Source organism: Ascidiimonas aurantiaca (assembly GCF_037646345.1).
Lineage (GTDB): Bacteria > Bacteroidota > Bacteroidia > Flavobacteriales > Flavobacteriaceae > Ascidiimonas > Ascidiimonas aurantiaca.
On the sequence record NZ_JBBEWR010000005.1, the window covers coordinates 115,343 to 173,013 of the forward strand.

Sequence of the window (57,671 nt, forward strand, 5' to 3'; positions counted from 1 at the left end):
TTTTAGTAAATTGGTGATGAATATATAATTTACCCTTGTTTTTGTAGTAAATGTATTTATGTTCAACCTATTTGTAAAATAGATCTAATCTGGTAATACATCTGTTTTCGGGTGTATTTATGGTTAAATACAACGTATGTCAGATTCGAAAAAAACAATAGTCAAGACTTACCGGGAAAAGTATCGGCCTCAATTTCATTTTTCACCTTTGGAAAAATGGATGAATGATCCTAACGGACTGGTATATCATCGTGGGGTATATCATTTATTTTATCAATATTACCCTGAAGGCGTTGTATGGGGGCCCATGCATTGGGGGCATGCTGTGAGCAGAGATTTGATACATTGGGAACAGAAAGCCATAGCTCTGTATCCGGATGTACATGGATGGATATTTTCGGGCTGTGCCGTGGTTGACATACACAACTCTTCTGCATTGGGGACACTACAGAACCCACCTCTGGTAGCCGTATTCACCTATCACAATGAAGAGCGTAAGAAAAAAGGATTTACCGATTATGAAACGCAGGGGATCGCGTATAGTGTGGATAATGGGGAAAGCTGGCAGAGCTACAAGCATAACCCCGTGCTTGCTAATAAGGAAAGTATCAAAGATTTCAGGGACCCTAAAGTTTTCTGGTATGAGAAAACACAGAAATGGATCATGGTACTGGTGGCTGGAGACCATGCCCGTTTTTACAGCTCAGAAAACCTGATCACCTGGAACTATCTAAGTGCATTTGGTTATGAGCAGGGGGCGCATGGAGGTGTCTGGGAATGCCCTGATCTTTTTCCGTTACCGGTTTCTATAACCGGAGAAGAAAAATGGGTACTCCTTATAAGTATTAATTCCGGTGCGCCCAACGGAGGCTCGGGCACACAGTATTTTATTGGAGATTTTAACGGGGAGGTCTTCGTGTCGCCCCAAACAGAACCGCAGTGGCTGGATCATGGTACAGATAATTATGCTACCGTTACTTTTAACAATGTTCCTGACGAAAAACGCATTTGTATAGGCTGGATGAATAACTGGAACTATGCCGAAAAAGTACCCACCCACCCGTGGAGAGGTGCCATGACACTCCCCAGAGAATTGTCTCTGCAAGAAATACGCGATACCTGGTTTTTATGCAGCTATCCGCTATCGGCTTTTGAAAAGCTTAAAGATACAGTGCATACCGTACGTAAGAAAGTGGAAATTGTAAAAGCTTGTGGTTTTGACGGATCTTTTAATCAATGTGAGGTACGGTTTCATACTACTGGGCAGGATTTTGTAATAGAATTTTCCAATGCGGAAAACGACATTTTTTTCATAGAATGTAACCGAAGAGAAAAGCGATTTCATGTTAATAGAACACAGGCGGGCCAAACCGGTTTTGCAGAAAGCTTTGCAGAGGGGCCTCATACCATGCCCATACCACTTTTACCGGAAGGGGCTATTGAGATACGGATTATTTTGGACTGGTCATCAATTGAGATATTTTTAAATAAAGGACAGTATGTAATGACTCAGCAGGTTTTCCCACGATCTTTTTTTACCAGGTTACAATTTAAAAACCGGGATACAGCTCAGCCTTTGCAAATTATAAACCTGATGCATTATAAAGTGAAGTCTGTGCGGTAGGGTGGTAATTTTGGTTTTTTTAGGGTGAGACACAAATATGAAATAAAAAAACCGCCTCATTAACCAAATGAGACGGCTTCTTTTCTTAACGTGGTACCTCCAGGAATCGAACCAGGGACACACGGATTTTCAGTCCGTTGCTCTACCAACTGAGCTAAGGTACCAGTTGCTTTCAATAAGGCTGCAAATATAATTTCAAATTTAATATAACCAAAAGAAATTTGAAAAAAATCGGTTTTGTAAATTTACAACTTTTAGTCAAATCATGAATCTTGTTATTGATGTAGGGAATACATTTACCAAAATAGCAGTCTTTAGTGAAGGTCTGCCGGTATTTGAACAACAAATCCACCCTGAGGCTCTTCGGGAAACTGTGGCTGTTATTTGTGAACGTTTTCCGGTGTCAGCCGGCATCCTGGCTTCGGTAGGAGTACCGGTAACCCCTATGCCTGCTTGGAATGTTTCTTTGCAAAAAGTAATCGTGCTTAAAGCTGATACTCCGGTGCCTTTTACCAACAAGTATCATACACCACATACTCTGGGGGTTGACCGTATAGCGCTGGCAGCAGCGGCCGTATCTACATATCCGGGAAAAAATGTACTGGTCATTGATGCAGGCACCTGCATTACTTACGATTTTGTGAATCGGGAAGGCGAATACCTGGGAGGAGCCATTGCTCCGGGATTGCAAATGCGTTATAAATCATTACCTCAATTTACGGCTGGCCTGCCTTTGGTGGATCATCGTCTTATTCCGGAAGATTATATAGGTACTACTACGCAAAGTGCTATTTTATCAGGAGTGTATTTCGGACTGGTTAACGAAATTAATGGGGTAATTGCCGAATATTCAAAAAGATTTATAGATTTAACAGTTATTTTAACAGGCGGGGATATGCAAATTTTGTCTATAAAGTTAAAAAGTACCATATTTGCCAATCCTAAATTTTTATTAGAAGGTCTGAATTACATTTTAGAATACAATAAACACTAGATGATTAGAAAGTTTTTTATTGTGATGGCACTGGTTTTTTGCTCATCCGTAAAGGCACAACAAGGATCAGCTTCTCCATATTCTTTTTTTGGTATTGGTGAGTTGCGTTTCAGAGGAGTAGCAGAAAACCAAATGATGGGGGGAATAAGTGTTTATGCAGATAGTATAGGCCTTAATTTACGAAATCCGGCAACGTATGCCGGCCTTAAATATACAGCTTACTCCATTGGAACTTCGTATGCCTCTTTTAATTTTACCTCAAATACCAGTTCTGAAAATACAGAAACGTATGCTTTTGATCATCTTGCACTGGGATTTCCGCTTAGTAAAAAAATGGGAATGGGTTTTGGTATCGTACCTTTTACTTCTGTAGGATACAGACTTTCCTTTTTAAACGACACTCAGGAACCCAACGTGTTTGATCGTTTTTCAGGAGAAGGAGGTGTGAACCGTGTTTTCGTGTCTTTGGGTTATGCTATTACCAGGAACCTTCATTTTGGTATTACCGGTAACTATGATTTTGGCCGCATTGAAAACCGTGTGGTAAGGGCAACAGAGGGGGTGCAACTGGGAACCCGGGAGATCAACAGCTCTCAACTGCGGGGTTTTGATATAAACCTTTCCCTTAACTACCAAACAAAAATCAATGATAAGCTTACCGGGTATGCCACTTTTATATTTTCACCCGAGGCTGATCTCTCATCAGAGAACGAGCGAGAGTTTTCTACTGTTACCTTTCTGAGGGACCGCGAAGTGCCTAATGAAACCCAACAGGTAGATCTTGATGCCCTGGGATTAGCGAGAACAGACCTTACCTTACCTACGGCTGCCACTTTTGGGCTTGCCGTGGGAGAACGCAATAAATGGTTCTTTGGTGCTGAATATGAATTAAAAAAAACTAGTAACTTTGAAAATCCCTTTCTGGATATAGACCGGATAAACTATGAAGATGCTACCCGGTTCTCTGCCGGAGGGTTTTTTGTGCCACAATTCAATTCTTTTTCAAGTTATTGGAAAAGAGTAACTTATAGGGCGGGAATTCGTTATGAAGAGACGGGTATCCGCGTTAATAATTTGCCTGTAAATGACTTTGGCATTACTTTTGGATTAGGTTTACCCCTGGGACTTTCAAAAGTAAATGTTGGTTTTGAGGTAGGACGAAGAGGGACCACTTCTGCCAACAGAGTTGAAGAAAATTATTTTAGAGTAAACCTGAGCCTGTCTTTAATAGACCGATGGTTTGAAAAAAACAAATATCAGTAACAACATAAAATTCAAAGAGATGAAAAAGAAGTTAGTAATGTTTTTGTTCGGTTTGGGAGCCGCGACTGGCGTTGTTTTCAGTCAGGCCCAGAACCCGGAGTGTATGACTAATCTTTCTATCTTTTCTGAGCATGCAAAAGTAAAAAACTATGATGCAGCCCTTGAGCCTTGGAAAATGGTGAAAGATAACTGTCCTGAACTACATGTGGCAACCTATGTGTACGGCGAACGCATATTAAAAGCCAAGATCGAAAAGGCAACAGGAGCCGATAAAGATGCATTTATAGATATGCTTTTATCAGTATATGATGACGGCCATAAGTATTTCCCAAAGAAATTTAGCTTTGCCGATGCCGCTTCTGATAAGGCGATTTTAATGTATGATGAAAAAATAGGAAGTGATGAAGACCTGTTTACTTTATTAGATGAGGCTTTTAAAAAAGATCGTTCTAATTTTCACAATCCCAAAGCATTGTACCTGTACTTTTCTGTGTTGGTAGATCTTCATAATGCCGGTTCCAGAGATCTGCAACTGGTGTTCGATACCTACGATGAAGTAACAGAAAAGATTGATGAAGAAAAGAATAAGCTGGCTAATAATATAGATGCCCTGCTGGCTAAAGAAGAAGCGGGTACATTAAGTTCTAAAGAAACCAAAAGGCTTAAAAGAGATCGTACCAATTCAGAATCTTATGAAAAAATAAGCGGTAGTATTGATGCCAAACTGGGGAATCTGGCAGATTGTGAAAAACTGATCCCGCTGTACCAGAAGAACTTTGAGACCAAGAAGGATGATGCCGTTTGGTTAAAGCGTGCAGCCGGAAGAATGGATGCAAAAGAATGTACTGATGACCCTCTGTTTGTACAACTGGTAGAAGCCCTCCACGCCCTTGATCCTTCGGCAGATTCGGCCTACTATCTGGGATTACTGAATGATAAAAATGGAAAAAGTTCGGAAGCAATTAAATATTACAATGAAGCTGTTGAGCTTCAGACCGATAAGTATAAAAAAGCCAAAATACTTTACAAAATTGCTACAAAACTTAAAAAGAGAGGTCAAAAAAGCAGTGCTTACGGGTATGCTAAAAAAGTATTACAAAACCAACCCTCCATGGGGGCTGCATACCTGCTAATTGCAAGTTTGTATGCAGATAGTGCCAATGAATGTGGTTCTACACCTTTTGAGAAAAGGTCTATATATTGGAAAGCGGCAGAATATGCACGCAAAGCAGGCAAAGTAGATCCCTCCATTGCCGATAAAGCAAAAAGTGCCGCCAATAGCTACAATCAAAGAGCACCCAGTAAGCAGGATATCTTTACTCAGGGTATGTCTGGTAAGGTAATTACCTTTTCATGCTGGGTAGGAGGAAGTGTTACGGTTCCCACCCTGTAATGACACCTTTTTATAAACATATTTTTAGATACATTGTCACGGTTTTTACTGTGACAATGTTTTTTTCATGTGAAGGCAATATAAAAGACGTTAGAAACATTACGGCCAATAAAAAATTCCCCGAAGGGGTAGCCGAAGATTTTTTCCTGATCTATACAGATTCAGGTCGGGTAAAAGCAACCCTCACCAGCCCGTTAAATGAAAACTTTTCTAATCAGGTATTTCCTTATCAGGTATTTCCTAAAGGCTTAAAAGTGAATTTTTTTGATGAAGAAAATAACAAAAGCACCATTACGGCAGATTACGGGATTATTTATTCTCAAACAAATTTGATAGATTTACAGGGAAATGTGGTGTTGGAGACCCATGACGGGAAACGACTGGAAGCACCACAGATCTATTGGGATCAAGATAATCAGTGGATTTTTACCGAGAGTACTTTTGTTTTTACCAATCCCGAAGAGGGTAATATTATTAACGGAGAGGGTATAGATTTTAATAAGAACTTTAGTGTGGCCAATGCCCATAAAACATTTGGTGTCATAGCCATAGAAGACAAATAAAACATAACATGAAATTTTTCAGGATTTTTGAGATTGTGTATCTTGTAATAGCCGTAATATCTGTAATAGAGGTAGTAAAAGGCTGGGAGCAGGATCGTAATCGTGCATATATCTTTCTGGCATTTGCCGTTGTATCCATTTTTATGTTCTTTTTCAGACGGTACTACCGCAAAAAATTTGAGCGGCGTAAAAATCAGGAATAAATGGATCTTTCCATAGTTATTATTGTAACGTCTCTGGTGCTATCTGCCTTTTTTTCCGGTATGGAGATCGCATACGTATCCTCCAACAAAATACATATTGAGCTGGAAAAGAAACAGCAGGATTGGCTGGCCAGAGTACTTACGCTCATAACTAAAAAGCCTTCTAAGTTTATCGCCACTATGCTGGTGGGTAACAATATTTCTCTGGTAGTTTATGGTTTTTATATGGGAGAGGCCATTATAGCCTGGTTGTTCCCTGAATACCAGTCATTCAGCCAGAAGCCTTTTCATGTTATTACCTGGCAAACAGTTATCTCAACACTGCTTATACTGCTTACGGCAGAGTTTCTTCCCAAAGTGTTCTTTCAGATATATGCTAACACATTCCTCAAATTGTTTGCCGTTCCGGCATATTTTTTTTACTGGTTGTTCACACCCATTTCTGAATTTGTTATCTATGTGTCCGATTTTGTATTGAAGATCTTTTTTAAAAGCAAAGGCGATCGTATCCAATTGGCATTTAGTAAAGTAGAGTTGGGAGATTATATTTCCGAACAAATGGAATCTGTAAACGATGAAGATGAAGTTGATACGGAAATACAAATATTCCAGAATGCCCTGGAGTTCTCTGAGGTAAAAGCTCGGGAAGTGATGGTTCCCAGAACAGAGATCATGGCCGTAGAATTACATGAAACCCCTGAAACGCTTACCGGATTGTTTACCAAGACCGGATATTCGAAAATACTGGTCTTTAAAGACACTATAGACGATATAATAGGGTATGTGCATTCTTTTGAATTGTTTAAAAAACCCAAAACCATCAAAAGCATGTTAATGCCGGTAGAATTTGTGCCGGAGACTATGCTTATCAATGATGTTTTAAATGTTCTTATCAAAAAGCGAAAAAGTATTGCTGTAGTTCTGGATGAATACGGAGGCACATCGGGTATTATGACAGTAGAAGATATTGTGGAGGAACTTTTTGGAGAAATAGAAGACGAGCATGACTCTATTGAGCTTACCGATGAGCAGATAAGCGAGAGTGAATTTATATTTTCGGCAAGGCTCGAGGTTGATTACGTGAATGAAGAATATCGTCTGGATCTGCCCAAAAGTGAAAATTATGAGACCCTGGGTGGGCTCATTGTACATCAATTAGGAGAGATACCCGAAAAAGAAGAGGTCGTTACCGTAGGTGCTTATAAATTCACCGTAAAGGAGGTGAGTAACACTAAAATAGAAATACTGCATTTAAAAGTGTTGGACGACGCGTAAAAAAAGCCTTAATTTAAACGCAAACAGGTTTTTATTGTTCCAAAAAAATGGTATTTTCGCCAACTGAATTTTATAAAAGTAATGACAGATGGCAATTCTTGAAAAAATAAGAAATCGTTCGCTAATCCTCATTCTGGTAATTGGTATGGCACTTTTCGCATTTGTAATATCAGACTTGTTCCGAAATCAGGGTTTTGGTACTTCCAAGTCGGTAATAGCAGAGATCAACGGTACAGACCTTAAGATAGATGATTTCAGACAACGTGTAGAATCGCTGTCCAGGGCTTATGGCCCTAACACATCTACCATTCAGGTAGTAAATCAGGTATGGAACCAGGAGCTGAGAAAAACACTGCTTTCCGAAGAATATGAGAAATTAGGACTGGGTGTGGAAAGAGATCAGATCATAAGTGTGGTAAAAGCCAATCCGTCTTTTGCGTCCAATCCAACTTTCCAAAACGAAGCCGGTCTTTTTGATGAAGGTAAGTTTATAGAATTTATCGCCGATCTTAAAGATAACGACCCTCTTCGATACGAACAATGGAAACAACAGGAAACAGCCCTTATTGAGGGAGCCAGGGAACAAATGTACTTTAACCTTATAAAAGGGGGGATGTTCTCAACACTTCAGGAAGGTGCTCAGTATTATCGTTTTCAGTCTGATAAAATTGATATTAAATATGTACGTGTGCCTTATACCAGTATTCCCGACAGTGCGGTTACCGTAACAAAGAAAGAGATCCAGAGTTATATCAATTCTCATAAGTCTGATTTTGAAGAAGAAGCCTCCAGAGATATACGTTATGTGCTTTTTGAAGAAAAACCTTCTCTGGAAGATGAAGAAGAAGTTAAAAACCGTATAACAGCTTTACTGGATGACAGCGTAGAGTATAATAGCACTACCGGAAAAAATGATACTATTCCCGGTTTCAGAAAGACTACCAATCTGGAAGATTTTGTCAACCGGCATTCCGATGTCAGGTATGATTCCAGCTATATCGCTAAGAAAGAACTTCCTGCTATGTTTGCCGACACCCTGTTTAATCTCGCGGTTAACCAGGTATATGGCCCGTATAAAGACGGCAACAATTATAAGATATCGCGTATGGTAGCCAAACAACCTGAAGGTTCGGTGAAGGCAAGCCATATTCTTGTCGCATATGAAGGGGCTGCCCGTGCAAACCCCGATATAAAAAGAACAAAAGAAGAAGCAGAAAGCAGGGCTCAAGAACTTCTGGCGCAGGCAAAAGCCAACCCTGATGCTTTTACAGAGCTGGCACGTGATAACTCAGACGGGCCATCAGCACCCCAGGGAGGAGATCTTGGATACTTCGAACAGGGTGATATGGTAAGCAGTTTTAATGATTTCTGCTTTAATAACGGTGTAGGAGCTATAGGACTGGTGGAAACCGATTTTGGTTATCACGTGATTCGTGTAGATGATAAAAGAGATATTGTTTTTATTGCTACCGTATCTCAAAAACTTGAACCTTCTGAGAAAACCAGTAATGAGCTTTTCACTAACACCACAAAATTTGAAATGGCGGTGACAGAGGGTGATTACGAGGCCATTGCGAAAGAAAGTTCATATGCCATAAGACCGGTGAATAAAATTAAGGCAATGGATGAAAGCCTTCCCGGTTTAGGCAATCAGCGTGCTGTTGTGCAATGGGCCTTTGAAGAAGATAGAAAAGTAGGTGACGTAAGCAGATTTACCCTTCCTAACGGATATGCCGTAGTGCAGGTAACCGCTAAAACTAAAAAAGGAGTAATGAGTCCGGAAGAAGCCTCTACCCGTGTGATCCCTATTCTTAGAAAACAGAAAAAAGCAGCAAAGATCATAGAAGAAAACAGTTCGGTAAACTCTTTGGATGCGCTTGCCAGTGCCAATAATGTACAGGTAAATGCAGCTTCCGCCATAACCTTGAGTTCACCTACCATTGCCGGAGCAGGAAGAGAGCCAAAAGTAATTGGAAAAGGTTTTGGATTAAAGGAAAATGAAGTTTCAACACTCATAGAAGGTGAGAGCGGGGTCTTTATGATCCAGGTAACCAAAAAAGACAGTGCTGTAGAACTGGATAATTACAGTACTTTTGCCAACACGCTTAAAACCAATATGCGTAACCGCGTGAATATTGAGGTTTTCAATGCACTTAAGGAAGCAGCTACTATAGAAGATAAAAGAGCTGAGTTCTATTAATGATCTTACATAAAATAATATAATATTCTGAAAAAGCCTTTTAAAAGGCTTTTTTTATAAGAGCATATCTTTAAAAGGAATGATGGTTGTGTAATCACGATCAGTAAAATACTTTTGAGAAGTATTTTCACCGGTAACCAGTATAAAATCCCCTCCCCAGGCGCCGAGGCTTTTTATGGTTCCCCCGGTATAGCCATCAAAAAGCTGTTTTTTTATAGTGGGTAACCCCAGTGCACTTGAAATCAGGTTTTCATGTTCCTGAAGTAAAACTTCAAAATCGTTGAGGGTACTGCATTGTAGTATGCTATTGGTTATCGAAGTTATCTTACGCGCCAGTTCCTTTTTATCGGCTCCTGTTTTACGATATTGTAAAATACCTTCTCTACTGTTTTGTTTTTTGTTTAGATGCACAAAGAAGAGTTTATCCCGAAAAGAAGGGGAAAAGGCTACTTCCTTAACAGAAGGCTTTCCGTTCTTGATCTGGTAGGTGAGTGGGTATGTATGGTTGGCACAGGCTATATCATACCCGCTACCCGGAAAACTCTCCCAAAGTAAGCGGTAAGGGTCAACTTCGGCCCATAGTGCAATATTGTTAATGAGAGTAGATGAAGATCCCAGTCCCCAGTTTCTTGGGAAAGTAAGGCGAGTGGTTACCTGATATCCGTTTGTTCCGGAAAGGAACCGGGGGTTTAGGTTTCGGGCTGCTCTCAGTACATTTTTAAGCGTTCGGGTTTCGGGCTGCTTGTCTGCAGCCGTCTCTCCATCCCTGTTTTCTTTTGAAATATCAACAGGGAGTTGTACCGTGTACCAAGTTTTGTTTTCATGATCAAGGCTTTGCCATGAAATACAGTTTTTTTTCTGTTCTTTAACTTCCAGAAACTGCCCAAAACGTACGGGAAACGCAAGGCTCAGGGCGCCATCAAGCACGGCGTATTCTCCCGTTAGCAATAGTTTTCCGTTGCTGTAGAATTTTTTTAGCATCAGGCTTTTTGGCGTATGCGGTTAAATTCGTTTACCACCAGGCTGTGGCTTACCGTTTTATCTTTAAAAAAGTTTACAAAATACGTTTTTTCTTCTTCTGTGGCTTCAAGCTGATTAAGTATATTGAATAAATGCATTTTCATATGCCCTTTCTGTATCCCGGTGGTAATAAGGGAGCGTATAGCAGCAAAGTTTTGTGCCAGCCCGGCTACGGCAACGATCTGCATAAGTGTTTTTGCTCCCGGATTTCCAAGCATTTCCAAAGCCAGTTTTACCAGAGGGTGCAGTTGTGTGAGTCCGCCTACGGTTCCTAAAGCCAGAGGGATCTCAATAGAAAAAGTGAATCTTCCATTCTCTGTACAGGCTTTGGTAAGACTGGAGTAGGCTCCGTTTCGGGCAGCATAGGCATGAACTCCGGCTTCTACCGCCCTAAAGTCGTTCCCGGTAGCCAGTATAACGGCATCAATACCATTCATGATGCCTTTATTATGAGTGACTGCACGATAAGGTTCGTGGCAGGCTATATTTACGGCCTGCACAAATTTATCGGCAAATTCCCTGGGGGTTACACTCTCGTCTTCATTTAGCTGGTCAATGTCGCAGCTTACAGAGGCTCTCACAAGGCAATCGGGAACATAATTGGAGAGTATGCTCATTACTACCTCTATATTTCTTTCTTTCTCTAAAAAACCGTTATAGGAAGAGGCTTCATTAACCAGGGTTTTTGCCAGTTGTTCCAAACAGGAATTTATAAAATTGGCACCCATGGCATCCAGAGTTTCAAAGGTGCAGTGCAACTGGTAGTATCCCTGTATTTTGTCTGTTTTATTACGCAGTTGTATATCAAGTAACCCACCTCCTCTTTTTTCCATATTTGCCGTAAGCGGGGCCAATGCTTTTTTTAGCAATGGCTTTACATATTCAAAAAATATGATCAGTTTTTCCGAAGCGCCTTTGAACATGAAGTGAACCTGCCCTATTTTTTCAGTACTAATAACCTCTGCGGTAAAACCGCCCCGTTCCTGCCAGAACTTAGCTGCTTTACAGGCAGCAGCTACCACAGAACTTTCTTCTATAGCCATAGGTATGGCATATACATGGCCATTTATAAGAAAATTAGGAGCTATCCCGAAAGGGAGGTAATAATTGGTTATGGTATTCTCAATAAACTCATCGTGTAAACGCTGTAGCCGGGTGTCCTGATTCCAGTATTGCCGTAATAGGTTTTTGGCCTTTTCCGGGTTCTCAAAATAGTTTTCGGCCAACCATTGTATTTTTTGATCTTTAGTGCGTTTAGAAAAGCCTTCTACAAATCTGTTCATCTCATTCCAGGATTTCGCGAAGTGCAAAGATAGCAAATATGAAAGCTATTGCGGTTTGCTCTTTTTTGTGCGATTTATCATATAAATACTTTGATGTTTAACGAAAAAAGTTATTTTTTTTGTGAAATTATTAGTAAACTTGACGGTTTTTAATCAATTTTTAAAATACATGAGAAAATTTATTACGCTTTTCTTTATTCTCATCACCTCCGGTACCTTAATCCAGGCTCAAAACCAACAATTTACACTCGAAGAAATTTGGAATGGAAGTTTCAGGACCCAAGGTATGGATGTGTTGCGCTCCCTTAAAAACGGAAAACAATATGTAGTTCTTAACTTTGACAGAGCGGCCGGAGCTACCACGGTAGATAAATACGATTATAAAACCCTTGAAAAAGTAGGCACGATCGTATCCTCGGCAGACCTTAAAGAAGTTTCCCGGTTTTCTTCTTATGAATTTAGCCCGGATGAAAGTAAACTCATGCTGGCAACAGAGGTAACCCGTATTTACCGATATTCAACACTGGGTAAATACTATGTGTATGATATAGAAAGTAAAGATCTTACCCTTATATCAGAAGACAAAATTCAGGAACCTGCTTTTTCTCCCGATGGGACCAAAGTAGCCTATGCCAAAGACAATAACCTGTATATAAAAGACCTGCTTAGCGGAGATACCCGGCAAATTACATCTGATGGGAAAAAGAACCACATCATAAACGGTATTACCGATTGGGTATATGAAGAAGAGTTTGGCTTTGTAAAAGCATTTGCCTGGAATGCCTCCGGAACACACCTGGCATACATTCGTTTTGATGAAACCGAAGTTCCCGAGTTTTCAATGGATGTATATGGTAAAGACTTGTATCCCGATCAACATGTATTTAAATATCCAAAAGCGGGAGAAGTAAATGCTACCGTATCCCTGCATATTTATGAATTGGCTTCAGGAACCACGCAACAGCCAGACCTGGGTAACCCCTATTATATTCCCAGAATTAAATGGACCGAAGATCCCAATGCATTAAGTGTAACTACCATGAATCGCCACCAAAACGATCTGAAACTGTTGCGATATCATACCGAAGATAAAAAAGTGACTACCCTTTTACACGAAGAGGATGAAGCGTATATTGATATTACAGATAATCTTACCTTTCTCAATGACAATAGCTTTTTATGGACCAGTGAAAAGGATGGTTACAATCATATCTATTTGTACGACAGGGATGGTAAATTGATCCGGCAGATTACTTCTGGAAATTGGGAAGTAACCCATTTTTACGGATTCAATCCAAAAGAAGGCAAAGTCTATTATCAATCTACCGAAACCGGTTCTATTAACCGGGCCGTATATTCCATAGGTATTAATGGTAAGGGGAAAAAACCGCTGGCAGATAGAGTGGGTACCAACAGTGCCGTGTTCAGTGCAGATTACACGTATTTTATCAATACCTTTTCCAATGCCAACACTCCTTATCGGTACACCCTGCACAGATCAAAAGACGGAAAAGAGTTAAAAGAAATTGTAAATAACAATGTTCTTTCTGAAAAATTAAAAGGATATGAGATCTCAGAAAAAGAATTCTCTACCATTCGTATTAACGGTAATGACCTGAACATGTGGATGATAAAACCGGCAGACTTTGACCCCAATAAACAATATCCCGTGTTTATGTTTCAGTATAGCGGCCCCGGCTCCCAGCAGGTAGCCAACCGGTGGATTGGTATTAATGACTATTGGTATCAAATGCTGGCACAGCAGGGATATATCGTAGTGTGTGTAGATCCGCGTGGTACAGGCTTTAAAGGGGCTGCGTTTAAAAAAGTTACTTATAAAGAACTGGGTAAATACGAAGTAGAAGATCAGATTGCCGCAGCAAAAGCCCTGGGAGAACGCCCATATGTGGATGCCTCCCGAATAGGTATTTGGGGCTGGAGTTATGGTGGTTTTATGTCTTCCAATTGTCTTTTAAAAGGGAACGATGTATTTAAAATGGCCATTGCCGTAGCACCCGTAACCAGCTGGCGTTTTTATGATACTATTTATACCGAACGCTATATGCGCACCCCTCAGGAAAATGCATCCGGTTATGACGATAACTCTCCTATCAATTTTGTAGATAGATTAAAAGGTGCCTATCTTTTGATACACGGTACAGGTGATGACAATGTACATGTTCAGAATACCATGCGAATGGTAGAAGCACTTGTACAGGCTAATAAACAATTTGACTGGGCCCTCTATCCTGATAAAAATCACGGTATTTACGGAGGCAATACACGCCTGCAACTCTATACCAAGATGACCAATTTTATAAAGGAGAACCTGTAACGAACCAAACGTACATATATAATGTCAAATACTTCTAAACTTACCCATGAAAAAGAGCTTTTCGGGCACCCCGTAGGTCTTTACATTTTGTTTTTAACCGAAATGTGGGAGCGTTTTTCCTACTATGGGATGCGTGGGATACTCGTTCTGTATTTAACCGCTAAAACTGTTGGGGAAAACCCCGGCCTGGGATGGCTGGATGCAGAAGCACTTTCTCTATATGGCTGGTACACCATGCTGGTCTATGTAGCTTCTATTCCCGGAGGGATCATAGCAGATAAAATTATAGGACAGAAAAGAGCCGTGATGATTGGCGGACTTCTGTTGGTTGCAGGACACGGAATTTTATCAATAGAAGAAATGTGGGCCTTTTATTCCGGATTGGGACTTATTGTTTCAGGGGTGGGAATGTTAAAACCCAATATTTCCACTCTCGTGGGAGGTTTGTATCGTCAAGGAGATGAAAGAAGAGACAAAGGGTTCTCCATATTTTATATAGGGATCAACGCCGGGGCTGCACTGGCCAGTCTTGTCGTGGCTTTTATAGCCGATCTATACGGATGGCATGCCGGTTTTGGCCTGGCAGCCATAGGGATGGTATTGGGCCAGGTAGTGTATATGACAGGGCAAAAGTACCTGGTGCATGTAGGTAACAAACCCAAACCCAAAAAAGAAGAAAACACATCAGACGTTTCTATTGGCCAGTTGTTCAAAAACCTTCTCACAACTCGGGTTCCCTTGTTTATTACCGCTGCCTTATGTCTATTCTCGGTGTACTGGACCATGTTTAAAAGTATTGCTTACGGACTGTTTTTTATATTTCTCTCTATAGTAGTGGGCTTTATGATCACTATTTATCACGATCTTAAGTCTCGCGTAGAAAGGGATCGTTATCTGGTATTACTCCTGTCTTTTATTATTGTGATCGTTTTCTGGGGTGCTTTTGAGCAGGCCGGCGGACTCATGAATTTATATGCTGATAACCGTACCGACCGAATGTTGCTGGGATATGAAATACCTGCCGCAGTATTTCAGTTTTTTAATCCTTTTTATATCATTGTTTTTGCAGTACCCGTAGCCAACTTTTGGATGTGGTGGAAATATCGTGGTAAAGAGGCGTCTTCCCTTTTCAAAATGGCCAATGGGGTTATTATTATGGGGCTGGGCTTTGTTTTTATGGTTTTTGCATCCATGCAATATGAGACCCTAGGAAAATCGGCTATGTACTGGTTGGCACTGGCCTATCTTTTTCATACCCTGGGAGAGCTTTGTGCATCTCCCGTAGCACTCTCATTTATCACCAAACTGGCTCCCGTACGATACGGCGCACTCATGATGGGTGTATATTTTGCAGCCACCGGTCTGGGTAATAAAGTGGCAGGTATTATAGGTGAATCTGCTACAGATGCCGGAGAGCTTACCATTTTCTCCGGGATAACCATTTTTTGCGTCATTTTCGGTGTACTGGTTATTTTACTTCTAAAACTTTTAAAACGACTTACCCATAAGGCAGAAGATTTAAAGCGCGGTACTACTTCTGAAGAAAGCGAAGGATTTGAACTGGCAGATAAACAATAAAACATAAGGACATGGATATTACACTTTGGATAATGATTATAGGCTGGGTGTTTGTTTTACTATGGGTACCCTTTATCATTTACACAAATAAAGGAACACACCCCAAAGCCTTGTTTGTACTGTTTTTTGCAGAAATGTGGGAGCGTTTCTCTTATTACGGTATGCGGGCCCTGCTTATTCTTTATATGACCAAAGTGCTTTTTATAGATATGGCACAGAATGTGGCCGAGACCAAGGCCTACGGTATTTATGGCTCCTATACCGCAATGGTATATCTGTTCCCGGTATTAGGGGGGCTTGTAGCCGACCGTTTTCTCGGCTTTAGGAAAACCATACTGTGGGGAGGTATTTTAATGGCCCTGGGACATTTTACCCTGGCCCTTCAGGGTATTGAAGGTCTGGAAGGTAACCTACCTTTCTTTTTTGCCGCACTGGCACTCATCATTATTGGTAATGCATTTTTTAAACCCAATATAAGCTCATTTTTAGGTACTTTTTACGAAAAAGATGATCCGCGTAAAGACGGGGCCTTTTCCATTTTTTACATGGGTGTTAACATAGGTTCCTTTCTCTCTACCCTTACCTGCGGGTATATTGGGCAGCAAATAAACTGGCATTACGGTTTCGGACTTGCCGGTATAGGAATGGTACTCGGGTTGATCATATTCTGGATATTTTCAAGAAAATTTGGAGAAAAAGGACTGCCTCCCAAAGAAGTGCAGGAAGGCTCCGTAAAACTTTTTGGCAGAAAACCCGATATGCCTATAATTGTTTTATCGCTGTTAGCAGTACCCGTATGTGCTTCCATTCTCGATCTGGATGAGCTCATGTCCACCCTCTTACTGGTTATTTCAATATTTATTATTGCCTATCTCATTTACCACGCCGTAACCTTAAAAGAAAAGAAAGAAGGGCAGAGGTTACTGGTAGTGGTTGTATTGTTCTTTTTCCATGCTATTTTTTGGGCACTTTTTGAACAGGCCGGAGGCTCGTTAACACTTTTTGCTGATAAAAATGTAAACAGAGTGGTAGGCAGTACCGAAATACCAGCTTCTATTTTCCAGAGTTTAAACCCGCTTTTCATTATGTTGCTGGCACCACTCTTTTCCTATATATGGCTAAAACTAAATAAGGCCGGAAAAGAACCGAGTACACCAATGAAATTTGTTCTGGGGCTGGTACAGTTGAGTCTTGGTTTTGGTGTAATTGTACTCGGAGCCCGGTTTTTTGCCAATGATCAGGGATTAGTTTCCATCATTTTCCTTGCCGTGATGTATTTGTTACACACTACAGGAGAACTTTCGCTATCTCCCATAGGGTTGTCTATGGTTACCAAGCTCTCCCCTGCAAAAATTGTTGGTTTTGTAATGGGTGCGTGGTTCCTGTCTATATCCCTGGGTAACAAGATTGCCGGATGGATCGGAAAACTAACAACTTCCGAGAGTATTGATGAGAACACACCGGCTGCGGTTACCTTAACCGCCTACTCTGATACCTATTTGGTATGGGGCGTAGGAGTAGTAGCAGGAGCAGCATTACTACTGCTATTGTTGGTGCCCCTTCTTAAAAAATGGATGCATGGCATTCATTAGTATTTTTCCAGTTCCAAAATAAAAGCTCCTTCTTCATAGGTGTCGTGAAAAACAACATTTTCTTCACGGCAGGTGGCCTGCCATCGCTTTTTGAAACCGGGGTAGTTACTGCCATCTGCAATAATTATTTTTGGGCGATACCTTTGTATGAGCCTTTGCAGGTTTAAACGTGGGGAATATCGTAATACCATAACAGGGGCCCTGTGTATTGCCGTGATATGAGCAGAAGAATCGATAATAGCTATTTTATCCTTAAACGAATGTGTGAGGATAGTATCTGTGGTTTTGATACGATACAGCGTTTGGTACCCTTGAACCAGTCTTTGGTTTGCACGGCTGTTAATAGTATTTGGCCGGTATATAGAGAGATGTTTTTTATGATGAAAAACAATTACACTTTGGCGACTTTGATGGAATATGACTACCTGGTTATATTTAGCATGTGTATGTTCCTGATAGATAAAAACAGCTACGAAACTCACGATCCCGGCGATACTAATAGCTGACCGTAATTTGGAGGGTTTTTTAAAAAACATCCATACCGAGATCAGTAAACAATAAGAAACCACCAGATCAAGTTCGCTAAAAGGAATATTTCTGAAAAGAAACGATTCTTTTCCTGCTATCCATTCCACCACATAGTTTATATATTGAATAAGCCCGGAATACGCCTGAGTTAGCCAGTATGGCATGGCATTACTCACAGAGAGTATAATGACCAGTATGCCTATGCTGAGCACAACCCCCAGAACAGGCACAATAAGCAGATTAGACACGAAAAACAAACCGGGGAACTGATGAAAGTAGTACAAACTCAAAGGAAGCAATCCTAATTGTGCAGCGATCGTTACAGTAAGTAACTGCCAGAAATACTTGATGAAACGTATTTTGGGTTTCCAAACCTTCACAATAAGAGGCTGAATACCCAAAATGGAAAAAACGGCAGCATAGCTCAACTGAAATCCCACATCAAAAAGAAAGAACGGATTGATCAACAGCAAAAAGAACATAGATACTGTTAATATATTAGCGGTATTGGTCAGTTTTTTCCGGTTCATGGCAAAGGCCACAAACGAGAACATGGTTACGGCCCTTACCACCGAAGGGGACAAACCCGCTATTAACGCAAAAAACCATAGCAATACCAACGTAATAAGCAACCGGTACATCTGTCCGTTTTTTAACAGTAACAAAGGTGTTAGAGCATAATTGAGCATAAGCAATACAATACCAACATGCAGCCCGGAAACCGCCAGGATATGAATAGCCCCTGCCGCGGCGTAGTTCTCATAGAGGTCTCGTGATATAAACGTTCGTTCTCCCAATAACAAAGCACTTATAACAGCTTTGGTATTTCCCGTAAATCCTGCATCCTGTAATGACTGTTGTATTTTGCGTCTTATACCTTCTGCAACCGAAAGCAAAGAGCGTGCGTGTCCTGTTTTTACCATCGCATCCGGGTTTACATAAACCTGATGAAATATTTGTTGCTTTCTCAGGTAGCCGGCATAGTCAAACTGTCCCGGGTTTACAGGGGGAGGTACAGCAAGTAAACGGGTCCCTACACGATACAGGTCGCCCGATACCGGGACATTAGCAATCGAATCTTTTAAGAGGTTCATAAGGAGTTGGCCTTCCGCTTTTAGAGAATCCAGTTGTAAGATTTGTACTTTGTACCGGTAATAACGTGCTGAAGGGCGCAGAGTACTTTCAATACGTACCAAAAGATTGGCACGGTTTCCCTGATCAATTTTAGAATAATGAAACGAACTGTTTAACGTATTCTTGAGGGAAATGCTGAGCGCTCCTGTTAAAAAGAAAGCGGTAAAAGCAACAATGCTGAATAAAGCCGTTTGCCGGGGATAGCGATTGGCGATTTTGCGAAAAACAAACAAAAGCAGAAAACACGCAGCTACCACTGGAAACAAGCCCTGCGGTGTAGGGTTTGTATAGTAACCATAAAATATTCCCAAGATGAGGAAGAAGGTTATTTGAACACTTCTAAAATTAAGTAATTTCACATGTCAAAATACGGAAAAAACTACATTTTTTCCAAAACCCGCCGTGCTTCTATAAATGCGTAGTTCCAGTAACCTTCATCAAGCGAAGAGATAAGTACACCCCGGGAAGTAGTGGCGTGAATAAACCGAATATCTTTACCCTTTTTACTAACGATCAAGCCTACATGGTTGACTATTTTTTTTCTTTTACCGGTACCAAAAAACAGCAGATCTCCTTTTTCTGCCTGTCTCAGTGGTATTTTCACGCCTTGTTGGGCCATTTGTGCAGAACTTCTGTTAAGAGAAATGTCGTGTTTGCTAAAAGCAGTAAAAACAAGCCCGGAACAATCCATACCCTTATCGGTAGTGCCTCCAAATTTGTATCGGGTACCACTGTAGGATAATGCTGTTCTTACCACGTCATTGGCAAGAGTATTACTAATTTCGGGAATTGTGTTTTTTTCTTTGCTCTTTTCTTCATCTGTGGCAGGTGCCGGTTTCACAACCAGTGTCCGGTTATCAATTATGGGTTTATCCGGCTTTACTTTCACCGTTTTTTTAGAAGATTTACAGCTAAGTAACAGTATAACCAGAACAAAGAGAATAACTTTTTTCATTTAGGGCGGCATTTTATGCAAAATACATAATTTAAACAGATGTCTGCCTGCGTTCTTTTGTTTTACTCACCACAATACGAGCTGTATTTTCGCTGGCGCCCACGCCTCCCAGTTTTTCTTCAAGGGCTTTGTACCGGTGAAAGATACGGGTACGGGTTTCATCGGTAAGTATGCTGGCAAGTTCTTTGGTGAGGTTCTTTTTATGGAGGCGATCCTGAATTAGCTCAGTGACCACTTCTTCATCCATGATAAGGTTTACCAGTGAAATGTATTTTAAAGAAATAATACGTCGGGCTATTTGGTATGATACCCAGTTCCCTTTGTAACAAACTACTTCAGGAACTTTGAAGAGTGCGGTTTCCAGTGTAGCCGTACCGCTGGTTACCAGGGCTGCATAGGACACACTTAGCAGGTTATACGTTTTGTTCAATATAAAATGAACATTTTGCCCTGCTACAAACTCTTCATAAAAAGTGTAATCCAATCCGGGTGCACCGGCAATCACAAACTGATAGTCTTTAAAATCGTCTGCGACACTCAGCATTATAGAAAGCATTTTCCGTATTTCCTGTTTGCGGCTCCCGGGTAGGAGGGCTATAATAGGTTTATGAGGATGCAGTTTGTGTATTTTCCTGAATTCAATATCGTTCGTAGGAGAGAGCTCATGTATGGCATCAATTAAAGGATGCCCTACAAAATGCACGGGATAGTGATGTTTTTTTTCATAGAAATCTTTCTCAAAAGGAAGGATCACATACATATGGTCAACATCCCTTTTTATGGCTTTTATCCGGCTTTCTTTCCAGGCCCATATTTGCGGAGAAACATAATAATGAGTAAGATATCCTTGTTTTTTGGCCCATTGGGCGATACGCAGGTTAAAACCGGGATAATCTATAAAAATAAGAGCATCCGGCTGAAATGTACCGATATCTTTTTTACAAAAACGAATGTTCTTGAGAATAGTACTGAGATTAAGCAGCACTTCCAGAAACCCCATAAATGCCAGGTCTTTAAAATGCTTTACCAGTGTACCTCCGGCACTTTGCATAAGGTCGCCTCCCCAGAAGCGTATTTCTGCTTCGGGATCCTGTTTAAGCAGGGCCTTGATGAGATTTGAGCCGTGCAGGTCGCCCGAAGCTTCACCGGCAATGATATAGTATTTCATACGCTTAAAAGTTTGTATAGCAATATGAGCACAGCCGTAAGAAGAGTGGCCAGCAACACCCCGCGGGCCCTGTAATCCCTTTTTAATCTTATAAAAAGGAAAAAAGATACCAGGTTCAAAAGGGCGCCCAGGGCCAGAATGCTACCAGCATTTCCTTCTTCATAGGTAACTATAAAAGCGGTTTTTATAGTGAGTTTTGAATAAGATGACAATATGATAAGGGCTAAAATCACACCTAATACGTTAGAAATGATCCCTACCAGAAAGCCAATAAATATTTCTTTTCTAATCATTAAGGTTCCAAGAGTTTAAATCCTGTATGGCATGGTGTGCAGTGAGATCAAACTGCACCGGAACGACTGATACATAACCGTTAGCAAGGGCCCATTCATCTGTATCCTCTCCTTTGTCTTCATTTATAAATCTTCCGGTAAGCCAGTAATAGTCCCTACCCTGCGGGTTGGTGCGTTTATCAAATTCTTCTGCCCAATGCGCCTTAGCCTGCCTGCATACTTTAACCCCTTTTATCTCCTCACTTGTGAGTTTTGGGATGTTTACATTTAAGACCACACCTTTGGGGAGTCCGTTTTGCAGGGCATTGATAGTGATTTTCCGGGCAAACTGGCTGGCAGCGTTGAAATTGGCTTCCCAGGAGTAGTCACACAGAGAAAAACCTATAGCCGGGATACCTTCTATACCTGCTTCCACAGCGGCACTCATAGTTCCCGAATAAATTACATTAATAGAAGAATTGGAACCGTGGTTAATACCACTTATACAAATATCGGGTCTTCGGTTAAGAATTTCATTTACGGCCAGTTTTACACAATCTGCTGCCGTACCACTACAGGTATATTCAATTTGTTCCCCTTCATCTTCTATAGATATAGGGCTGCAATACAGGGTAGAATTAATAGTAATAGCATGCCCCATGGCAGATTGCGGACTATCAGGAGCCACTACTACCACATCGCCTATTTCGTTCATGACACGTATGAGTGCCCTGAGTCCGGGAGCGGTTATACCATCGTCATTAGTTACCAGTATCAAAGGTTTGCTATTCATAATACGTTATAAATTTTACCATGCAAAAATAGGTAAAAGCAAAGTTATATAATCTTTACTCCATGTTTAACAAAAAATTAGTAACATTGTAATAACGTGGCACGGTTTTTTCTTTAAATTTAAGGTTACCTAAAAAAGGATATTATGAAAAGGAATTTCATTTTTTTTCTGGGAGTTTTTATTATCTCAGCAGCCTCATGTAGTTTTACCAATAAAACCTTTGAAAGTTCAGACAAAGACAAGGTACTTATAGAACTTATTTCTTATGTACTTGAAAAAGGACATTTTGATCCTAAGGACATGAATGATAATTTCTCTGAGAATGTATATTACGATTACATAGAGGCACTTGACCCCCTTAAACGATTCTTCCTGGCTTCGGATATTGAAGAGTTTGAAGCGTATAAATACAAAATAGACGATCAGTTAAAAAGCTCTGACATATCTTTTTTTAATATCACATACAATCGTCTTATAGAGCGTATGAATGAAGCCCGGGAGGTATATGTCAAAGTACTTGAGAAGCCTTTTGATTTTGATAAAAAGGAATCCATAGACACCAAATACGAAGAGATCCCTTATGCTACCAACAAAAAGGAATTAAAAGAAATATGGAGAAAGCAACTTAAGTTTACTACCATTTCGGGATATGCTTCCAGAGTAGAAGATGAAGACAGAAAAGCAAAAGATGACCCGTCGTATGTCAAAAAGTCATTAGCAGAAATAGAGGAAGAGTCAAGAGAATCTACCAGAAAAACATTTGAGGAGTTTTTTACGCTGTATGACGATCTTGAGCGTAAAGACTGGTTTAGCCAGTATCTTAATGCCATTGTAGAGGAGTTTGACCCCCACACTTTTTATTTTGCTCCCGAGGATAAAGATCGTTTTGATATCAATATGTCTGGTAAATTTGAAGGTATAGGGGCCAGATTACAAAAACGAAATGACAATATTCGGGTTTCCGATATCATTTCCGGCGGACCCGCCTGGAGGGGCCAGCATATTGAAGTAGGAGACGAAATACTCAAAGTGGCACAGGGTAATGAACAGCCGGTAAGTATTGTAGGAATGCGTCTGGATGATGCTGTTAAGCTAATTAAGGGGCCTAAAGGCACCGAAGTAAAACTTACCGTAAGAAGGGTAGATGGTACAGTAGAAGTGATATCAATTATCAGAGATGTGGTAGAACTGGAAGAATCGTATGCAAAATCATCTCTTATCAAAAAAGGAGACCGTACTTTTGGGATTATAAACCTTCCCAAGTTTTATATTGATTTTGAAAATTATAAAGAACGCAATGCCGCTTCCGATGTGGCTATAGAAGTAGAGCGACTTAAAAATCAGGGTATGGAGGGGCTGGTCCTTGACCTCCGTGACAACGGAGGCGGATCTTTAAAGACCGTGGTTGATATGGCGGGCCTTTTCATTAAAGATGGCCCCATAGTACAGGTACGAACCACCGGGCCCAACAAAGAAGTACTTAAAGACAGGGACAGCCGGATACAGTGGGACGGACCACTGGTAATTCTGGTAAATGAACTGTCTGCCTCCGCTTCAGAAATACTGGCAGCTGCCATGCAGGATTATAAAAGAGCCATTGTACTGGGAAGCAAGCAAACCTACGGAAAAGGTACAGTTCAAAATGTAATAGACCTCAATCAGTTTCTTCAGAAAAACAATGAATTTGGTGATGTGGGAGCCCTTAAGCTTACTACCCAAAAATTCTATAGAATTAACGGAGGCTCTACACAATTAGAAGGTGTTAAAAGTGATGTGGTGGTTCCAGACCGTTACAGCTATATCCATATTGGTGAAAAAGACCAGGAAAACCCATTACCCTGGGATAAAATTGCTCCTGCAAATTACAGCACCTGGGACGGCTATATAGATTATGAAGCTACTATTGAGAAGAGTAAAAACAGAATGGCTGTAAATGACCAGATAAAACTTATTGATGAAAATGCCAGATGGATACGGGATCAACAGGAAAAATATCAATATTCCCTTAACTACGATGCTTATGTAAAGCAGGTTGAAAACAATGAAGAGAAAGCCAAATATTTTAAAGCTATCTCAGAATATAAAACCAATTTAAGTTTTACATCACTACCTTATGAAAAGAAATTGTTCGAATCAGATACAGTTTTAAAACAAAAAAGAGAACGCTGGCATAAAAACCTATCCAGAGATGTGTATGTAGAAGAAGCTGTAAATGTGTTGGAAGATCTCAAAATAAGTAATATTAAACGAGGAAAACTGGCAGATATAAAAGGATAAAGCAGAAGTTTTTGTAGTTAACAAAAAATAGCGTAATAAATTGTAAAAAACCCCTGAGAGATCAGGGGTTTTTAGTTTTACATAGGGTACCGGGCTAAGTGCCCGATTGGGTTTATTTTTATCCTATCCTGCACATCGGTATATGCAAAGCCCTGCGGCAATTACACAAAAACCATTGACTGATTGACAATCAGCCTGCGAATCGCAGGGAATATTGGGGCAAGAGTCGTCAAAACCTCCTGAAATGATTTTCTGTTCGGTTTTGCTCAAAAGTATCGTGTTTTGTGTTTGTAATAGTTTTTTGATCATGATTAAAAATTATAAGTTAATAAATAAGTTAAAAGGTTGAGAATTAGCACACCTTATCATACAGAAAATGTACTTACCTGTTTGTCTCATTATGTATATTGATACATTCGGGCAAATACACTTTCATTACAAAACGTCTAAAAGTTCTTTCAGGCGGGTTCAGTGCTAACAGTGCTAACAGAGATATGAACGGTTGTCTGGTCACAAAAGCCTACCAAAAATAACTGGCAGTCACTGGTATCAGAGCAGGGAATAGAATAGGAGGGCAACGGCCGCAGCCACCACCTATAGCTTTTTGTTCAGTTTCATTTGGTTTTATACTGTTAATTTTCAGTATTTCCTTCTAAAGCATTACATGTTACCCGTTGCAGTTGGGAAAGTCGCAAACACCACTATTGCAAAAGCCATCTGCAAACTGGCAATCGTCATCCGACTCACATTCCATATCAATACAATATACCGTGCCAGTTCCGTGGGTTTTTCTTTGTTCTTCTTTAGAAAGAAGCGTAATACCTTTTATTTTTGAGATCTTTTTTAACATGAAAAATGTGTTTTAAAAGTTAATAAATGTAATGATGCCCTTATGTTCGGGGCTTATACATAGGTTTTGCATAAAGCCCTAATAAAAATTCATACTTATAAAAAATATGTATGTATAAGCCCGAACACAGGTGCATACAGGGGCAACTTATGGCAAAATGGGTTTTGCCGTGGTATCACTTAAAAAGTGTTACCTGATATGGGGAAACTGTGAAAAAATTCAAAAAAATCATTACTTAACCTTGTTGTACAAAGAAGGCCGGTAATGTACCGTAGGTTTTTTATCCGTAATGGTTAGAGTTTAGGATGCTTACTTTTAAATAGTCAAGGCGTACAGATATACACACATTCACCAACTTCCTGAATGCAGGTACCGCCCAGAAGATCTGCACAGTCTCTCTGGTTGGAACAGGGAACACGTGGACAAAACTCGTCAAAGCCACCTGATATAGCTCTTTGCTGCTCTTTTGAAATTAAAAGCGAGTCTTTTATTTTAGATATTTTCTTTAACATAGGCACTTTTTTAATTGAAAACATTTACGGTATTAAAACCTACGGCATGCAAAACATTTTCCGTAAGTTAGAATGGCAAATAGTGTCATAGCAGACTTCCTGATAACTGTAAGATAATGGTATAGTCTAGCAGGGAAAGTCCTGTTTTACCACTTCCAAAGAAAGGGTATGGGTCGGTAAAGCGCTTTCAAAATACTTCTTTGAAGCTGTTAACTCTTGAAGTATAATACAAAATAAAGGTAATCTAAATTAAAACAAAAAGAAAGCAGTTTCTTACTTTTAACATTGCTTTTTATCTATTTTTAACATAAAATCTGCTAAAACTTCTGCTTCAGGACAGAAAGCATTAGTATGCCATATATTTATTTTTGTAAAGAGCGGGGGGAGTACTTAAAGCATCTTTATTCCGGTAAGATATCATAGCCATAACATTTACTCCATTCCTTTACAAAAATAGCACCTAAAAAAATAATTTGTGCAGTATAATAAACCCATATCATAACGAGAATAAGGGCACTGGCCGAGCCAAATGCAGAGCTCACATCGTTATAACCCACATACCATGCAATTACCGTTTTGCCCAATGCGAAAAGAAAAGCAGTAAACAGGCCTCCTGCCAGAGCCGGTTTCCAGGGTACCTTGGCACTTCCCAGGAGTTTAAAAAATAAAGAAAAGCAAAACGTAAATACAGCCAGGGCAATCAGGTGTTCATAAACTAAAAGTATTCTGTAATCCGTATTAAAATGCTTGGAGTATTTTACCAGGAAACCGTGGGCAAGTGTACTTAACAATAGCAGAAAACCTACCAAAAGAATAAGAAAGATAGAAGTAAGATGCTTTCTCAAGTATTGCGATATCGCTTTTCCTTTTACGCTTTTTATACCCCAAAGGTCGTTAAAGGAATTATGTAATTGATTAAACATACCGGAAGCACTTAAAGCAAGCGTTACAAACCCCACAACAAGACCGGAGATACTATGTCGTTTCAGATCTTGGTTTTTAATAAGCGCTTCTATTTGTTGGGTTGCCTGTGTCCCCATGTTATCTGCCAGTTGTTGATAAACATATTCGGCTACCGGCTCTTTTCCGAAAAGGATACCCAATACGGAAATAATAATAATGATCATGGGAATAAAAGAAAAGGCTGTATAATATGCCAAAGAAGCACCTTTTTCTGAAGTATTTGCTTTTTTGAAATGAACGAACAGGTTTTTTAAAAAAGCCTTTAACGTTTTCATAAATTTCAGAAGGATTTCAATAAAATAAACAGGGGTGGGTGGCTACCCCTGTTTTGTATGAATGAAAGAAATACTTTATATACAAGGAGAATTTGACGGAAGTGCGCATAAAGGGGGTGACCATTCGCCTCCGCAATTTTCACATTCCTGACGGGTGCTGGGCCACCAGCCGCCTCCGGTTACCCTGCGTTGTTCATTTTTTGATAGTACGGGTCCCTGTAATTTAAGTTTAGCTAATAGTTTCATAATAAAGACTTTTTTAAGTTAACCCGTAAAATACTGAATTAAGTAAAAACCTACAAAAAATAAGTATTTTTTAACAGATTTCGCTTACATCCATTCATTAATGCGGTTAGCATCGAGTTTCAGGAATACAAAAAGTAAGATGGTAAAGCCCAAAAGACTGGAGCCTCCATAACTTAAAAATGGCAGCGGAATACCTATAGTAGGCAGCAATCCTATTACCATACCTACATTAATAGAGAAGTGAAAAAAGAGAATAGATGCCACGCAATATCCGTAAATACGACTAAAATGCGATTTTTGACGTTCTGCAAGGAATAATAACCGCAACAGGAGAATGGTAAACAGAACAACTACCAGCACACTGCCCATAAACCCCCATTCTTCTCCTACAGTACTAAAAATATAATCGGTATGTTGTTCAGGTACAAAATCTCCTTTGGTTCGGGTACCTTCTAAAAACCCTTTACCCCAAAACCCGCCGGAACCAATGGCTTCTTCAGATTGATTGGTGTTATATCCAATAGTTTTTTTTATCTCTGCCAGTTTTTGAGGGTCTTTCTCCAGGCGCAACCAGAGGCTAAAACGGTCTCGGTGGCGCTGCTCAAATACATGGTCATAAATAAGCTTTACTGAAAACGAGAAGAGAACGGCCCCTAAAAGTGAAATTATAAAGGGAAATACGGCCAAACGCCGGTTATTTCGTTTTTTCAGGGCAAAGATCACCACAGTAAGAATAAGTGCTATAGAAGCCACCCATACCGGGCCAAACATAAGGGTCAATACAAAAAGAAGGCCGGCAATAAACCCTATAACCATATAAATGGGCGAGAGGCCCTCCCGGTATAACACAAAGAAAAAAGAGGCATATACCATAGCACTCCCGGGATCGGGCTGTGGTATAATAAGCAGTGCCGGCAGGACAATGATAAGAATGGCCCTGAGTTGGTCTTTAAGGCTTCCTATTGAGGTTTGTATATCACTTAAATACTTGGAAAGCGCCAGTGCTGTAGCAGCTTTGGCAAACTCTGAGGGTTGTATGGTATTGCTTCCCAAAACATACCAGGACGTGGCACCGTTTACATTTTTTCCGAAAACAAAAAGCCCCATGAGTGATACCAGAGAAACCAGATAGATAATACTTGAAAAGCGTTCATAGAATTTAGCGTCAATTGAAAAGATCACAATAGCGGTGACCATACCGGCGCCAATAAAAAGAAGCTGTTTGCCATATACCTGAGAAAGGTCAAACAGTGAACTGCTTTCTCCCTGAAAAGTAGCCGAATAGATGTTAAACCAGCCGGCGCAAACCAGAAGTATGTAGATAAGTATGGTAAGCCAGTCGGTTTTTTGAAGTATCCTGCTATTCATTAATCGTAAAGGGTTGTCCGCTTAAAGGTTTGGCGTATTCTTCTTCCAGGCTCTTTTCGAGCATTCGCTGTTCCAGGTCGGTACGGGTAATAGTGCCTCTTAAATATTTTTCTATCATTAGTGAGGCAATGGGCCCGGCATATCGGGAACCCCAGTACCCGTTTTCTACAAATACGGCTATGGCGATCTGCGGATTTTCCACTGGGGCAAAGGCTACAAAAATAGAATGATCAGTAAGCTGTACGCGTTCTCCGTCTATTCGTGTAAAATTCTCTGCGGTACCTGTTTTTCCTGCTATGGTTATATCTTTTACTTTGAGATGGGCGGCGGTTCCGTAATTGTACACATCATACATGCCCTGTACGGCATGGTCAAAATGTTCCGGGGCTATGGTGGTTTTTTTGGCGCGGGTGTATTTTTCGTCCTCTACGGGCTTTCCGTTTACGGCTTTTATGATATGCGGGGTATAGAAATGACCCCGGTTGGCAATGGTGGCTGTAATATTGGCGAGTTGTATAGGGGTGGTAAGTACCTCTCCCTGGCCTATGGCATTAGAAAGGGTATTGGTGGCAAACCATCGTTTTTTTCCATATACTTTATCGTAATAATCCGGACCGGGCACCTTTCCTGCTTTTCCAATAGGCAGGTCATAGCCCAGATAATTGCCCAGTCCAAAACTCTTCACATGTTTTTCCCAAACGGCCATGCCTTCGGCAGCAGAAGGATATTTTTCAATAATCCTTCGGTAGGTATTGGCAAAATAAGTGTTGCAAGAGTTGTAGAGTCCGCGGTTTAGTTTACTGGTACCTCCCGGGCAGTGGCACCCCATGAAAGAGTTACGCCCGTAACGGTACCCATGATAGCAGGTAAACCCGGTTTGCGGGGTAATCACTCCTTCCTGCAGCCCTATTAAGGCATTGATCACCTTAAAAGGGGATCCGGGAGGGTACATAGCGAGCAGGCCCCGGTCATACAGGGGTTTGGCTATAGAATCATAATACAGCCGGGTATAGTTGCGGGAACGCTGTCTTCCTACTAAAAGCGAGGGGTCGTAGGTAGGTGCTGATACCAGTGCCAGGATCTCTCCCGATTTTGGGTCTAGTGCCACGATGCCACCTCTTTTGTTTTGCATAAGGGCCTCTCCGTAATCCTGCAATGCAATATCTATGGTAAGGGTAATTTCTTTACCGGGTTGCGGGAGTGTATCGTACATACCATTTTTATAGGCTCCGAGTTCCCGGTTAAACCGGTCCTTTTGAATGAACTTTACGCCTTTTTGTCCTCGTAATATATCTTCGTACTGCTTTTCTACTCCCTGCCGCCCTATTAATTCACCCAGGCTGTAATAGGGGTTGTTTTTCAGGTCAAACTCGTTTACTTCACTTATGTAGCCCAATATATTGCCCCCGTTGCGGGTAAGGTAATCCCGGAGTGACCGTTTTTGAATGTAAAAGCCCTGGTATTTACGCATTTTTTCCTGTAGGGTGGCATATTCCTTTTTTGATAACTGGGGAACAAATACTGAAGGCAACCGGGTAGAGTATTTATAAGCCCTCTCATATTTTTTTATGAAGTCGTCTTTTGATATTCCCAGCAACCGGCAAAACTCAAGCGTATCCAGTGCTTTTACTTCCCTGGGAATTACCATAACATCATAAGCGGGCTGGTTGGCAACCAGCAGCACTCCGTTACGGTCATAAATATGCCCTCTTTCCGAATAATCATATACAGCTTTAATAGCTGTATCATCCAGAATATTGCCGGTAGGCGGATTGATTACCTGCAAATAGGATAACCTGCCAACATAAGTCACGGCAATTACCACAATTATGGAAGATAACAGTAGCTTTCTCATATTTTTTTCTTTCTAAACAGCGGGATGGCCAGTAAGCTTAAAAATAAGGTAAATACTCCGGATAATAACGTTTTTCTAAGAATAGAAAGTATATGGGAGAAACTAAAAATCTCCAGAGAAAACAAAATAAGATGATGGGTGGCAATAAGCAGTGTTATATAAACCAGCCGTTGCCCTGTTGGGGTCTGGCTTATGCGTATGCTTTGAAACTCGTAATTGTTGCCAAAAGCAAATTTCAGGAACACCGGCCTCAGGTAGGCAATACATATCATTGCTGCTGCGTTCACGCCTCCGCTGTCACTAAAAAGGTCTATAGTGAGCCCTAACAGGAAAGAAGTGATAAGAAAAGCCGCCCGCCCCTCTTTTCGTATAGGGTACATAATTACAAAAAGCAGGTATATGTACGGATTTATGTATCCAAACAGGTCTATATGGTTAAAAATGAGTACCTGGGCCATAACCAGCACTATAAAACGGAACCCTATGGTGATTACCTCATTATTCATTCAAAACACTTTCTTCCAGGGTTTGTATCTCGTCTTTATGGGTATTTTCAATGATATATACATGTTCAAGCCGGGTCATATCATTAAAAAGGGCTACCTGCAGGGTATAATAATTTTCAGAACTGTCCAGTTCAAAACTGTGAACACGGCCTATAAGGATACCTTTAGGGAAAATGGCAGACATCCCTCCGGTAACAATGGTATCGCCCACCAGCGGATCTGCTATTTTAGGGATATCGGTAAGTTGCATAAAGGCAGGGTCCCTGCGGTCCCACTTCAGGGAACCAAACTGCCCGGTACGCTGCACACTGGCATTAATTTCGGTCAGGGTGTTGAGGGCCGATTGTACTACGGCATAGCCGGATGATGTGTTTTCTACAATACCTACCAGTCCTTTTGACGATATAACTCCCATATCCCTGGTAACACCGTTTTTTGAACCTTTATTTATAGTGAGGTAGTTTTTTGTGGCAGAATAGCTGTTTTTAATAACGGTTGCCGAAACCATCCGGTATTTAAAAAGTACATGGGTACTGTCTTGAATATTTTCCGGAAAAGGGATCTCTTGAAAGATATTGTGAAGTGAGTCACGCAGGCGCCTGTTTTCTTCAAGTAGCCATTCATTTTGTGTTTTCAGGTCAAAATAGGAAGCGATGTCGTTTACCGAGGCATAGATACCCCCTGTAAGCCAGTTGGCAGAATTAATAAATTTGGAACGGTGGTACGAATGCGATTGAATGGTGAATCCCAGAGATATGGATAGCAGCAGTAAAAAGAGGAAAAAAATCCTGTTCTTTATAAAAAAGGCAATAATGTTCTGCATCTCATTTCTTCATCATTTATTATCGTATCAGAATGCTTTTATACCGGTCTATATTTTTCAGGGCAATACCGGTTCCCCGCACTACGGCCCGTAAAGGGTCCTCGGCTATAAAGACCGGGAGGTCTGTTTTTTGGGAAAGCCTTTTGTCGAGCCCGCGTAGCATAGAGCCACCACCTGCCAGATAAATACCGGTATTGTAAATATCGGCCGCCAGTTCGGGAGGGGTTTGTGACAGGGTTTCCATCACGGCATCTTCTACTCTAAGGATAGATTTATCAAGGGCCTTGGCAATCTCCCGCCAGGTAATTTGCACCTGCTTGGGTTTTCCGGTAAGCAGGTCGCGCCCCTGTACACTCATTTCTTCGGGAGGTGTTTCAAGGTCTTCGGTAGCTGCTCCTATCTGTATTTTTATGTTCTCTGCGGTGGTTTCACCTACATAGAGATTATGCTGGGTACGCATGTAATAAATAATGTCATTGGTAAATACGTCTCCTGCAATTTTAACTGATTTATCACACACAATACCCCCAAGGGCGATCACTGCAATTTCAGTGGTTCCCCCTCCTATGTCAACGATCATATTACCTTTGGGTTGCATAATATCAAGGCCTATCCCTATAGCGGCAGCCATTGGCTCGTGAATAAGATACACTTCTTTCCCGTTTACTCTTTCGGCGGATTCTTTTACGGCCCGCATTTCTACTTCGGTAATACCGGAAGGGATACAGATCACCATTCTGAGAGAAGGTGTAAAGAGTTTCTTTTTTAATGCCGGAATGTTCTTTATGAACATATTGATCATTTTTTCCGAAGCATCAAAATCGGCAATAACCCCGTCTTTCAGAGGGCGTATGGTCTTTATGTTTTCATGGGTCTTTCCCTGCATCATGTTGGCCTCTTTCCCTACGGCTATGATCTTACCGCTAATGCGGTCTCTCGCTACAATAGAGGGACTGTCAACCACCACTTTATCATTGTGTATGATCAGGGTATTGGCAGTACCCAGGTCAATTGCTATCTCTTCAGTAAGGAAATCAAAAAATCCCATGTTATTTTTTAGTTATAAGGTGTCTAATCAGGGTCTTGTTACTGCAATTCGTCAAATGTACTAAATTAATGCTTAAAATGTCGGGTTCCCGTAAATACCATGGCCATGTTATGGGCATTACAAAAATCAATGCTCAACTGGTCTTTTACAGAGCCTCCGGGTTGTATTACGGCACTAATACCTTCGTTATGGGCTATTTCCACACAGTCGGGAAAGGGAAAAAAGGCGTCACTGGCCATTACGGCTCCCTTAAGTTCGAACGAAAAGGAACGGGCTTTGTCAATAGCCTGTTTCAGGGCATCTACCCGGCTGGTTTGCCCGGTACCGCTGGCCAGCAGTTGTTTGTTTTTGGCTAGCACTATGGTGTTGGACTTGGTGTGCTTACTTATTTTTGAAGCAAACAGCAGGTCTTCTACGGCCTGTGCATCTGGTTTCTTTTCGGTTTGATATGTAAGGTCTTGCGCAGTATCGGTTTTGATGTCTTTATCCTGTACCAGCATTCCGTTCAGGCAGGTTCGTACCTGGGTTTCAGGCAGGTCTGTTTCTTTTTGTACCAGCAGAATACGGTTCTTTTTGGAGGTAAGGACCTCCAGTGCATCATGCGCAAATGCGGGAGCGATGACTACTTCGCAGAACAAAGTATTGATCTCGGCCGCTGTTTCGGCATCAATAGCTGTATTGGAGATGAGGATACCCCCGAAAGCGGATATGGGATCTCCGGCCAATGCAGCCAGGTATGCTTCTTTTACAGTGTTTCGGGTAGCAAGTCCGCAGGCATTATTGTGTTTGAGAATGGCAAAAGTAGGTGGTTCATTCTTGAACTCGGCCATCAGGTTTACCGCGGCATCTACATCCAGCAGATTGTTGTATGAGAGTTCCTTACCGTGCAGTTTGGTGAACAGGGTCTCAAAATCACCATAAAAATAGCCCTTTTGGTGGGGGTTTTCTCCATACCGTAATTCTCTGCCACCGGTATAGCTTACTTTCAGTGCTTCTTTTCCGGAGTTAAAATAGTTAAAAATAGCTGTGTCATAGTGGGAGGAGACATTAAAGGCACGGGCGGCAAAGGTTTTACGGTCCTCCAGGGTACTGCTTCCGTTCTTTTCGGTCAACAGTTCCAGAAAAGGGGTGTAATCATCTACTGAAGCCACACAGATCACATCTTTAAAATTTTTGGCAGCGGCCCGTATCAGGGAAATACCGCCAATGTCTATTTTTTCGATAATAGCCTGCTCTGAGGCTCCTTCGGCAACCGTTTTTTCAAAAGGGTACAGATCTACGATCACGATATCTATCTGTGGGATCTCGTAACGTTGCAGTTCGGCTATATCGGTATCGTTATCCTGGCGGTTAAGGATCCCGCCAAATACTTTGGGATGCAGGGTCTTTACCCGCCCCCCGAGAATGGAAGGGTAACTGGTTACGTCTTCTACAGGGATCACGTTGATCCCGAGATCCCGAATAAACTTTTCAGTGCCTCCGGTAGAATAGAGCGTAACTTCCAGCTCGTTGAGCTTTTCTACAATAGGTGCGAGTCCTTCTTTACTAAATACCGATATAAGGGCCGATTTTGCCGTTTTCAATGTATTCATTTCGATGCGGTTGCGATTAAGTGCAAAAGTAAATTTTTTGCATTAATATTGACCTCATAAGAACGAATAAAAATCAAAAAAATCAGAGTATGGCGGCTACTTTGGTATTCACATATTCCAGAAAGTGTTCGTCGTCCGGGGTAAACGGGTCTGCCACGTGCGAATCGATGTCTATCTGCCCTATATTCTCCCCGTTTACAAAAAGTGGGATCACGATCTCTGCTTTTACATGTATGCTGCAGGCCAGGTAATTATCCTGTGCGTGAACATCGGGCACTACAAAGTTCTTATTAGATACGGCTACCTGTCCGCAGATACCTTTCCCAAATGGTATAATGGTATGATCGGTAGGTTCACCGGCAAAAGCGCGTAGTTTTAATTCGTTTTTGGTACCGTTCTTAAAATAAAACCCCACCCAGTTATAATAGGGAACTTTAGATTGCAGTAAGATGCATACTGCCGTTAAGCGCGAGTCAACGGTTTGGTTGTGATCTTCGAGAAGGGCAGTAACCTCGTTTTTAAGGGTCTCAAAATTCATAGCCTTGTCAATTTTGGTATAAAAGTATTTAAAAATGAAAGACAGCCCGCTGTATATTTATTATATTTTTGTTTAAAACAAAGCTTTTGGTACAGCTATTTAAAAAATACCGTCCGGCCTTATTATTTGTACTGCGATTTTTTGTCGTCTATACGGTACTTACCTTACTCTACAGTTGGTATTTGCAGATATATGCGGGAGGGCCTGATCCGGTTACCCGCTGGGTGGCCGGTAAAAGTGTGGTTTTGGTAGAGGCACTGGGCTACAGCGGGAGAACACAGGTTTTTCCCGGAGCCGATTTTGTGAGCTTTTTTGTAAACGATACGAGTATTGCCCGGGTGGTAGAGGGGTGTAATTCGTTAAGTGTTATTATATTATTTATTGCTTTTGTTATTGCATATCGCGGCCCTTTGGTACATACCCTCCTTTTTATTCTGGGAGGCACTTTACTCATTTATGTGGTGAATACGGCCAGAGTGGCCCTTCTTATTATAGGCCTGTATGAGGTGCCCGAATACGGAGATGCCTTGCACCGCGTGTTTTTCCCCCTGGTTATTTACGGGCTGGTGTTTTTACTGTGGGTAATGTGGGTGCGTAAATTTGCCGGCTCATGAGGTCATTTTTAAGATACGGTACTGTTGCTGTAGCGCTTATACTTCTTGTGGTTATACGGGCTTTTGAAGATATTTTTTTTTACGATCCTTTCCTTGAGTTTTTTAAGGGGCCCTACCACAGGGCACCCCTGCCTAAGTTTTTCACAGGCAAACTTTTAATGCATATAACCCTTAGGTATGGTATGAACATGCTGTTATCCTTACTTATTTTATATGCTTTATTCAGGAACAGGGCTCTGCTTAAGTTTTCTTCAGGTTTGTATGCAGGAGCATTCCTTGTGTTTACAGGCGTGTATTTTCTGCTTCTGCATATTCAGGTTTCTCCGGAGTATTACCTGGTGGTATTCTATATAAGGCGTTTTCTTATTCAGCCTTTGTTACTTTTTATACTGGTTCCTGCTTTTTACTACCAGTACCATCGTGGTAAAACCCGTTAATACTCTGTTTTATAGAAAAAGCGTTTAAGTAAGATATATATGAATTCCTAAAAAATTAACATTTAAGTAAGAAAATATTCTGGGAAAGATGTAAAAAAGTTTAAGATATTTGTTGCGTTTTTTATAGTAACTGTTAAAAGCACGAACCTGTTATTTTAAGAGAAGATGTTTTAGAAGAGAGCAACTATTCTTTACAAAAAGCATCGGTCTTAAAAGATTTGTAAACATCAACTACTAAAATTACTGGTATGAATACGATACGAATATTGATTATGTTAACAGCACTTATAGTAAGTGTTTCCTGTGGTAAGAAAAAAGATAAGGAAGCGGTGGCCCCGGCTTCGGGAACATCGGTGGTACATGAAGGAGACGATCATAGCGGCCATGACCATAGCGATCATGACGGGCACGATCACGGTGGGCCTTCGGCTCCTGCTGCAGAGGGAGGAGACCCTGTGTTGGATACTACAACCGTACAACGTAAAACCCCTAAAAAGCCTGATATTGTTGCGTATCGCGATCCGCTGGCAAATGTGACCTTTGCCAACAAGCGTATTACCGATGTGTTTAAATACTATGGAGAGCTAAAAACCTCCCTGGTAAACGGCGATGTAGAACGCGCCATTAATGCCAGCAGTTACCTTATGATGGCCTATGCCAATATAGGGGTGGATGTAGGACTTCTTAACCGGGCCAACACCATATCCATGTCTCAGGACATAGAAGAGCAAAGAGCTGCTTTTCAGGGTGTGACCGATGACGTTCTCAACCTTATTCAGGGGAACCTTACCTCTGGTAAAGTATATAAAAAATTCTGCCCTATGGCTTTTGACAATAAAGGCGCCTATTGGCTCTCTTCTGAGAAAGAGATCGAGAACCCGTATTTCGGGGAGCAGATGCTGCGCTGTGGTAAAATACAGGAAACCATACAATAGGTACCATATTCTAACGGGCGGGGTCCGTCTGTTTGAGGAATAAAAAAGAAGCCGTCTCATTTGGTTAATGAGGCGGTTTTTCATTTTTCATTGGTAAACGATAGTTTTAAAATTGTTTTTAAAATTGTCGAAGTGGGTAGTGCCCCAAACGGATGTTTTAAAGAAAGGCCTTAGTTTTTAATTTGATTATCAATAATTTATATTTAAGATAAGCCTCTCAATAGAGGGCTTATCTAGTTCTTTGAAATCTCCACTATAGCCTGGGCTTAGTGCAATATGACCAGATGGGCAATATTACCCGGCTGACAAGGAACGGCCACCGGGATGTAAATGCTTCGAGTTTTGGGCTCATGGATGATCTTACCTATAGTTATCAGGGCAACCGGCTACAGGCCGTAGATGACGCCATAGAGGCCAGTGCCATGACCGGTTTTAAAGACGGAGCCGAGGCCACGACCGAGTACTTTTATGATGGCAATGGCAACATGACCCGGGATGATAATAAGGGGATCACGAATATCACCTATAACCATCTCAATTTACCTACCCAAGTAAGTTTTGCTAATGGGAATATTCAATATACCTATGATGCTTCCGACAGCAAGCTTCGCAAGACCGTTACTGAAAGTGGGAACACTACCACTACAGAGTACACAGGCGGTTATATCTATGAGAACGGCCAGTTACAGTTTTTTAATTATGAAGAAGTTAAAAAAGACTCTACACGATTTTCAAATACTGGTTATTTTCAGAACATCCGTATTAAAAAAGATATTATAGATTAAAATTATGATAATAAGACAAATACGAAATACTAAGACCATATTAATACTACTATTTTTTTCTTAGTTTCCTGTAATAAAGTGGGATGAATGAAGGCGGTTTTAATATCTTGAAACAACCTGATAAATACTGGTCAATTGATACTAATATGAAGTGGTTACAACATTCAATAGATAGAGGAGATGTTATTAAGCTACATCTGATCCAACAGACCTAAAAAAATATATATCGTAATGGTGTCGATGGTAAAAAAACAGTATACGGTCAAGAAGTAGATTATTTAAAATCTAAAGGATATACTTATGACCCAGATACGCAATCATTTATACAACAATAAGAAATGGAAATAGATATTAAGAATAAAATAGAAAAAGACTTTGGAGATAAAACTTCAAAAGCTATCAAATTATTAGAGAATTTTGAAAAAGAAAATGATGTAAGCCCAAGGGTCAGTAGGTGTATAATTTATTTGGCGGATGGAAATATTGATAAATTAAAAGCCAATATCAAGACAGCAGAAGATGATTGGCGTGATATTATCGATATAGCAGAAGAGAGTAATTTTGAATCCAATAAAGCTTTTGGTAGTGTAGTAAATTAGGATACGGAAAAATACACAAGCTATACTCTTACGGTAACGTGAGGTTAGTTAAATGAAGATATTTAATATTAAAGTACGTATTTGCGTACTTTTATTAATATCTTTGCTTTATGGAAAGCGTAAATTATACAGATTTTCGTTCTAATCTGAAGTATTGGTTCGATAAAGTGGTTAATGATGTAAGTGATGTGATCATTAGGCGGAAAGGCGGAAAGGACCTTGTGCTTATTTCACTGGATGAATACAACTCATTAAAAGAAACTACCTATTTACTTACAGGTAAAAACAGGGATGTATTATTGAGATCTATTAGCGAACTGGAAGCTGGTAAAGGTATTGAAAAAGATATGATTGAGGAATAATGCGATTAATATGGTCTGCAACATCCTGGGAAGACTACCTCTACTGGCAAAAAGTAGATAGGAAAGTGGTGAAACGCATTAATGAGCTTCTAAAAAGCTGTATGCGTACTCCTTTTGAAGGCATAGGCAAACCCGAAGCATTAAAAGGTGACCTACAGGGATACTGGTCAAGGCGCATTACCTCAGAACACCGACTAGTGTATAAATATGAAAACAAAGAATTGTGGGTAGCGGCCTGCCGTTATCACTACGGGAAATAGAAATATTAAAAGGCCAATAAGGTATATACTTGCCCGAATGATGCAACGAAAAATAGTATTTTGATAAACAGACAATAAAAAAAGGAGATGATTCCCTTTTTTATTTAAAGCGGTTTTACATTTAAACAGGGAAACTGCCTGTTTCCGGTAGTACAGCCTACACCGTCGGCAGCAGTACATTCGGGTCCCGTACAGGTAATGACCGATCCGTCCGGACAATTGGCACTACAGGTAGCCGATTCTAAAGTACCGCCGGATATTACTTTTTGTTCTTTTCTGTTAAGAACCTTCCAGGAGTTTGATTTTAAATTTTTCATCTTAAACTTTTTTATAAATTATGTATAAATTTAGCAACCCAGAGTGAAGGAAAAAACTTAATTATCATAATTAACGTAGTTTTATGGAATTTGCTTTAACTCCGGGCTACTTACCGTTATAATTGAAAAGTCTAGTAATAAAATTTTTAATTTTTAAAGAGAATAAAAATCTAATAAAAATTGGCTGGGTATATTCCAGCCAATTTTCTATTTACTCACTTCATGGGTACTTCAAAAAATAGCGCTTTTATCCTTTGGGCCAGCATCTATTACTCCCATGAACATGAGTACAATCGCAATTGGAAGGACAATCTGATGAATTATTGCAGGTAGTACCGTTATCACAACGATTGTTGTCATTTCCTATATCTGATACACTTCCCCCAATCATTAATTTCATTTCATCTCGTGTCAGAGACTGTTTAAACAATTTTAAATAGCTATTCATTATATATAAAATTAAATTATCCTACTCTTTACAGGTTTTTCGGTTCCACCTAAAATTCAATTACTGATAATATTGATGGGTAATTTGGATTGAGATTCACTTTGGAGTCTAAATTCCATTCAGATCAATAAAAACACTTTAACCTTGCTTAGATACCTTTCAACATGATAAAGAATATCTATAAATACTTGCTAATCAAATGTATTCTGTAAGAAATTATTTAAATCTTCTGGTGTAATGTTTCGCTCAATTATTGCACCCTCACTGTTAATTAAAAATGTAGTAGGAAAGCTAATGATATTTAGTTTATTGGTTTCTATACCATTTTCATCTAAATAGTGCACCCAATTGAATCCCTTTTCGTTAATTGTGTTCTTCCAATTTTGTATTTTATCGGTTTTATCAATAGATATGCTAACAATTTCAAATCCCTGTTCTTTGTACTTTTCATAGAGATGGATATATTTTGGCATTTCAACAAGACATGGTTTACAATTGGAAAACCAAAAATCCAAGAGAATGTATTTGTTATTACTGAAGTCATTCAATTTAAAACTAACATCTCTCAAGTCTATGTTTTTAAGGGGTAACTCTTTGTTTTTGAGGGAGAAAATACGGGATTTTTTTAAACCTGCATAAAGTTTGTCAAACAATTCTGTTTTCTTGATTTCATCAGAAAAAAGATTCATGGACTCATCATATAACTTGTTATATCGCTGGCTGCGGGAAGAAAAATAGTTTGCAAATAACCATAAAGGAACATAAGAGTCGGGGTTGTCTTTCAAAAAGTCCACTATGAAACGGTCTCGTAATTCGCCAACTTTTATTCTTTCATCAACTGAGCTCGCTTGCCACCATAAATTGTCAATCGAGTCTAATCCTTTACTTTTCAATAGTTCATATTCTTTTTGAGTCTTAGATTTTTTATCTGTTATGATAACTTTTTTATCCTTATTTACAAAGCTAACTGAGAGTTCAGTAAGGCCACTGTCAATGAAAAATTTATCTGAAAGCCCTATTTTGTCCGCCAAAATATCAAACATAACGGGGTGAGGCGGTTTCTTACCCTTAAAATTAACAATGCCACCCTCAACAGGTCCTTTGAACAACATAGAGTATGTAGAATCCAGAAACTTTTCGGAAACAAAACTGGGATACATAGACAAGGAATCAATTTTTGCTTCGGTTTTAATAATGACTTCAAAGTCGTTATTCACTTTCTCTTTGCAGGAGAACAAAATCAGAGGTAACATAATTAAGGTTAACCATCTCCTGATTGTATTACCGTTCTTTCGTGTTAAAAGAATATCTGTAAAGCTTAATTTGTTCATAATTAAACGTTTGTTTTGGTAACTATTTTCTTAAATACAGTAAAAGTTATTTGAGAAAAACTACCCTTAAATTCAACAGGTTTTGTTGAAATTTTCCTAAAAATAGCTAATTGAGTTTATATTGGTTCTTTGGTCTCTACTAACAAATTGTTAAAGTTGGAAAAGCTGCCCTAAGCATTTGGGGATGAACAATTTTCAAGTAGTAGAGTAATTAAAACCTAGATTACCTATCTACTTTTCTATAATGATATAACTTTCTTCTAATAATTCTCCATACTATCTATGGCTTTTGTAGAAAAATACTCATTACAGGGGAGACTAAGTGTTTGATAAACAGGTATATTTAACAAATTTCTTTTGTTATGAATTATACAGATCTCATCCTTCAATCGGCACCATATCTTATTACGGGGTGTGTGCTTTACATGGCCCTTACTCTTATTATGGTACACATCCTTACGTTTCTTCAGCCTAAGGTGTACCAGTATCAGGTTTCTAAAGACCGTCCTTTTCGGGGGTATTTTAAAACATTGCTAAATGATATGGTTTCAGGGCCCCGGCTTTACGGCAATACACTGCGCTACCTTTGGCCATTTCATAAAATCAGTTATCCTGTAATGGAAAACGATCGTATAGAACGTTGGCTGGCTGTACTCCGGTCCTTCCGAAACTATATAAAGCCGTTTATTATTTGTGCATTAATTTTTGAAACGTTGAAATGGGCCATTTCGCAAAAAATTGCCTATGAGGAGATGACAATGGTTCTGCCTAAGGTACAACAGGCACTGGCGTATCTGGATGGACTCCCTTTGCTGGAATGGGTATTTGACCATAGACTATTTGTTAATTTTTTTCTGGGGCTTCTCATTCTTATGGTCCCGTTCCTGTTTTACAGAAGAAAGCGGTTTAAAAAATGGAAAGCGTACCTCAATGCGGGGTTTATTAGTATTGCAATTCTTACTAATGTTACCTTTTTTACCGGAAAACTGGGCGATTTTCATAATGAGGAAACACGTAAACTGGCCGATCTGGAACTGCGTTTGGAGACGGTTCACAATCGCATATACCAAAGAATAGCGGTTGATGCCCTTGATCAAAATTTTACGCAAGCCCTGGAAACAGCCGCAGAAGCCTATCAAATGTCGGTACAGGAAATAGAAGATCGGTTACCGGAAGATACAAAGACTTTTGTAAATACTTCTTTAAAAGACAGCCTGCTGGCAGATGCCAACCGACTGATACAACCAATAAGGGCCTCCAAAATTATAACCAACTGGAAGCCGCCCGGGTATTTTACTGCAAATCAGGAGAAGGGGATCGAGGCGCTTAAAAAGTTTTATACATCAAAAAGAAATGAAACCACATCCCCCGAAATAGACTACCTGACTAACCGTGAAAAATGGAATTTAACAGATGGGGAAGCACTGTATAAAAAGGTAGTCGCCAAAGTGACAGAGCGAAAAAAGAGATCGCCCCGCAGCTTTGCAAAAGGCTCCCGAAATTATATGGTGCTGGAAGAATTTTACAACCTGGTAGCAGCACTTACTGTAAATACTCTTTTATCATATATAGAACTTGAAAACAAAGATCTTTTTAAAAAAGCAGCCAAAGAATTTGCCACTTTTAAAAGGCCAGAAGTGCTAAACACGATTATTCGCTTTTTTGCTCCGCATCAAAAAAAGGCTCCGGTAACTGGTTTTCTTTCGGATGAAGTAACCGAAGCGAATACTTTAAAAAAGCGCTACGACCATATGGCAAATGTTTATAAAAAGAAAGAACAGCAGTTAGTAGCAGCACTCAAAAAAGAAAACCGTGCCCTTGAAAGGCATATTCGCAATAAGATAGAAAGTACAGTACTTACCGATGTTTCTAACCGTTTGAAAAAAGGGAGCCGGCTGCTTTCAAACGACTCTTACATAAGTGAAGGCACCAAAAATGAACAAACCGATCTTGTGAATAAAACCATTGATGAGTGGTCATCAGTTAAAAAAGAGATCTTACAAGAGTATCAACCTGAGATCAATAGCCTGTACCGCAAAGCTGTTACCTATGACAATGCGTCCAATCCGGCGACATACAACAACTACCTTAAAAACCGGTTGGGTACGGTGGCTGCCGAAACTACGTTGGCCATGGCCGATGTTTTCAGGAACATCCCTGTTATCTGCCCCTGTTGTTTCAGGGATATCAATACCGTGAGAAAATGTATCCCGGTTAATCCTATTTGTGTTAAATAGTAACATAACCCGAAAAGGCCTGTTTGTAAAGTGTTTTTACTGCGGGTATAAAAACAAAAAAACCGGATACAAAGTTGTATCCGGTTCTTAGAATATAGATGGTTTGTTTACATCATACCCGGCATACCGCCGCCCATGGGTGGCATACCGCCTCCCGCTGCAGGTGTTTCTTCTTTAATATCTACTAAAGCACACTCGGTAGTAAGGATCATACCCGCTACTGAAGCTGCATTTTCAAGAGCGATACGGGTTACTTTCTTAGGATCAATGATCCCGGCTTCAAGCATATTTACATAGGTCTCAGATTTGGCATCGTATCCAAAATCACCTTTACCTTCCAGTACTTTGGAAACTACGACAGAGCCTTCTCCTCCGGCATTCTCTACAATGGTTCTGAGAGGAGACTCAATGGCGCGCATTACGATCTGAACCCCTGTAGCTTCATCTTCATTGAGGGTTTTTACCGTATCCAGTACTGCTTTGGCTCTTACCAACGCTACACCTCCACCGGCAACAATACCTTCTTCTACTGCTGCTCTTGTGGCATGAAGGGCATCATCTACACGGTCTTTTTTCTCTTTCATTTCTACTTCAGAAGCTGCACCTACATACAGTACTGCTACCCCGCCGCTTAATTTGGCAAGACGCTCCTGTAGTTTTTCTTTGTCATAGTCTGAAGTAGTGGTTTCAATTTGTGCCTTTATCTGGTTTACACGGGCTTTGATATCATCTCCGTTACCTGCTCCGTTTACCACTGTTGTATTGTCTTTGTCAATAGACACTTTCTCAGCTGTACCCAGCATATCTATAGAAGCATTCTCCAGTGTAAAGCCTCTTTCTTCGGAGATTACAGTACCTCCGGTAAGAATGGCAATGTCTTCCAGCATAGCTTTTCTGCGGTCACCAAAGCCAGGTGCTTTTACGGCAGCGATCTTAAGGGCACCTCTTAGTTTGTTTACAACCAGGGTAGCCAGCGCTTCTCCGTCCACGTCTTCTGCAATAATTAATAAGGGCTTTCCGCTTTGAGCTACGGGCTCCAGTACAGGAAGCAGATCCTTCATGGAAGAGATCTTCTTATCGTAAAGCAGGATGTACGGATTTTCCAGGTCGGTGATCATTTTTTCAGAATCCGTAACAAAGTAAGGAGAAAGATATCCGCGGTCAAACTGCATACCTTCTACTACATCTACATAAGTATCGGTACCTTTGGCTTCTTCTACGGTAATTACTCCTTCTTTACCTACTTTTTCAAAAGCCTGGGAGATGAGCTCTCCAATGGTTTCATCGTTGTTTGATGATATAGATGCTACCTGAGTGATCTTCTCGGAAGAGTCACCTACTTCTTTAGATTGTTTTTCCAGGTCTTTTACAATAGTATTTACGGCTTTGTCAATACCTCTTTTAAGGTCCATAGGATTGGCACCTGCCGCTACGTTTTTAAGTCCTTCTTTTACAATAGCCTGTGCCAGTACGGTTGCGGTAGTGGTGCCGTCTCCGGCAAGGTCATTGGTTTTAGAAGCTACTTCTTTTACCATTTGGGCACCCATGTTTTCCAGTTCGTCTGGAAGCTCAATCTCTTTTGCTACCGAAACACCATCTTTGGTTACGGTAGGTGCTCCAAATGATTTGCTTATGATAACATTTCGTCCTTTGGGACCCAGGGTAACTTTAACTGCATTGGCAAGAGCATCTACTCCACGTCTCAGGCCATCACGGGCTTCTATGTCAAATTTTATGTCTTTAGCCATAATTATTTTAAATTTTTATACTAAGTTTTTTTGTGATATGGTTTTAAATAAGCTGGTGGGTTCTGAAAGGCCGTTAAACAATAGCCAGAATGTCACTTTCCCGCATAATAAGATAATCGGTACCTTCCAGTTTAAGCTCGGTACCGGAATATTTACCATACATAACGGTATCCCCCACTTTAACGGTAACAGGCTCATCTTTGGTACCGGGACCTACTGCTACCACAATACCTTTTTGAGGTTTCTCTTTGGCGGTATCAGGTATGATAATACCGGAAGCTGTAGTGGTTTCTGCTGCAACGGGTTCAACAAGCACCCTGTCTGCCAACGGTTTAATGTTTACTTTGCTCATTCTAATAACTTTTTATAACTGATTAATTAAAATTAACTTTCCTGCAATGAGCAGAAATTATGCCAATAGCAGGAAACTGACAATGTTTTAAATAAAAAATGCCAGCTTGTCATTAGCTGGCATTATATGGAGAAAAGATTTCACATTTTAATTGGTTGTGGCAGTATCCTGCGCACGTTCGGGTGCTCCGGCAGGTGCACTGTCAGGAACGGTATTCTCTATATCCTGGCCTTCCAGTAACTTGGAATCGGCCGAGGAGCTTTCACGTTTTACAGCGATATTGGAAACCAGTATCAGCGCTATCATGATCGTGGCCAGGGTCCAGGTACTTTTGTCGAGAAAGTCTCCCGTTTTTTTCACACCACCTACTACCTGACTGCCACTTCCTCCAAAAGAAGAAGAGAGTCCGCCACCTTTAGGATTCTGTACCATAATAACCAGTACAAGTAACATAGCTACAATGATAATAAGTATTAAAAAAATTGAAAATGCACTCATTTGAATATCACTTATTTTGTTGTAAATTCATTATTGCCCGAATTTGGTCTGCAAAGAAACCACTTTTTTCCGGATATTTCAAACTTAATATTTTATAGGCCTGTATGGCTTTTTTGTACTTACGCTGTTCCAGATATACTCTGGCCAGGGTTTCGGTCATGAGTTCTGATTTTTCGAGTGTCTGCTCTTTAGCGAGGTTTACTGATGCAGCAGCTTCTTTGGAGGGTACAATTTTAGGATTGTTGTCTATAAACTTATCGATTAAGGCAAATTTCCAGTTCTTGCGGGAGCCTGCTGAGGTCTCTGCACTTTTAGCGGCTTCCGGTGTATCTCTCTCAACAGGTTGTAATGCGGAAAGTTTTAACCATTCGGTAAATGAGTGTTTTTCATCCGGGCTAAACTCCAGTGGTTTTCCCAGCCGCAGGGCCTTTTCACGGTTTTGGTCATTACCGTCTTTGGGTTTAAAAAGTTCGGGGTTCAATACGGCACTGGCTTCTTCTTTGGAGCCCAGGTCTTCTTCTTTTACTTCCTGTTCTGCTTTGGCCCCCACTTCTTCTATGTTTACGGGTATGTTTTTAAGATTTAGGGCCTGTTTGGTAATTGTACCGGCAATTTCATTCTGATTAAATACCTCTGAAGTAATAAAATCAAAAAGGATACTGCGATCGGTGGTGTGAGCGGCAGTTTTTTTGAGTGCCTGGTTGTATTTAAAACTCTCAATGGCTTTGAGCCCTTTAAGGTGCAGCGCGCGTGCCGATTGAAAATAAGGGTAGGCCTCAATCACTTTTTCAAGCTCGGCTGTTTGCCCGGGATCTACCGATGCGGGATGCTGTAACAGGTATGTAAACTCAGATACGATCATACAAAACAGTAATTACCAGTCGGCCAGAGAAGCGTTAAATATATCCTGTGACAAACGGTCAAAGATCTCTTCATGGGCCTGGCCCTTTATAGCGTCTATTTGCTGCGCAGCGGGATAATCAAAGAAAAAAGAGAACCGTTTTTCAAAATCCTTATCCTCTTCTACATTGTTGGTGTACCTAACGTTTACCGCTATGGTAAGCCGGTTTTGGGCCGCAGTCTGGTTGGCAGTGGCACTGTTGGGAGTAATACGGTAATCTACGATCTCACCTTCATATACAATATCGCCCCCTGTGGTTACCAGATCCAGATTGGTCTGGTTCAGGATCACGTTTTGCAGAAACTGAGTAAAATCCCTGTCCAGGGCCGGTTCAATAATGGGGGCATTATTCTGGAAAAAATTTACCTGAAAGGTCTTTGCATTTCCAGTACTTCCCCCGGTAAAATTATATACTCCGCAACTGTTGGTAACAACCACGGCAAAAAGAACGGGTATAAAACGGAACAGTATTTTTCTAACTAACGTCATCATACAAATATAAGGTATAAGACTTTTGGCCTAAAGGTCGTATTGTTTAATTTTTCTGTACAGGGTACGTTCTGATATGCCAAGCTCATGGGCGGCTGCTTTGCGCTTTCCTTTGTTCCGTTCCAGTGCTTTTTTAATAAGCTCCAGTTCTTTGTCCTGTAAAGAAAGGGTTTCTTCTTCTTCGATCTCTTCGGCAAAATGATACTTATCTCCTTCGGTTGGAGGCTTGGCCGAGGTTTCCGGAATTTCCAGAACTTCAAAAGTTTCCTCTTCAGGTTCAGTATAGTCGTCAGGATCATTTTCTTCGTTCCCGTATATTTTATCAATGAGCCCCTGGTGTTCTTCCTGTACTTTTTTGTGATTGCCACTTTGCATAAGCTCCAGGGTAAGCTTCTTAAGGTCGTTAAGATCACTTTTCATGTCGAAAAGTACCTTGTATAGAATTTCGCGTTCGCTGCTAAAATCACTTTGAGATTTGGCACTGGGTATCACGGCGGGCAGATTGCTGCCTATACCGGGTAAATACCCTGAGAGGGTAGTTGCCGAGATATTGCGTTTCTGCTCCAGTACCGATATCTGTTCGGCTACATTGCGCAGCTGACGTATGTTCCCGCTCCACCGGTATTTGAGCAAAAGGCTCACGGCATCGTCTTCCAGGCGAATGGTAGGCATTTTGTATTTATTGGCAAAATCGGAAGCAAACTTCCTGAACAATAAATGAATGTCTTCTTTTCGTTCCCGTAAGGGCGGCAGGTGTATTTCTACTGTGCTGAGCCGGTAATACAGGTCTTCTCTAAACCTTCCTTTATCTATGGCCTCAAACATATCTACATTGGTGGCGGCTACAATACGTACATCGGTCTTCTGTACTTTGGAAGAACCTACTTTTATAAACTCACCATTTTCAAGAACCCTAAGAAGCCGTACCTGCGTAGTAAGGGGCAGTTCACCTACTTCATCTAAAAAAATGGTACCACCGCTAGCCTCTTCAAAATACCCGCTTCTGGTGGCGGTAGCTCCCGTAAAGGATCCTTTCTCATGGCCAAAGAGTTCACTGTCTATAGTGCCTTCGGGAATGGCACCGCAGTTTACAGCTATGAATTTGCCGTGTTTACGGTGTGACAGGGAATGAATGATCTTGGGAATGCTTTCTTTCCCAACACCGCTTTCCCCGGTGACCAGCACAGAAATATCTGTAGGGGCTACCTGTATGGCTTTTTCTATGGCCCGGTTAAGCTTAACATCGTTGCCAATAATACCGAAGCGTTGTTTTATAGATTGAACACTCTCCATCTGGTTTGTTAGTATTGAGGCCCCTGTTTTCCAAAAACGGGTTGAACAGAGGTGTAAAACTGGTTATTAATTCATGCTGGCATAGCCTACTGCCTCTCCTATAAGTGTGGCAGAGGTACAGTTGGTTATTTTTACATTTACAAAATCACCTTTTTTGTAATGCAGCTTTGGAAACACTACTACGGTATTTTGGGTGTTTCTTCCCATCCAGTGTGTATCTGATTTTTTAGAGGTACCTTCAATAAGTACTTCTTCTGTGTTCCCTATGTGTTGTTGGGTACGATAATGCGAGTGTTTTTGCTGCAGGGCAATGATCTCTGTGAGCCTTCTTTTCTTCACATCATTTGGAACATCGTCTTCCATTTTTCTTCCTGCAAGGGTGCCGGGTCTTTCCGAATAGGCAAACATGAACCCAAAGTCATATTTCACATATTCCATAAGAGAAAGGGTGTCCCGGTGGTCTTCTTCGGTTTCAGTGGGAAAGCCGGTAATCATATCCTGTGAGATCCCACATCCGGGAATAATTTCCCGAATTTTATCAATTAGGGTAAAGTACTCTTCCCTGGTATGCAGGCGGTTCATTTTCTTTAGAATACGGTCACTGCCACTTTGTACGGGCAGGTGTATGTATTTGCAAATATTGTGATAGCGGGCCATGATATGCAGTACATCTTCTGTCATGTCCTGTGGGTTGGAGGTGGAAAAGCGTATGCGCATACGCGGTTGTGCCTCAGCTACCATACTGAGCAGTTTGGCAAAATTAACGGCCATCGCTTTTTGCATTTCCGAGGCTTTTTCAAAATCTTTTTTGAGTCCGCCACCGTACCAAAGATAGCTATCTACATTTTGCCCCAGCAGGGTTATTTCTTTAAAGCCTTTTTCCCAAAGGGTATTTACTTCTTCTATAATAGATTGCGGATCCCGGCTTCGTTCCCGGCCACGGGTAAAGGGAACCACACAAAACGTACACATATTGTCACAACCCCGGGTAATGGAAACAAAAGCAGTTACACCATTGCTGTTGAGGCGTACAGGTGCTACATCTCCATAGGTTTCGTCTTTGGAAAGGATGACATTTACGGCACTTCGGCCTTCGTCTATTTCCTGAATGAGATTGGGCAGGTCCTTATAAGCATCGGGCCCCACTACCATATCAACAATTTTCTCTTCTTCCAGAAATTTACTTTTCAGGCGTTCTGCCATACAGCCGAGTACCCCTACTTTCATATGGGGGTTTATTTTTTTTACAGCATTAAATTTTTCTAGACGTTTACGTACGGTGAGCTCTGCTTTTTCACGTATGGAGCAGGTATTTACCAGCACCAGATCTGCCTCTTCCAGCCGCTGCGTGGTATTAAAGCCTTCACCGGCAAGAATGGAGGCTACGATCTCACTATCTGAAAAATTCATCTGGCAGCCATAACTTTCTATATACAGTTTTCGGCTGTTGGTTTTATCAGACTCCATTATCAGGCTTTCTCCCTGTCTTTTTTCGTCAATAATTTTCTCCATAAAAGCGATCTGCAAATTAAAACGGCAAAGATAGTTTAAAATAATGAGGTGTCAAAGTGTCAGTAACGGGTGATCTTTAAAGCATTTTTACTTTTTTTGAAGGTAAAAATAAAGAGGCTTTTCCTTGTTTCGTTTTTTTGTTTCCTTCGTCATTTTTGGGTTCCCGCTTGTATGTTTTTTGCAAAAACCATCCTGTACACAGGAGTGGTCTCTGCAGCATGATAATGATATTTTTAAAGGATCGGACCGGTGTTATACTATGGGGTATTTTATACACTACGGTACTCGAGTATCCTGCTTCTTTTTCTTTCGTGAGGAAAAAGAACAACAACTTGTTTTTACGATAGGGTAGCAGGGCTATATCCTGATAAATATAAAGAGTGGGGCCTGGGCCTTTACGATTATCCCTTTGCGGGCTGGCTGTCTTTAAAGCAAAAATGATATGGCAGTGGCGGGCGCAACACATACCGTATGGAATACCGTCATAGCAGTCCCGAAACTTTACACGCACAGAGGCATGATTTTATGCAGTTTATCTTTGCCGGCAGATTTTGATTTTACACTAAAATAAAGCGCGGTAAAGCTCAAATTACCAAATTCTGTTACTTTTGTATTCTGAAAATTCCGTTTATGGCAAAAAATTTAGTTATAGTAGAGTCGCCGGCCAAAGCCAAAACCATAGAAAAATTCCTGGGAAAAGACTATCAGGTAGCTTCCAGTTTTGGTCATATTGCTGATTTGCCTTCTAAGGAGTTAGGCGTTGATGTAGATAAGGGGTTCAAACCTAAATATATAGTATCCAAAGACAAAAAAGCAATTGTTAAAAAACTCAAAGAGCTGGCAGGTAAAGCAGAAACTGTTTGGCTGGCCAGTGATGAAGATCGGGAAGGAGAGGCCATTGCCTGGCACCTGGCAGAAGAGCTGAAGCTGGACCGTGACAAAACCCGGCGTATAGTGTTTAACGCCATTACCAAAAGTGCCATAACCAGGGCCATTGAGAATCCGCGAAGTATAGATTACAACCTGGTGAATGCCCAACAGGCCCGAAGAGTACTGGACCGCCTGGTAGGATACGAGTTATCACCCATTTTGTGGAAAAAGATAAAGACTGGATTATCGGCCGGAAGGGTACAATCGGTTTCTGTGCGTCTTATTGTAGAGCGCGAACGTGAAATTCAGGATTTTACCCCCCAGGCTTCCTATAAAATCGTAGCTGAGTTTAAAACGTCTGAAGGAAAAGTATTTAAGGCAAAACTTTCGAAAAGTTTTAAAAACATAGAAGAGGCGCGTTCGTTTCTTAAAAAAAATACAGGGGCCACCTTTAAAATTGCCGGTCTGGAAACCAAACCGGCCCGAAAGTCGCCCGCCCCGCCGTTTACCACCTCTACCCTGCAACAGGAAGCCTCCAGAAAACTGTATTTTTCGGTAAGCCGTACAATGGGAGTGGCACAGCGCCTGTATGAAGCCGGACTCATTACTTACATGAGAACAGACAGTGTAAACCTCTCTAAAGAGGCCATTGAAGCTGCCAAACAGGAAATACAAAACGCCTATGGTGAAAAATACAGCCATCCCCGTAATTATGCATCCAAAAGCAAAGGCGCTCAAGAGGCTCATGAAGCCATACGCCCAACTGATATGTCACGGCACTCTGTGAGCCTTGAAAGGGACCAGGCCCGCCTGTACGAATTGATCTGGAAAAGAGCCATTGCTTCGCAAATGAGCGATGCGCAACTGGAACGTACCAATGTAAAGATCAGTGCCAGTACCCATCAGGAACAATTTGTTGCCAACGGAGAGGTCTTAAAATTTGACGGATTTTTAAAAGTATATCTGGAAGGCACCGATGAAGAAGATGAAGAACAGGAAGGAATGTTACCTGCTCTGCAAAAAGGGGAAGAAGTGTATAACCGTTATATAACTGCTACCGAAAGATTTACCCGCCCACCGTATCGATATACCGAGGCTTCCCTGGTGAAGAAGCTGGAAGAACTGGGTATTGGGCGTCCCTCTACCTATGCACCTACCATATCTACCATTCTCAACCGGGGCTATGTGGAAAAAGGAACCATAGAAGGGAACGAAAGAAAATATACACAGCTCACCCTTGAGAACCATGAGATAAAAGAGGACCTGCTTACCGAGATGGTAGGGGCCGATAAAGGTAAACTCGTTCCTACCGATATAGGTATGATCGTAAATGATTTTCTGGTAAACCATTTTTCAACGATACTCGACTACAACTTTACAGCCAAAGTAGAACAGGATTTTGACGATATTGCTTCGGGTGAAGAAGACTGGACGCAGATGATGAAAGATTTTTATAAAGATTTTCATCCTCAGGTAAAAGACGTAGAGGAAAATGCCGAAAGAGAAACCGGAGAGCGTATTTTAGGATCCGATCCCGAAAGTGGCCGACAGGTAAGTGTGCGGCTGGGACGTTTTGGCTCTATGGTACAAATAGGAACGGCAGATGAAGAAGAGAAACCCCGTTTTGCCAGTTTGTTACCAGACCAGTCTATAGACACCATTACCTTTGAAGAAGCGATGGACCTTTTCAAACTTCCCAGAAAACTGGGATCTTATAAAGATCAGGATGTAGAAGTAAATGTAGGTCGTTTTGGCCCTTATGTGCGCTTTGGCAAATCTTTTGTTTCACTTGATAAGGCCGATGATGTATTTGAAGTAACCCTGGAGCGGGCCGTAGAACTCATTAAACAAAAAGAAAAAGCCGATGCCCCCATTGCCACCTATAAGGGAATGGAAGTCTCCAAAGGAAAGGGCCGTTTCGGGCCGTTTATCAAATGGAACAATATGTTTATCAACGTAAACAAAAAATACGATTTTGATAACCTTACCCAGGCAGATGTGGAAGTGCTTATAGAAGATAAACTTAAAAAAGAAGCCGAAAAGTTGTTACGCGAATGGCCCGAAGAGAGCATACGTATTGAAAAAGCCCGATGGGGCCGTTTCACTATCATTAAGGGCCGTACCAAAGTAGAACTTTCCAAAGATACCGATGTAGCCGCTTTAACCCTCGAAGAGGTAAAGGCATTACTAGAAGAAAAGACCCCGAAACGTAAAAAAACCACCAAATCCAAAAAGAAATAGGTTATGGAATTTCCTTTCCTGGCCCCTGTGCAAAGTGTGGTCCTGGCCCACAACCAGTTATTACCAAAACAGGCATTGGGCAAACAGATCAGGATACATACCGAAAAAGAAGGTGTACCCGACCTCTCGAAAGTGAAGATAGCCCTCGTAGGGGTTAATGAAACCAGGAATGCCAATGTTAAACCCAGAGAGGCACTCAGGCTATCAGATATACGTGTAGAGATCTACCGGCTTTTTGCAGGCAACTGGCCTCTGGTTATGGCAGACCTCGGCGATGTTTTACAAGGGGAGACCGTACAGGACACCTATTTTGCCGTGCGCACCCTTATAGAAGAACTTACCAGAAAAAAAATAGTGACCATTATTTTGGGCGGGAGCCAGGATCTTACCTATGCAGTGTATCGGGGTTTTGACAGGCTCGGGCAAATGGTAAACATTACCTCGGTAGATGCCCGGTTTGATTTTGGTAATGTCGAAGAACTCATATCTTCCCATTCGTATATGAGTAAGATTATCATAGAAAAGCCAAATAATCTTTTCAATTTTTGCAACCTGGGGTATCAAACCTATTACAATGCCCAGGAAGAGATAGACCTTATGGAAAAACTCTTTTTTGATGCCTATAGGTTGGGCAGTATAGCTGCAGATATTACCGTAGCAGAACCCTCCCTTCGCGATGCCGATATAGTGAGTATTGATATGTTTTCTGTAAAAAGTACAGAATTACAATGTGAAGGGTTTTATGCGCCTAATGGTTTTGACAGCCGGGAGATCTGTGCTATTGCCCGGTACGCCGGAATTAGTGACCGGGTCTCGGTTTTTGGTATATTTGAGTGTGCCAATGCCCCCGCGTTTTCACAACTGGTGGCACAAATGGTATGGTATTTTACCGAAGGCGTTAATTTCAGAAAGAACGATTACCCCATAGCTTCGCTTGAGGCGTATGAGAAATACATAGTACCCTTAGACAATGAAGAACTTCACTTTTTTAAAAGTCATTTGTCTGGTAGATGGTGGATTGAAATACCTATAATTCCCAATTTGAATAATAAATTAAAAAGACATGCGTTATTACCTTGCACCCACCAGGATTATCTGGATGCCTGTAACCAGGTAGTTCCCGAAAGATGGTGGAAAGCATATAAAAAAACATTGATATAGTATTAATAACGTATAAAATGCAGTTAACCAACAGCAATAATATGTTTCGCAACAAAGTATTGTGTATTTGGAAAAATATAAATACGTTTACGACCTTGAATCTTAAATTTAACTTAACCTGATATTGTATGAAAAAGCTATTAATGTGTATAGCCTTGGGTGTACTTCTATATAGCTGTGGCTCGAAAGACAAAGGCGAACTGGTAGGTGTAAAGGGTAAAAAATGGTACCCCGAAAAACCATACGGTATGACCTTAATTCCGGGTGGATCTTTCATTATGGGAAAATCAGATGATGATTTTGCACAAGTTCTCAACGCCCCCACAAAAACTGTTACCGTTCGTTCGTTTTATATGGATGAAACCGAAATTACAAATAGCGAATACCGTCAGTTTGTAGAATGGGTAAAAGATTCAATAGTTCGTACCCGACTGGCCATACTGGCAGACGAGCTTGGCGAGACTCCCGATAATGAAGGGATAGGAGAATACGCATTTAAAGATGCCGATACCGCAGATCTGTCTGTCTATGAAAAATATATGCTTGATAATTATGCCGGTCTTGGAGAGACCGGGTATGAAGGCCGGGCACTTAACAAGGAAATAGACCTTATATGGGATACTTCAGATTATCCTGATGAATTTTATGCTGAGGTAATGGATTCTATGTACGTACCTATGGAAGAATCGTATAATGGGGAACGGTCTATAGATGTTAAAAAACTGAAATTCAAATATACCTGGATGGATATTCAGGCAGCAGCCAGAGCTAAAAAGGGCAGCCGTAAAGATTTTGTAAAAACAGAAGAACTCGAGATCTATCCCGATACCACCGTATGGATCAAAGACTTTGCGTATTCATATAATGAACCTATGCACAATGACTACTTCTGGCATGATGCCTTTAGCGACTATCCGGTAGTAGGCGTAAACTGGAAACAGGCCAAAGCCTTTTGTGCCTGGAGAACCAAATATAAAAATGACGATCAGAAACGAAGAAATCGTCATAATGTAAACCAGTTCAGGCTTCCCACCGAAGCCGAATGGGAATATGCCGCCAGAGGCGGACTGGAGTCTGCAACTTACCCCTGGGGAGGGCCCTACATCCTGAATGATCGCGGATGTTTCCTGGCCAACTTCAAACCTCAGCGAGGAGATTACGCAGCAGACCAGGCTCTATATACAGTAGAGGCAAAATCCTATGAACCTAATGATTACAACTTATACAATATGGCAGGAAACGTTTCCGAATGGACGAATTCTTCATATGACCCCAATTCTTATGAGTATGTTTCTACAATGAACCCTAATGCTTTCGATGATGAAAACCGTCGTAAAGTGATTAGAGGAGGTTCCTGGAAAGATGTTGCGTACTTCCTTCAGGTAAGTTCACGTGATTACGAATATCAGGATTCAGCGAGAAGCTACATTGGTTTCAGAACGGTTCAGGATTACCTGGGCACCGATGCAACCTCAAACTAATGTAACCAAATTAATTATTATACTTAACTAAATGTAAAATTACTATGGCACAATCAAAATCAACAAAAAAGCTATTTAATTTAGCTTACGGATTAGGAGCTTCTATTGTTATTCTGGGAGCGTTATTCAAAATTCTACACTGGGAGCTGGGCCCGCTTAACGGAGGGTTCCTGCTGGCAGTAGGACTTATTACAGAAGCTATCATCTTTGCTATTTCTGCTTTTGAACCGGTTGACGATGATCTGGACTGGACCCTGGTATATCCTGAACTTTCCGGAGGGCAGACTTCAAAAAACAAAGCCAAAGAGGCACAGGATGCCAAAGAAGCCGAAGGCATACTTTCCAAAAAACTGGACGATCTTCTTAAAGAAGCAAAAATAGACTCAGAACTTATGTCAAGCCTGGGTGAGAGTATCAGAAACTTCGAAGGTGCCGCCAAGAATATGTCGCCTACACTAGATGCTATTGACTCTACCAGGAAATACGGTGAAGAACTTTCACTGGCGGCAGCTCAAATGGAATCACTTAACAGCCTGTATAAAGTACAGTTGGAAAGTGCCAGCCGTCAGGCTACCATTAATGAAGAAGTTGCCAATAATGCCGGAAAACTTAAAGAGCAAATGGAATCATTGACTTCCAATCTCTCATCACTTAACGGAGTATATGGCGGAATGCTTTCTGCCATGAGCCGTAACTAATTAGTATCCCTAATTTATCATAACCAAAAACTAATTAGAAATGGCAGGAAATAAATTATCACCAAGGCAGAAGATGATTAACCTCATGTATCTGGTGTTCATAGCCATGCTGGCTCTGAATATGAGTAAAGAGGTGTTATCTGCCTTTGGCCTTATGAATGAGAAGCTTGAGGCTTCTAACGAAAAAACAACAAAATCCAATGAGTCGTTCCTAACAGCATTAAGTGTAAAGGCTCAGGAGCAACCCGAAAAATTTGGGGATATCTATCAAAATGCCCAAACTATAAAGTCATTATCATCAGATTATTACAGTTATCTCGAAGGATTGAAAAACGAGATGACCAAAAAACTAGATGACAAAACCGACTATGAAACCATGGATAAGTCTGATTATCTTGATCAGAAGTTTTTTCAGGGAGACCAATATTCGAAAGAAGGTAAGCAGTTTGTAGATAATATGAATAACTACCGTGAAAGTATGTTAGCAGCCCTTCCCGATGAATATACAGATACAGAAGAAGCAGTAAAAGACCGTTTTAGTACCGGAAATGAAAAAGGTAAAGTAGAAAACCGTGACGGGAAATCCGTGGACTGGCTTAACCATAACTTTGAGCGTTTTCCACTTATTGCTTCCCTTACTAAAATTACACAGATACAGTCTGACATAAAAGCTACCGAAGAAGATGCGCTTTCCAAAATGTTTGAAGGGCAGCTCACTACCGAAGTATCCATGACCAACTATTCTACCCTGTTGCAGCAGCCTAAATCGGCTTACTACCAGGGAGAGCGTTTTGACGGATACATTGTACTGGGTAGAACAGACGAAACTACCAAACCCAACGAGGTAGAGTTATTTCTTGATGGGCGTAAGCTTACCGAGAAAGAATATTCCTTTGAAGGGGGTAGAGTAAAACTTAATGTGAATACCGGTTCTGCCGGAGATCACAAAATAACCGGTAATCTGTTTTTCGATCAGGATGGTGAGCGTCTGGAAGTTCCAGTAGAACAAACTTTTGCCGTGATTACCAAGCCTAACTCAGCCGTTATCTCGGCCGATAAGATGAACGTGGTGTATC

At 40.8% G+C, this 57,671-nt stretch carries 55 protein-coding genes and 1 tRNA gene (1 of these 56 cut by a window edge); 25 read left to right on the top strand and 31 right to left on the bottom strand.

Annotated features, from left to right (window positions below; all coding sequences use genetic code 11):
* Positions 1-136: 136 nt before the first annotated feature.
* A complete protein-coding gene (locus WAO84_RS06625) occupies positions 137-1,624 on the top strand; it encodes a glycoside hydrolase family 32 protein (protein ID WP_340064591.1) in 1,488 nt (495 codons plus the stop codon).
* Between the two features lie 91 nt (positions 1,625-1,715).
* Here the strand turns inward: WAO84_RS06625 and WAO84_RS06630 are convergent.
* A tRNA-Phe gene (locus WAO84_RS06630) sits at positions 1,716-1,788 on the bottom strand.
* A 101-nt stretch (positions 1,789-1,889) separates the two neighbouring features.
* On the opposite strand from WAO84_RS06630, the gene WAO84_RS06635 reads away from it, so the two are divergent.
* The 7 genes from WAO84_RS06635 (at position 1,890) to WAO84_RS06665 (ending at position 9,515) form a co-directional block, all read left to right on the top strand.
* Entirely contained in the window at positions 1,890-2,618 is a 729-nt protein-coding gene (locus tag WAO84_RS06635; protein ID WP_340064594.1) for a type III pantothenate kinase, read from the top strand.
* Complete coding sequence (gene bamG / locus WAO84_RS06640) at positions 2,619-3,881, top strand: BamG family beta-barrel-assembly machinery protein (protein WP_340064596.1); 1,263 nt, start codon at positions 2,619-2,621, stop codon at positions 3,879-3,881.
* Between the two features lie 19 nt (positions 3,882-3,900).
* On the top strand, positions 3,901-5,274 hold the full coding sequence (locus WAO84_RS06645) for a hypothetical protein (RefSeq protein ID WP_340064598.1): 1,374 nt from the start codon (positions 3,901-3,903) through the stop codon (positions 5,272-5,274).
* Positions 5,274-5,837 carry an LPS export ABC transporter periplasmic protein LptC gene (lptC, locus tag WAO84_RS06650; protein WP_340064600.1) on the top strand — a complete coding sequence of 188 codons (564 nt, stop codon included), beginning with the start codon at positions 5,274-5,276 and terminating at the stop codon, positions 5,835-5,837. Before WAO84_RS06645 ends, lptC begins: the two co-directional genes overlap by 1 nt.
* An 8-nt stretch (positions 5,838-5,845) precedes the next feature.
* Positions 5,846-6,040, top strand: coding sequence for a hypothetical protein (locus WAO84_RS06655; RefSeq protein WP_340064601.1), 195 nt, complete (start codon positions 5,846-5,848; stop codon positions 6,038-6,040).
* On the top strand, positions 6,041-7,315 hold the full coding sequence (locus WAO84_RS06660; protein ID WP_340064602.1) for a hemolysin family protein: 1,275 nt from the start codon (positions 6,041-6,043) through the stop codon (positions 7,313-7,315).
* A gap of 88 nt (positions 7,316-7,403) precedes the next feature.
* Positions 7,404-9,515: a peptidylprolyl isomerase gene (locus tag WAO84_RS06665; RefSeq protein ID WP_340064604.1), complete on the top strand. Its 2,112-nt coding sequence runs from the start codon at positions 7,404-7,406 to the stop codon at positions 9,513-9,515.
* A gap of 54 nt (positions 9,516-9,569) precedes the next feature.
* On the opposite strand, the gene WAO84_RS06670 is transcribed toward WAO84_RS06665, so the two are convergent.
* Positions 9,570-10,496, bottom strand: coding sequence for a GYDIA family GHMP kinase (locus WAO84_RS06670; protein ID WP_340064607.1), 927 nt, complete (start codon positions 10,494-10,496; stop codon positions 9,570-9,572).
* Positions 10,496-11,818 carry a hydroxymethylglutaryl-CoA reductase, degradative gene (locus tag WAO84_RS06675; protein ID WP_340064609.1) on the bottom strand — a complete coding sequence of 441 codons (1,323 nt, stop codon included), beginning with the start codon at positions 11,816-11,818 and terminating at the stop codon, positions 10,496-10,498. The genes WAO84_RS06670 and WAO84_RS06675 overlap by 1 nt, the downstream gene beginning before the upstream one ends.
* Before the next feature lie 169 nt (positions 11,819-11,987).
* Between WAO84_RS06675 and WAO84_RS06680 the strand changes: the two genes are divergently transcribed.
* The 3 genes from WAO84_RS06680 to WAO84_RS06690 are packed head-to-tail and all read left to right on the top strand — an operon-like array spanning position 11,988 to position 17,323.
* Positions 11,988-14,153: a S9 family peptidase gene (locus WAO84_RS06680; protein ID WP_340064610.1), complete on the top strand. Its 2,166-nt coding sequence runs from the start codon at positions 11,988-11,990 to the stop codon at positions 14,151-14,153.
* A 21-nt stretch (positions 14,154-14,174) separates the two neighbouring features.
* On the top strand, positions 14,175-15,731 hold the full coding sequence (locus WAO84_RS06685) for a peptide MFS transporter (RefSeq protein WP_340064611.1): 1,557 nt from the start codon (positions 14,175-14,177) through the stop codon (positions 15,729-15,731).
* Between the two features lie 11 nt (positions 15,732-15,742).
* On the top strand, positions 15,743-17,323 hold the full coding sequence (locus tag WAO84_RS06690) for a peptide MFS transporter (RefSeq protein ID WP_340064613.1): 1,581 nt from the start codon (positions 15,743-15,745) through the stop codon (positions 17,321-17,323).
* On the opposite strand, the gene WAO84_RS06695 is transcribed toward WAO84_RS06690, so the two are convergent.
* The 5 genes from WAO84_RS06695 to surE form a co-directional block, all read right to left on the bottom strand.
* On the bottom strand, positions 17,320-19,296 hold the full coding sequence (locus WAO84_RS06695; RefSeq protein WP_340064614.1) for a ComEC/Rec2 family competence protein: 1,977 nt from the start codon (positions 19,294-19,296) through the stop codon (positions 17,320-17,322). The two genes, WAO84_RS06690 and WAO84_RS06695, sit on opposite strands and share 4 nt — an antisense overlap.
* 68 nt (positions 19,297-19,364) lie before the next feature.
* The gene (locus WAO84_RS06700) at positions 19,365-19,940 is read right to left on the bottom strand and encodes a C40 family peptidase (protein WP_340064615.1); all 576 of its coding nucleotides are present in this window, start codon (positions 19,938-19,940) and stop codon (positions 19,365-19,367) included.
* 31 nt (positions 19,941-19,971) lie between these two features.
* On the bottom strand, positions 19,972-21,108 hold the full coding sequence (gene lpxB, locus WAO84_RS06705) for a lipid-A-disaccharide synthase (protein ID WP_340064616.1): 1,137 nt from the start codon (positions 21,106-21,108) through the stop codon (positions 19,972-19,974).
* Positions 21,105-21,401 carry a hypothetical protein gene (locus WAO84_RS06710; RefSeq protein ID WP_340064618.1) on the bottom strand — a complete coding sequence of 99 codons (297 nt, stop codon included), beginning with the start codon at positions 21,399-21,401 and terminating at the stop codon, positions 21,105-21,107. Before WAO84_RS06710 ends, lpxB begins: the two co-directional genes overlap by 4 nt.
* Positions 21,394-22,173, bottom strand: coding sequence for a 5'/3'-nucleotidase SurE (gene surE, locus WAO84_RS06715; RefSeq protein ID WP_340064620.1), 780 nt, complete (start codon positions 22,171-22,173; stop codon positions 21,394-21,396). Before surE ends, WAO84_RS06710 begins: the two co-directional genes overlap by 8 nt.
* A 144-nt stretch (positions 22,174-22,317) precedes the next feature.
* Between surE and WAO84_RS06720 the strand changes: the two genes are divergently transcribed.
* Complete coding sequence (locus WAO84_RS06720) at positions 22,318-24,450, top strand: carboxy terminal-processing peptidase (protein ID WP_340064621.1); 2,133 nt, start codon at positions 22,318-22,320, stop codon at positions 24,448-24,450.
* A gap of 123 nt (positions 24,451-24,573) precedes the next feature.
* Here WAO84_RS06720 and WAO84_RS06725 read toward each other — a convergent pair whose 3' ends face one another.
* From WAO84_RS06725 to WAO84_RS06780, 12 genes are all read right to left on the bottom strand, one after another.
* The gene (locus WAO84_RS06725) at positions 24,574-24,759 is read right to left on the bottom strand and encodes a hypothetical protein (RefSeq protein ID WP_340064622.1); all 186 of its coding nucleotides are present in this window, start codon (positions 24,757-24,759) and stop codon (positions 24,574-24,576) included.
* Positions 24,760-25,117: 358 nt separating this feature from the next.
* Positions 25,118-25,300: a hypothetical protein gene (locus WAO84_RS06730; RefSeq protein ID WP_340064623.1), complete on the bottom strand. Its 183-nt coding sequence runs from the start codon at positions 25,298-25,300 to the stop codon at positions 25,118-25,120.
* A gap of 323 nt (positions 25,301-25,623) precedes the next feature.
* Complete coding sequence (locus WAO84_RS06735) at positions 25,624-25,812, bottom strand: hypothetical protein (protein WP_340064624.1); 189 nt, start codon at positions 25,810-25,812, stop codon at positions 25,624-25,626.
* A 401-nt stretch (positions 25,813-26,213) separates the two neighbouring features.
* On the bottom strand, positions 26,214-27,050 hold the full coding sequence (locus tag WAO84_RS06740; RefSeq protein ID WP_340064626.1) for a YihY/virulence factor BrkB family protein: 837 nt from the start codon (positions 27,048-27,050) through the stop codon (positions 26,214-26,216).
* Between the two features lie 75 nt (positions 27,051-27,125).
* On the bottom strand, positions 27,126-27,296 hold the full coding sequence (locus WAO84_RS06745) for a hypothetical protein (protein ID WP_340064627.1): 171 nt from the start codon (positions 27,294-27,296) through the stop codon (positions 27,126-27,128).
* Between the two features lie 84 nt (positions 27,297-27,380).
* Positions 27,381-28,664 carry a rod shape-determining protein RodA gene (rodA, locus tag WAO84_RS06750; protein ID WP_340064628.1) on the bottom strand — a complete coding sequence of 428 codons (1,284 nt, stop codon included), beginning with the start codon at positions 28,662-28,664 and terminating at the stop codon, positions 27,381-27,383.
* Positions 28,657-30,519 (bottom strand): penicillin-binding protein 2, encoded by a 1,863-nt coding sequence (mrdA, locus tag WAO84_RS06755; protein WP_340064631.1) that lies wholly within the window; start codon positions 30,517-30,519, stop codon positions 28,657-28,659. The genes rodA and mrdA overlap by 8 nt, the downstream gene beginning before the upstream one ends.
* Positions 30,516-31,025 carry a rod shape-determining protein MreD gene (gene mreD / locus WAO84_RS06760; protein WP_340064633.1) on the bottom strand — a complete coding sequence of 170 codons (510 nt, stop codon included), beginning with the start codon at positions 31,023-31,025 and terminating at the stop codon, positions 30,516-30,518. Before mreD ends, mrdA begins: the two co-directional genes overlap by 4 nt.
* Positions 31,018-31,848, bottom strand: coding sequence for a rod shape-determining protein MreC (gene mreC / locus WAO84_RS06765; RefSeq protein ID WP_340064635.1), 831 nt, complete (start codon positions 31,846-31,848; stop codon positions 31,018-31,020). The genes mreD and mreC overlap by 8 nt, the downstream gene beginning before the upstream one ends.
* Positions 31,849-31,867: 19 nt before the next feature.
* The gene (locus WAO84_RS06770; RefSeq protein ID WP_340064637.1) at positions 31,868-32,896 is read right to left on the bottom strand and encodes a rod shape-determining protein; all 1,029 of its coding nucleotides are present in this window, start codon (positions 32,894-32,896) and stop codon (positions 31,868-31,870) included.
* A 65-nt stretch (positions 32,897-32,961) separates the two neighbouring features.
* Positions 32,962-34,488, bottom strand: a complete 1,527-nt coding sequence (purH, locus tag WAO84_RS06775; protein WP_340064639.1) for a bifunctional phosphoribosylaminoimidazolecarboxamide formyltransferase/IMP cyclohydrolase — start codon at positions 34,486-34,488, stop codon at positions 32,962-32,964.
* 82 nt (positions 34,489-34,570) lie between these two features.
* A complete protein-coding gene (locus WAO84_RS06780) occupies positions 34,571-35,026 on the bottom strand; it encodes a GAF domain-containing protein (protein WP_340064640.1) in 456 nt (151 codons plus the stop codon).
* Positions 35,027-35,112: 86 nt separating this feature from the next.
* On the opposite strand from WAO84_RS06780, the gene xrtF reads away from it, so the two are divergent.
* The 7 genes from xrtF to WAO84_RS06815 all read left to right on the top strand — a co-directional run bounded on the left by xrtF (position 35,113) and on the right by WAO84_RS06815 (position 39,018).
* Positions 35,113-35,640, top strand: a complete 528-nt coding sequence (gene xrtF, locus WAO84_RS06785; RefSeq protein ID WP_340064642.1) for an exosortase family protein XrtF — start codon at positions 35,113-35,115, stop codon at positions 35,638-35,640.
* Positions 35,637-36,077: an exosortase F system-associated membrane protein gene (locus WAO84_RS06790; protein WP_340064643.1), complete on the top strand. Its 441-nt coding sequence runs from the start codon at positions 35,637-35,639 to the stop codon at positions 36,075-36,077. Before xrtF ends, WAO84_RS06790 begins: the two co-directional genes overlap by 4 nt.
* Before the next feature lie 248 nt (positions 36,078-36,325).
* Positions 36,326-37,012, top strand: a complete 687-nt coding sequence (locus WAO84_RS06795) for a DUF3347 domain-containing protein (protein WP_340064645.1) — start codon at positions 36,326-36,328, stop codon at positions 37,010-37,012.
* Positions 37,013-37,296: 284 nt separating this feature from the next.
* A complete protein-coding gene (locus WAO84_RS06800) occupies positions 37,297-37,797 on the top strand; it encodes a hypothetical protein (RefSeq protein WP_340064646.1) in 501 nt (166 codons plus the stop codon).
* A gap of 338 nt (positions 37,798-38,135) precedes the next feature.
* Complete coding sequence (locus tag WAO84_RS06805; RefSeq protein ID WP_340064648.1) at positions 38,136-38,396, top strand: hypothetical protein; 261 nt, start codon at positions 38,136-38,138, stop codon at positions 38,394-38,396.
* A 110-nt stretch (positions 38,397-38,506) separates the two neighbouring features.
* Complete coding sequence (locus tag WAO84_RS06810) at positions 38,507-38,758, top strand: type II toxin-antitoxin system Phd/YefM family antitoxin (protein WP_340064650.1); 252 nt, start codon at positions 38,507-38,509, stop codon at positions 38,756-38,758.
* The gene (locus WAO84_RS06815) at positions 38,758-39,018 is read left to right on the top strand and encodes a Txe/YoeB family addiction module toxin (RefSeq protein WP_340064651.1); all 261 of its coding nucleotides are present in this window, start codon (positions 38,758-38,760) and stop codon (positions 39,016-39,018) included. The genes WAO84_RS06810 and WAO84_RS06815 overlap by 1 nt, the downstream gene beginning before the upstream one ends.
* A 104-nt stretch (positions 39,019-39,122) precedes the next feature.
* On the opposite strand, the gene WAO84_RS06820 is transcribed toward WAO84_RS06815, so the two are convergent.
* The 3 genes from WAO84_RS06820 to WAO84_RS06830 all read right to left on the bottom strand — a co-directional run bounded on the left by WAO84_RS06820 (position 39,123) and on the right by WAO84_RS06830 (position 41,114).
* Positions 39,123-39,335 (bottom strand): hypothetical protein, encoded by a 213-nt coding sequence (locus WAO84_RS06820; RefSeq protein WP_340064652.1) that lies wholly within the window; start codon positions 39,333-39,335, stop codon positions 39,123-39,125.
* Positions 39,336-39,582: 247 nt separating this feature from the next.
* A complete protein-coding gene (locus tag WAO84_RS06825; protein ID WP_340064653.1) occupies positions 39,583-39,735 on the bottom strand; it encodes a hypothetical protein in 153 nt (50 codons plus the stop codon).
* A 239-nt stretch (positions 39,736-39,974) separates the two neighbouring features.
* Entirely contained in the window at positions 39,975-41,114 is a 1,140-nt protein-coding gene (locus tag WAO84_RS06830) for a TlpA family protein disulfide reductase (protein ID WP_340064654.1), read from the bottom strand.
* Positions 41,115-41,476: 362 nt separating this feature from the next.
* Here WAO84_RS06830 and WAO84_RS06835 point away from each other — a divergent pair, with 362 nt between their 5' ends.
* Complete coding sequence (locus WAO84_RS06835) at positions 41,477-43,351, top strand: hypothetical protein (RefSeq protein WP_340064655.1); 1,875 nt, start codon at positions 41,477-41,479, stop codon at positions 43,349-43,351.
* A 107-nt stretch (positions 43,352-43,458) separates the two neighbouring features.
* Here the strand turns inward: WAO84_RS06835 and groL are convergent, their stop codons facing one another.
* The 8 genes from groL to WAO84_RS06875 form a co-directional block, all read right to left on the bottom strand.
* Positions 43,459-45,099 (bottom strand): chaperonin GroEL, encoded by a 1,641-nt coding sequence (groL, locus tag WAO84_RS06840; RefSeq protein ID WP_340064657.1) that lies wholly within the window; start codon positions 45,097-45,099, stop codon positions 43,459-43,461.
* Between the two features lie 73 nt (positions 45,100-45,172).
* Complete coding sequence (locus WAO84_RS06845) at positions 45,173-45,451, bottom strand: co-chaperone GroES (protein WP_340064658.1); 279 nt, start codon at positions 45,449-45,451, stop codon at positions 45,173-45,175.
* Between the two features lie 147 nt (positions 45,452-45,598).
* A complete protein-coding gene (gene secG, locus WAO84_RS06850; protein WP_340064660.1) occupies positions 45,599-45,949 on the bottom strand; it encodes a preprotein translocase subunit SecG in 351 nt (116 codons plus the stop codon).
* A gap of 7 nt (positions 45,950-45,956) precedes the next feature.
* Positions 45,957-46,811, bottom strand: coding sequence for a hypothetical protein (locus WAO84_RS06855; protein ID WP_340064662.1), 855 nt, complete (start codon positions 46,809-46,811; stop codon positions 45,957-45,959).
* A 12-nt stretch (positions 46,812-46,823) separates the two neighbouring features.
* Positions 46,824-47,342 (bottom strand): LptE family protein, encoded by a 519-nt coding sequence (locus tag WAO84_RS06860; RefSeq protein ID WP_340064664.1) that lies wholly within the window; start codon positions 47,340-47,342, stop codon positions 46,824-46,826.
* A gap of 27 nt (positions 47,343-47,369) precedes the next feature.
* Positions 47,370-48,632 carry a sigma-54 interaction domain-containing protein gene (locus WAO84_RS06865; protein ID WP_340064667.1) on the bottom strand — a complete coding sequence of 421 codons (1,263 nt, stop codon included), beginning with the start codon at positions 48,630-48,632 and terminating at the stop codon, positions 47,370-47,372.
* Between the two features lie 66 nt (positions 48,633-48,698).
* Positions 48,699-50,144, bottom strand: a complete 1,446-nt coding sequence (miaB, locus tag WAO84_RS06870) for a tRNA (N6-isopentenyl adenosine(37)-C2)-methylthiotransferase MiaB (protein WP_340064670.1) — start codon at positions 50,142-50,144, stop codon at positions 48,699-48,701.
* 76 nt (positions 50,145-50,220) lie between these two features.
* Positions 50,221-50,655, bottom strand: coding sequence for a hypothetical protein (locus WAO84_RS06875; RefSeq protein ID WP_340064673.1), 435 nt, complete (start codon positions 50,653-50,655; stop codon positions 50,221-50,223).
* Positions 50,656-50,774: 119 nt separating this feature from the next.
* Between WAO84_RS06875 and topA the strand changes: the two genes are divergently transcribed.
* The 5 genes from topA to porM all read left to right on the top strand — a co-directional run.
* Positions 50,775-53,255 (top strand): type I DNA topoisomerase, encoded by a 2,481-nt coding sequence (topA, locus tag WAO84_RS06880; protein ID WP_340064675.1) that lies wholly within the window; start codon positions 50,775-50,777, stop codon positions 53,253-53,255.
* A gap of 3 nt (positions 53,256-53,258) precedes the next feature.
* Positions 53,259-54,416: a formimidoylglutamase gene (locus WAO84_RS06885; RefSeq protein WP_340064677.1), complete on the top strand. Its 1,158-nt coding sequence runs from the start codon at positions 53,259-53,261 to the stop codon at positions 54,414-54,416.
* A gap of 128 nt (positions 54,417-54,544) precedes the next feature.
* Positions 54,545-55,897, top strand: a complete 1,353-nt coding sequence (gene porK, locus WAO84_RS06890) for a T9SS ring complex lipoprotein PorK/GldK (RefSeq protein WP_340064678.1) — start codon at positions 54,545-54,547, stop codon at positions 55,895-55,897.
* Positions 55,898-55,941: 44 nt separating this feature from the next.
* Complete coding sequence (porL, locus tag WAO84_RS06895) at positions 55,942-56,595, top strand: type IX secretion system motor protein PorL/GldL (RefSeq protein ID WP_340064680.1); 654 nt, start codon at positions 55,942-55,944, stop codon at positions 56,593-56,595.
* Positions 56,596-56,635: 40 nt separating this feature from the next.
* Positions 56,636-57,671 carry the 5' portion of a type IX secretion system motor protein PorM/GldM gene (gene porM, locus WAO84_RS06900; RefSeq protein WP_340064681.1) on the top strand. The gene runs 530 nt beyond the window's last position, so the window shows 1,036 of its 1,566 coding nt (coding positions 1-1,036); the start codon lies at positions 56,636-56,638; its stop codon lies beyond the right edge, outside the window.

Excerpts from the sequence above, each read along its gene's own strand:
- lptC (WP_340064600.1), top strand. The coding sequence starts at position 5,274 with ATGACACCTTTTTATAAACATATTTTTAGATACATTGTCACGGTTTTT.
- WAO84_RS06670 (WP_340064607.1), bottom strand. The coding sequence starts at position 10,496 with ATGCTAAAAAAATTCTACAGCAACGGAAAACTATTGCTAACGGGAGAA.
- WAO84_RS06740 (WP_340064626.1), bottom strand. The coding sequence starts at position 27,050 with ATGAAAACGTTAAAGGCTTTTTTAAAAAACCTGTTCGTTCATTTCAAA.
- WAO84_RS06810 (WP_340064650.1), top strand. The coding sequence starts at position 38,507 with ATGGAAAGCGTAAATTATACAGATTTTCGTTCTAATCTGAAGTATTGG.
- WAO84_RS06685 (WP_340064611.1), top strand. The coding sequence starts at position 14,175 with ATGTCAAATACTTCTAAACTTACCCATGAAAAAGAGCTTTTCGGGCAC.
- WAO84_RS06680 (WP_340064610.1), top strand. The coding sequence starts at position 11,988 with ATGAGAAAATTTATTACGCTTTTCTTTATTCTCATCACCTCCGGTACC.
- WAO84_RS06690 (WP_340064613.1), top strand. The coding sequence starts at position 15,743 with ATGGATATTACACTTTGGATAATGATTATAGGCTGGGTGTTTGTTTTA.
- WAO84_RS06720 (WP_340064621.1), top strand. The coding sequence starts at position 22,318 with ATGAAAAGGAATTTCATTTTTTTTCTGGGAGTTTTTATTATCTCAGCA.
- WAO84_RS06625 (WP_340064591.1), top strand. The coding sequence starts at position 137 with ATGTCAGATTCGAAAAAAACAATAGTCAAGACTTACCGGGAAAAGTAT.
- WAO84_RS06780 (WP_340064640.1), bottom strand. The coding sequence starts at position 35,026 with ATGAATTTTGAGACCCTTAAAAACGAGGTTACTGCCCTTCTCGAAGAT.
- WAO84_RS06795 (WP_340064645.1), top strand. The coding sequence starts at position 36,326 with ATGAATACGATACGAATATTGATTATGTTAACAGCACTTATAGTAAGT.
- WAO84_RS06770 (WP_340064637.1), bottom strand. The coding sequence starts at position 32,896 with ATGGGATTTTTTGATTTCCTTACTGAAGAGATAGCAATTGACCTGGGT.
- mreC (WP_340064635.1), bottom strand. The coding sequence starts at position 31,848 with ATGCAGAACATTATTGCCTTTTTTATAAAGAACAGGATTTTTTTCCTC.
- WAO84_RS06820 (WP_340064652.1), bottom strand. The coding sequence starts at position 39,335 with ATGAAAAATTTAAAATCAAACTCCTGGAAGGTTCTTAACAGAAAAGAA.
- WAO84_RS06825 (WP_340064653.1), bottom strand. The coding sequence starts at position 39,735 with ATGAAATTAATGATTGGGGGAAGTGTATCAGATATAGGAAATGACAAC.
- lpxB (WP_340064616.1), bottom strand. The coding sequence starts at position 21,108 with ATGAAATACTATATCATTGCCGGTGAAGCTTCGGGCGACCTGCACGGC.
- WAO84_RS06700 (WP_340064615.1), bottom strand. The coding sequence starts at position 19,940 with ATGAAAAAAGTTATTCTCTTTGTTCTGGTTATACTGTTACTTAGCTGT.
- surE (WP_340064620.1), bottom strand. The coding sequence starts at position 22,173 with ATGAATAGCAAACCTTTGATACTGGTAACTAATGACGATGGTATAACC.
- mrdA (WP_340064631.1), bottom strand. The coding sequence starts at position 30,519 with ATGAGAAAGCTACTGTTATCTTCCATAATTGTGGTAATTGCCGTGACT.
- groL (WP_340064657.1), bottom strand. The coding sequence starts at position 45,099 with ATGGCTAAAGACATAAAATTTGACATAGAAGCCCGTGATGGCCTGAGA.
- secG (WP_340064660.1), bottom strand. The coding sequence starts at position 45,949 with ATGAGTGCATTTTCAATTTTTTTAATACTTATTATCATTGTAGCTATG.
- WAO84_RS06645 (WP_340064598.1), top strand. The coding sequence starts at position 3,901 with ATGAAAAAGAAGTTAGTAATGTTTTTGTTCGGTTTGGGAGCCGCGACT.
- WAO84_RS06800 (WP_340064646.1), top strand. The coding sequence starts at position 37,297 with ATGGGCAATATTACCCGGCTGACAAGGAACGGCCACCGGGATGTAAAT.
- WAO84_RS06730 (WP_340064623.1), bottom strand. The coding sequence starts at position 25,300 with ATGTTAAAAAAGATCTCAAAAATAAAAGGTATTACGCTTCTTTCTAAA.
- WAO84_RS06885 (WP_340064677.1), top strand. The coding sequence starts at position 53,259 with ATGGAATTTCCTTTCCTGGCCCCTGTGCAAAGTGTGGTCCTGGCCCAC.
- WAO84_RS06635 (WP_340064594.1), top strand. The coding sequence starts at position 1,890 with ATGAATCTTGTTATTGATGTAGGGAATACATTTACCAAAATAGCAGTC.
- WAO84_RS06665 (WP_340064604.1), top strand. The coding sequence starts at position 7,404 with ATGGCAATTCTTGAAAAAATAAGAAATCGTTCGCTAATCCTCATTCTG.
- WAO84_RS06655 (WP_340064601.1), top strand. The coding sequence starts at position 5,846 with ATGAAATTTTTCAGGATTTTTGAGATTGTGTATCTTGTAATAGCCGTA.
- WAO84_RS06790 (WP_340064643.1), top strand. The coding sequence starts at position 35,637 with ATGAGGTCATTTTTAAGATACGGTACTGTTGCTGTAGCGCTTATACTT.
- WAO84_RS06725 (WP_340064622.1), bottom strand. The coding sequence starts at position 24,759 with ATGATCAAAAAACTATTACAAACACAAAACACGATACTTTTGAGCAAA.
- WAO84_RS06660 (WP_340064602.1), top strand. The coding sequence starts at position 6,041 with ATGGATCTTTCCATAGTTATTATTGTAACGTCTCTGGTGCTATCTGCC.
- porK (WP_340064678.1), top strand. The coding sequence starts at position 54,545 with ATGAAAAAGCTATTAATGTGTATAGCCTTGGGTGTACTTCTATATAGC.
- WAO84_RS06805 (WP_340064648.1), top strand. The coding sequence starts at position 38,136 with ATGGAAATAGATATTAAGAATAAAATAGAAAAAGACTTTGGAGATAAA.
- bamG (WP_340064596.1), top strand. The coding sequence starts at position 2,619 with ATGATTAGAAAGTTTTTTATTGTGATGGCACTGGTTTTTTGCTCATCC.
- WAO84_RS06860 (WP_340064664.1), bottom strand. The coding sequence starts at position 47,342 with ATGATGACGTTAGTTAGAAAAATACTGTTCCGTTTTATACCCGTTCTT.
- WAO84_RS06745 (WP_340064627.1), bottom strand. The coding sequence starts at position 27,296 with ATGAAACTATTAGCTAAACTTAAATTACAGGGACCCGTACTATCAAAA.
- WAO84_RS06675 (WP_340064609.1), bottom strand. The coding sequence starts at position 11,818 with ATGAACAGATTTGTAGAAGGCTTTTCTAAACGCACTAAAGATCAAAAA.
- WAO84_RS06845 (WP_340064658.1), bottom strand. The coding sequence starts at position 45,451 with ATGAGCAAAGTAAACATTAAACCGTTGGCAGACAGGGTGCTTGTTGAA.
- miaB (WP_340064670.1), bottom strand. The coding sequence starts at position 50,144 with ATGGAGAAAATTATTGACGAAAAAAGACAGGGAGAAAGCCTGATAATG.
- WAO84_RS06855 (WP_340064662.1), bottom strand. The coding sequence starts at position 46,811 with ATGATCGTATCTGAGTTTACATACCTGTTACAGCATCCCGCATCGGTA.
- topA (WP_340064675.1), top strand. The coding sequence starts at position 50,775 with ATGGCAAAAAATTTAGTTATAGTAGAGTCGCCGGCCAAAGCCAAAACC.
- purH (WP_340064639.1), bottom strand. The coding sequence starts at position 34,488 with ATGAATACATTGAAAACGGCAAAATCGGCCCTTATATCGGTATTTAGT.
- WAO84_RS06865 (WP_340064667.1), bottom strand. The coding sequence starts at position 48,632 with ATGGAGAGTGTTCAATCTATAAAACAACGCTTCGGTATTATTGGCAAC.
- mreD (WP_340064633.1), bottom strand. The coding sequence starts at position 31,025 with ATGAATAATGAGGTAATCACCATAGGGTTCCGTTTTATAGTGCTGGTT.
- WAO84_RS06710 (WP_340064618.1), bottom strand. The coding sequence starts at position 21,401 with ATGATTAGAAAAGAAATATTTATTGGCTTTCTGGTAGGGATCATTTCT.
- WAO84_RS06835 (WP_340064655.1), top strand. The coding sequence starts at position 41,477 with ATGAATTATACAGATCTCATCCTTCAATCGGCACCATATCTTATTACG.
- WAO84_RS06830 (WP_340064654.1), bottom strand. The coding sequence starts at position 41,114 with ATGAACAAATTAAGCTTTACAGATATTCTTTTAACACGAAAGAACGGT.
- WAO84_RS06735 (WP_340064624.1), bottom strand. The coding sequence starts at position 25,812 with ATGTTAAAGAAAATATCTAAAATAAAAGACTCGCTTTTAATTTCAAAA.
- WAO84_RS06815 (WP_340064651.1), top strand. The coding sequence starts at position 38,758 with ATGCGATTAATATGGTCTGCAACATCCTGGGAAGACTACCTCTACTGG.
- rodA (WP_340064628.1), bottom strand. The coding sequence starts at position 28,664 with ATGAATAGCAGGATACTTCAAAAAACCGACTGGCTTACCATACTTATC.
- porL (WP_340064680.1), top strand. The coding sequence starts at position 55,942 with ATGGCACAATCAAAATCAACAAAAAAGCTATTTAATTTAGCTTACGGA.